Source organism: Oscillospiraceae bacterium (assembly GCA_015068645.1).
Classification (GTDB): domain Bacteria; phylum Bacillota; class Clostridia; order UMGS1840; family UMGS1840; genus SIG452.
Genome location: SVKD01000002.1, coordinates 115,344 through 157,905, shown reverse-complemented (window position 1 = coordinate 157,905; position 42,562 = coordinate 115,344). Strand labels below are relative to the sequence as shown.

Sequence of the window (42,562 nt, the reverse complement as noted above, 5' to 3'; positions counted from 1 at the left end):
AAAACTTCAACCGAAGTCTCCGTTTCGGGTACCCCGTTCGACTTGCATGTGTTAGGCACGCCGCTAGCGTTCATCCTGAGCCAGGATCAAACTCTCTCGTATATTTCCATTAAAAAAATAAACAATTAAAGTTCGCTAGCTTTTCGCTTCGCTTTTCTTTTCCTCGATTTACTTGATTTCGTTCGTAGTTCTCTAAATAAAAACTCTAGAATTTTCAAGGTCCATTATGTTATTCAGTTTTCAAGATTCATTTGCCGTCCGAATCAGACAGCTAGACTAGTATATCACCATTTTCCTAAAATGTCAATAGTTTTTTTCAAATTTTAAAAAAAAATTTTCAAACGATTTAAAACCATTGAAAACAGCGGATTTTGGAGCGTTTTTAGGAGATGATTTTTAGAATTTTTATTTTTCGACGATGAAAACAACCCACACATGGGCGATTCGTGAATCGCTCCTACAGGACAATGTTAATGCTGCACAGCGGGACGATGTCGGCATCGTTCTCCAGAATTTTGATATTCGTATCGTCGTCTGAAACAAAAAACAGGAACCAAATTAGATTCCTGTTTTTTGTAACATGTTATTCACCGTAAAAAGTAATGTTACCCAACCCGGCATAAATATCAGCACGATTTTTTCCGGGATTAAAAGATATTTTTAATTGCGACCCTTTATCTAAATTTACCTCTATCTTCTTTGTAGAAGAATTTTGTGTAACATTAAAAGACTCTACAATTTTGCTGTCTACAATAAATGTTATTGTTGATTCTCCCTCGCTCGTTGATTCCGGAACATATCCTAAATCACAAGTTAAGGTATCATATTTACCATCTAAATTAAATAATGCCGAACCAAAAATCCCCCAAATGGTATCGGTATAATCAGTACCCCCAATTTCTTTAACCGTCCCGTCAGATTCATACAATACATCCATACCACCTATAGGTGCATCAATTTCATAAGGTCTTAAAAAATCTAGCGGAACACCGTTTGGAGATACCTCATCTTTCCAAACATAAACTGATCTTGTTGAACCTTCCCATTCTACATAATATCCAAGTGATTTGGAAACACCTCTTAATGGTACATAAGTTGTTCCGTCTTTAATAAACGGTTTTACCTCGGTTCCGTTTGCATCGTATAGTATCTGCTCCTGATTGTCGACATATAGCTTTACATCATCTGTCTGATTGCGAAATTTCATTCCATCCGGGTCGATTTTCTTATAAATAAGAACATTTCTGTTATCGCCGTCCCATTCCACAATGCAACCAAGTGCCTGCGATACTCCACGAACAGGGATATAAGTTGTACCATTTTGGATAAAAGGACGCACGGTATTGCCATTTACATCCGTTAGGGTTACCAATTTGTTATCAACATAAACACTAATATTATCTGCAGCAGTTGCGGTAACACTAAACAGTGCAGATAATATTAAAACAAAGGCTAAAATAATCGATATACTTCTTTTCACTGGCTTCTTTTCCTCTCTTCTCATTTGATAAAAGTAAAATGGTTCTAACCCGCTATCCCCCTCTCTATTATAATAATAGGAACTATTCTTCCTATTATTATAATAGAGGATTGGTTCCTGTTTGTCAAGAGAAATATGAGGTATAATTCATATTATAAGGAACAAGGAGGAATTATAATGCTTATTTTTGAATTAACCAAAATCGGCAACAGACTCTATACATTCAGAAAAAGATTGGGACTAACCCAAGCAGAGGTTGCGGAAGGTGCAGAGCTTTCCACCAGAACATATGCAGATATTGAACGAGGCAGTGTGAATATGCGCATTGAAACAATTCTAAAAATCTGTCAGGTACTTCATATTACTCCGGATGAAGTATTAACCGCCGATAATTCTTCAGTTTCCGCACAACAAGAAGAATTATGGCAAAGGTTGCATCAATGTACGCCGTTGGAAAAGGAAACCGCGCTAAAACTGTTGGCGGTTTATTTAGATTCGCTAAACAGGTAGAAAGCATAACCAATACGGGAGGGGATGGAACCCCTCCCCTACATTTTTTGATACGTTGCTTATAAAAAATAAACGGGACGGTGTGGGCACCGTCCCCTACATTTTCGATATTTACCACATATTCAAGTCACAAAAACAAAAAGACGGGATTTTAAAAATTCCGTCTTATATATAATATATAATGTAAGGCGATGAGAAAAGGACGCAAAATGGAGAAACCGAACCTGCAGGGGGTGCTTTTCTGCTATGTAAAGTGAAGAAAAAGGGCATAGAATTTGCAAACTGAACCGAAGGGTTACCCGAAGCTGTACATCGGTACAGCGAGCGGTGAAGTTTGCAGATAGCAAAAGGCATTCTAATCAAAATTTGTGCTAACAAATTTTCACCTTATAAAAAAAGACATGGAAATAAATCCATGCCTTTTGCGTTCTATGTTCTTTTTCAAGCCGTAGGAACAGCGCTATACATTTCGACCATGAGATCAGGATAATACGAAAGTTTCGCCTTTCTAAGTCCTTCGATACCCATATCGTCTTCACGGTTGACATAGGCAAGATGACTCCAGGCGTGTTGAACAAACTGCTGGTTTATCATAGGGTAGGCGCCCTGATAGTCGGTGTCCGCCTTTTCAAAATGGATGAGGGCGGTATCCTCATTTAACTGTTCCCCGATGGTGAAAGCAACCACTTTGCCGTCCACCAGAAGAATTCCGCCTTTTAATTCCAATGCTTCAAAGTTTGCCAGTGCATTTTCCAGAGCCGTTTTTTCGGTGAGGACAGAGGAATCGCTTTCGGCTTTCTTCTGATACCAATCCTCAATAAAGGGACGGATTTTTTCCAGATTCTCTGCCGTTAACGGTTCATAAGAATGGTTGGGATATAAATCTTTAAACTTATTGATGTGGTTTCGTTTGCCGTGAAGCTTTTTGCCGGACAAGGAAATCAGTTTTTCAGTGGTATAGACATAGTTATCCATATCCCGTTCCCGATTGATTTGAAAAATGTCGCCGCAATTTTTTTGGACGGATTCCAAATCCTGCTCGGTAATGCCGTAGATATGATAATCTGTTCCGAAATTTTCGTCCAGATACGCTTTTAATTTGGCGCAAAGGCAACCGCCTAGGGGCATCATAAAATACCGTTTTCCGTTATAGATGCTTTTTCCTGTTACCACCAGATGATGGGTATATTCAAAATAGTGAATATCCTCCGCATCTTTCCATAAAAACAGATTGGCAAAGCTTAAATAGGAGCATTTGGCGGGATTTTCGGTATAATACTGATAAAAAAGGGCTCTGTCGTTAATGGTGAGGGGTTTTAGTTGCATACATAACTCCTGATTTCTGTTTGAATTTCCTCGATGGAACGGATTTTGCCCTCTTTGGCACAAGGGATTACCGTCCAGTGATACTTGTCCGCTACGTAACAAGCGTTATCGTAGCAGGCTCTTAAGTAGGTTTCGTCAGATTCGTGAATATCCTTGACAGATTCATTGGTGATTTTGTTGGCACGGTCTTTCATCAATTCCATGGCGTGTTCGGGAGGCATATTCAAGAAAATGATGTGGTCAGGCTGGGGAAGTTTGAAAATGCCGTACTCCAAATCATAAAGCCAGGATAAAAACTCGTCCTTTTCTTTGGGGTCGGTCACTTTTACCGCCTGATGAATCATATTGGAGGTGACATAACGGTCAAAGATAATCACCGCATCAGGGTCGTTGACGGTTGCTTCCCATTTGGTTTTAAAGGAAGCGTAACGGTCTGCCGCATAGAAAATGGAAGCGATTTTGCCGTCCACACTGTCGGCGGTTTTGCCGAAGTCCCCGTTTAGATACATTTTTACCAGAGAAGAGGAGGGACTTTCATAGTCGGGAAAGCAAAGCTTTGTGACTTTAGTATTCTCTTTTTTAAAGTATTCATACAAGAGCTCCGACTGGGTCTGTTTGCCGCTGGCGTCGGTGCCTTCAATTACAATCAACTTTGCCATTTTTTGGTAGACTCCTTTTCTCTTAAAAGTTCATATTATAATATAAGTATATCACAAATGGTGAAAAATAGCAAGAGGCAGACAGGTGGTTTTGCAAAAATATAAAAAAGTTTATGAAAAAATCTTGCATTGAAAAAAAAATCGTGCTAAAATATTTTTTAGTATTGCAAAATAATCCTTTTGGGAGGTATGAATATGAGTAAAATCAAAGTGGGCATTGTGGGACACGGTAACTTAGGCCGTGGCGTGGAAATGGCAATTTCTCACACCAACGATATGGAACTTGCAGCCGTGTTTACCAGAAGAAATCCCAATTCTTTAACACCTTTAACCAAAAACGTTCCCGTGTATTCGGTGAATGATATTTTAAATTACAAAGACGAGCTGGACGTGTTAATCCTTTGCGGCGGTTCTGCAACCGACCTTCCTGTGCAGGGACCTGAACTTTCCAAGTACTTCAACACCGTGGACAGTTTTGACACCCACGCCAAAATCCCCGAATATTTTGATGCGGTGAATGCTTCCTCCAAAGGAGCAGGCAAAGTGGGTATTATCTCCGTGGGTTGGGACCCGGGTCTGTTCTCCATTCAGAGAGCGCTCTTTGGTGCTGTGTTACCCACAGGAAAAGATTACACCTTCTGGGGCAAAGGGGTAAGTCAGGGTCACTCTGACGCTATCCGTCGAATTGAGGGCGTAAAAGATGCGAAGCAGTACACCGTTCCCGTTGCTTCCGCTATTGAAGGGGCAAGAAGCGGTGACAATCCTGAGTTAACCACCAGAGAAAAACATACCAGAGAATGTTATGTGGTGGCAGAAGAGGGAGCAGATCTTTCCCGCATCGAAAACGAAATCAAAACTATGCCCAACTATTTTGCAGATTATGATACCACAGTAAACTTTATCAGTGAAGAAGAGTTAAAGAGAGACCACGCAGGAATCCCCCACGGTGGATTTGTCATCCGTAGCGGAAAATCCGGATTTGACAGCGAGACCAATCACGTGCTGGAATTCTCTTTGAAATTGGAATCCAATCCCGAATTTACCTCCAGCGTTTTAGTGGCGTATGCCAGAGCGGCAGTAAAATTAAATGCCGAAGGGGTATCGGGTGCCAAAACCGTTTTGGATATTCCGTTATCTTACCTTTCTGAAAAAGACGGGGCAACCTTACGGAAAGAATTGGTTTAAGAAAAAAGACTGTTCCCCTAAAAAGGGAAACAGTCTTTTTTAATGAATAACGAATGATGAAAAATGAAGAATTGCGGTGGCACCCTAAGGGTGCATTGTATGGATTTACGAATCATTTTTTATATATTACCGTTTTTTAATTCTTCCTGTAATATTTCTATGATTTCTGATTTTAACACATCATTCTCATTTCGGGGACATTCTACATGAACACATTCGTTACAAGGTTTTTTTCTGAAATGATCGATACAACAACACAGATAGTTACATTCATCGCAACAACATTCGTTTCCGTGTTCACCGTTGCCGGGACAGTCTTTCCCCCCCGTTTCCCGGAATCAGTTCAATTCCCGTAGGTCCGTCAATAATCATTGGTTTTCCTCCTAAATTAAAAAATGCGCAGCCGAAGCTACGCACTAAAAATGTATTACTTCGGTACTATTGCGACATAGCTTCTTCCAAAACAGAAAAATAACCAAAGCATACATTTTTAACAAAAGTATGCTCTGTTTCGGAAGTTATTAAGCTAAGTCGCAAAATTATTGTATCATAAATATTTTAGAATTACAAGTATTTTTTACACAAGAAAAAATAATATTGCACAACAGAAGGAATTTCAATACCAAAATAAGCGGGACGATGTGGGCATCGTCCCCTACAAAATAATTTTTCCAAACCAAACAAAAAGACGAAACTCTTTGTTTTCTTTCACAAAGAATTTCGTCTTTTTTATTACTTGTATAATGTAAGGTGAAGAAAAATTCGGCTAAAATGGAGAAACCGAATCGAAACTTGTTTCGATAGTACCCGAAGGCGTACGTGCTGTACGCCGAGTGGTGAGGTTCATTCATTTGAGCCAATTTTTCAAGCCGCCGCACAATGCAAGCCGTAAATTTATAAATCGCCGGCATGATGAAACCAAGCCGCCGGCTCGGGTCCGCTATTGACAGGCGTTTCTGTCTTAGGCGTTTCCTCAGGTTTTACCTTGGGGGTAGTTTCCCGATGATCTTCCGCACGAGGGAAGGTGCAATGTTTTTCTAAAATTGCAACAATTTTATTGAATGGTTCTAAGGGGGCTCCTTTTGCGGAATAGGTACCCATGGTACCGTCCCGATTACAAACCTGCAACGACTGGTTGAAAGCACCGGAAATAATCAGGCGCCCTGTGGGTTTTGGTGCAGACAGCAGCTGAACAAGTCCTGCTGCCATCACACTTTCCATTAACTCCTGATAAAGCTCGGGCGTCATCGGTGTTTCCTGATGAGCAAAATAGGAATCTGCCAGTCCGCAGTTTTCTTTCCAGGCTGTGGAAGGTGCGGTATTCCACCAACGGATACGTTCCGGTGTCAGGCTGATTGCTCTGCCCTGAGAACCGCCATAGGTAAGCTCCAGTTCACGGACCCAGATTTTGGAGCTTTCCTGCTGCTGGAATCCCATAAAATTATTGATTCTGGTTAACACATCTTCAATGGCAGGACGTTTTTCGGGCTCTGCGATTAACATATCCTGAATCAGGTCGGCAACCATACGGGAACCGCATCCTGTGTCGGGATGAACATAATCCTCTTCCAAAGCCTCTTCAAAGGGATATTCGTAACCCTTTTCGCTATAGGCAGGTAATCTTCCGAAATAATATTCGTGAAATACCAGCCCCAATGCAAACACGTCTGCTTTCTCGTCCGGATGAGAGTCCTCACCAATCATTCCCAAAAAAGTTTCAGGAGCCAGATAGGTTAAGTCACCGCCCAATTCACGGTCCTCCAAGGTTTCTTCCCGGAAAAGACCGGAATCAAAGTCGATCACTCTGGCAACATAATTGCCGTGTCCGGTAATATTGAGCAGAATATTGGCAGGCTTTACATCAAAATGAATAATTCCTACCGAATGTAAATCACAAAAGCTCTGGGCAACTGTTTTCATCAGAAGCAGCTTTTTATTTTCAGGTAGCTGAGAAATCTGTTGCATAGCTGCAGCAGAACCTCTCACCTTTTCCGTTACCACATAATATCGGCTGCCGTGACGGAAAAACTCATGGATTCTGACTAGATTTCCACGGCTTACTTCATTGATACGGGTATAGAATTTTTCAAATCGTTTTTCATACTCCTTGCAATATGTACGACGGCTTTCAAACTGCCCGGGTGTCATTACAGCAGGGTCTACGGGATACACGGGGGTTACCAGCTCTTTAATAAAGTATTCCCGTCCGTTTTTATTTGCAAAGCCCCACTTGGAAAAACCACTGTTGGTGGTGATCCATTCCCCTTGCAAGGTATATCCGTTGATGGTCATAAAAATCTCTCCGCTAATTTGATATTACTAAAATTTCTGATTATAAATCTCCTGCACGTTCCATCAGATCGGAATCGGAAGACGAAACACTTGCAGAACCAGCCGAACGGCTTGTAAATGAGGTGCCGGTAGCGCCTGCTGAAGATTTTACAGAAGAAATAATCTTGGAACCGGAGGCTCCGGTAGTGGTTGATACACCGGTGGAACCAAGTGTTTCAGAGGAGCCGGTAGTGGTTGAGGTGCCGGTGGAACCCAAAGATCCAAAAGAACCAAGAGAACCGGTAGAAGTTCCATGGGTTGATTTTCCCATATTGATCTTCACACCGCCGCCTGCAGCAGTGCCGGTGGTGGTTGATGTGCCTGCAGTGCCCTGCGCACCGCCCATAGAACCGGTAGAACCTGTACTTCCGCCGGGAGTTTTGATCCTTGGCACATCATCAGGATTCAAGGAACCTCCTATATTAAACAATTTAAAGAAAGAACCGCCGATTCCTTTTTCTTTTTTCACAGGCTTTTTCTTCTGTTTGATCAAAAGCACCAAGCCAATCAGACCAAACAGCAAAGAGCCGGCAACAATCCACCAGTAAAAACGGATGGCATCTATTCTGGTAAGGGGATGATCATCATTATCATTTACCACAAGCATACTGTCGCCCATAAACTGAAAATCTTCCACCACGGTGATTTTCGGATTTGCACGGATTATCGTCAAATTATTCCGATTTAATTTATATTTCCCTTTGGTTACGGTACCACTGACGTAATTTCCGTTTTTGGCAGAAGCCTTCACCTCTTCAGTCACATTTCCGAACAGGTCAAAATTGAGCCATACACTAACGGTTTCTTCGGTTTCTGCGTCGGCTTCGGAAATTACACGTTCACATTTCCAGCGTCCGACAATTCGAGCCTGGTCTGTGGTGGAATACCAGATCCCCACTGCGGCAATCATCAAAAGGAGTACTGCAACAATGATTACCCCGGGAGATTTCTTCACAATAACATATTCTTTTTTTGTTTTTTTCGCGGGAACCTTCCCTCTGACGTCTGCACCGCAACGAGTACAGTAGACATCTGTTGTTTTCAGGGGAGTACCGCATCGATTACATACCATATGCTCGCTCGTCCTTTCCAATGGAAATTCTTATTTTAAGTTTGATTGATTTTATCCTTATAAGTCGCCTGCCTGCTGAAAATGCTCATTATCAGCTTTGGCAGGTGGTGGCGGATTCGGCTTTTGGGGAACAACGCCTCTGCCGGGATCCAAAGGATCCACATTGACAAATTGATCACGGGGACCAGCCGGACGACCCATTAAAGGATAATCTTTGGGACGCCGCGGCGGTGGGGGAGGATTCGGCTTTTGGGGAACAACGCCTCTGCCGGGATCCAAAGGATCCACATTGACAAATTGATCACGGGGACCAACCCGATGACCCATTATTAAAGGATAATCTTCGGGACGCCGCCGCGGTGGGGGAGGATTGGGAACTACCGGAACTATTTCCTCTTCGTCCTCTTCATCCTCTTCATACACTTCGTATTCAATTTCGTCCTCGTCTTCGTCGTCTTCCAGTTTTAATTTCGGTCGTTTTAAAAACAGATACACACCTAATCCCACAAGGCCAATGGATATGAGTAAAAGGGTGTGCGAAAGAGATAATCCCACAATGGTGTACGGGTAGGGGATTTCTCCGTTGATGGTCAGTTTTCCAAAAACGGAAACTGAGTAGGGAATGGTTTCGGAAGCATCTGCATTGGTTTGAGTAAACACAAAATAACCGTCTTGCAGTTCATATCTGCCACGTTCCCGCTGATTTCCCAAATCACGGGACATCACTCCCACAGGATTAAAGGAATATTCCTGACGAACCAGAACACCAGCCTGTTCCGTTTGGAAATTACGTTGCCAGGTACCTGTCAGACAGACAGATGGTTTCATAGAAAAAAACACACCAACTGCTGCAACCAAAAACAAAAAGACAGCAACAATTTTTGCAAATATAGATTTTTTGACAGGTTTTGGCGCATTTGCCGGTTTCACAGGCGTATTACACCGATTACAAACGGTAGCCGTGGAAACGAGAATCGAACCGCAGTTTGGACATTGCATCTTGCTGCCCTTCCTTTCTTTGATTTATAAAATGAATGATATTATCTGCCTTCACCGGGGACAACCGGAGTTGCGCCGGGAGCAGGAGCACCTGCCGCGTCGGGAGTGCTCATACGAACTCCGCCTGCAGGAGAACCGGGAACTGCACCGGGATTGGGAGTGCCCATACGAACTCCACCCATAGGAGGAATAGGAGCTGCACCTGCAAAACCGGTAGGATACATCATCGGTGCCGGAGTTTTCGGCTTTCTCATAGAGACCACAATCAGGATAATACCAACAACTGCCAAAAACACAGATACAATCATAATAATCACATAAGTTGCAACGGAATCCATTCTGATAAGCGGATAATCGGAATCGCCATCTGCAATAATGGTATTATGATTTAAAAAAACAATCGGTACAGTCCGAATAGAGGCGTAATCAAAACCTGATTGCAAGGTCAGCATATTTCCGCTCAGATTATAGGAAGTTGGTACATTCGTCGGTATTCCATTTACTGACGTCTGCACTTTTAATTTATTAAACATACCAAATTCAAAGATAACAGCATCCGAATCATAATGATAGTACTGATTATGTTCTCTCCATTTTCCAAGAATTTTCGCATCGGTGGTAAAGGAGAAAATCAGACCGCCCAAGGCAACTACCAATAAGATAATGCCGACCACCATCATCCAGGGAGACCGTTTGGCAGCGGGAGCTACCGCATAAGTTCCTGACGGATAAGCGGGTGCTGCCGGAACAACAGGCGCTCCGCATTTTTTACAAAACTGTTCAGAAGGGTTGGTGGGTGTACCGCAATTTTTACAAAACATCAATCGTCCTTCCTTTCCTTATAATATATTTAGTCTAAATAACGCGAATATTCTTGTTTGTAACGCTCCCAGAGAATCTGAGGGTCACAATCGGGGATCAGATAGTGCTGCTCCAACACCTGACGACGGGCATATAAGCTTTTCTGCATTTCAGAAAAACTGCCGTAACCGATGCCGGCAACGGTGAGGGTATAATCGTCCCCTGCTACCGAACGGATTCGGTCGTTCAATTCTTTTTTCCACCCCTGGATATTCTGTACCGATACCAAAGAATCCACCAGCAAATGCTCAAACTCCATCGGTGACTGCAGATATCCGAAGCAACCGTCAGTTGCAGCAATCAAAAAGCCGGGTTCACTCAGCCGGAACCCTTTCTGATGCAGAGTAAACGGTACGGATGCGTTCACCACATTGGTCATAACACCGTCATTATAAAGATTGCTCATGGCATCTTCTCCGTCCAGGTCGTCCTGAGAGAGCTGATGAAGCCCATTGGCGTTTAACAGGTAACAACGGGAATCCCCTGCCCAGGAGCAAGTAATTTCTGTTGCTCTTCTGCCAATGGTACCGGTGATAATCGCTGCGGTGGTGGGAAAATCTTTCCCCAAAGAACCCAGCATACGTCCGCCCGCATCTCCGTACTGTTTTAACACATTCAAGGATGCCTGCACATAACCTGCCATGGCATCCTCACCTTTTCCGGAGGCAAACCATTCCCAGATACTGCCGCTGACAGCTCTGGAAGCCACATATGCACCGGACTGCTGGGAATAATTCTGATATTTTCTGGCACCGGAACCGCCGCAACCGTCAAAAGCGGCTGCTAAAAAGCGGTCTTTGGTTGCTTTATAGCAATAGCAGTCTTCTCCATGGTCGGAAATCATTTCTTCCGCCACCAGAAACAGACAGCTTAACCCATGTTTCATAGTCAACACCTTACCTAAATCTAATTAAATAGAATTGGAAATCGCATCCAAAATCTGCTGATAGCTCATATAATAGTTTTCTACGCCGGGGAAATGCACCACGTTATCCCAGTTGGAAGAAATCACATTCCAACCGGGAGCGTCGGGAGCAAATAACAGCAAACGTTTTCCGTTTTTAGTCATAAAACCGCCTTCCTGAGGTCCGCCCCACCAGGAAGATAATTCGTCAAAATCCTTTGCCATTCCTTTGGGATAATAAGGGCTACTTGCACCATAACCCAAGGGATGGGTACTTTCATCCGCAAACACCAAAATCACCTGGCGGCTCTTGTCAGAGGAAGTATCCCATTTGGATTTGATGGCATATGCCAAAGCTTCCAAGCCATCATTCGGAGGATCGCCACCGCCTGCTATTATTAAGCTTCTCACACATCGTTCAAAAATTGCCGCATCCTGAGGCAGACGGAAGAAATCGGTTACCATCATTGCCTCATCGCCATCTGCCAGATAATCACGGAACGCAACCACGCGAACACGAAGTTGGGTGATATGTCTGTTTTTGTTTGCCACAACGCTGGTAACGTCATTATAAAAGTTTAATGCATTATTTTTTATAATATCAAGAATATATCCCATATCACCGGTACAGCCAATGCAAAATACCATATCCACGTTATAAGTGAAATTACTACGATTTTTTTTCATTTTCTGTTCCATATGAATCATCAATCCTTTTCCAAACTATGCAAATTGAATTAAATAGAATTGGAAATCGCATCTAAAATCTGCTGATAGCTTACGGTATCCAGACCCTTTCCTGCTTCTGAGGGGAAATGCACCACGTTATCCCAGTTGGAAGAAATCACATTCCAATCGGGAAGATCGGGAGCAAATAACAATAAACGTTTTCCGTTTTTAGTCATAAAACCGCCTTCCTGAGGTCCACCCCACCAAGAAGATAATTCACGGATATCTTTTGCCATTCCTTTGGGATAATAGGGACTGCTTGCACCAAATCCTAAGGGATGAGTGCTGTCGTCAGTCCAAACCACGATAACCTGACGGCTCTTTACGGAAGAGGTATCCCATTTGGATTTGATGGCATATGCCAACGCTTCCAGACCGTCTTCCGGGTCGTCTCCGCCGCCGTCTGCAGTTAAGCTTCTTACGCAGCGTTCAAAAGTTGCTGCATCCTGAGGCAGACGGAAGAAATCGGTTACCATCATTGCCTTATCGCCATCTGCCAGATAATCACGGAATGCAACCACGCGAACGCGCAGCTGAGTGATATGTCTGTTTTTGTTTGCCATAACGCTGGTAACGTCATTATAGAAGTTTAATGCGTTATTTTTTACAATATCAAGGATATGATCCATACTACCGGTGCAGTCGATACAAAACACCATATCCACGTTATAAGTTAAATTACCATAATTGCTTGCCATTTTCTTTTCCTCCTGAAATATTCTTATTTACGTTATTATGTATCCTGTTTTACGTTTCCTTATTACTGTTACTGAGCGGAATCTACAGCTACATCAGTATTGGTCTCAGTTGGTTTCTGCTTATCATTATTTGCAAATTTTTCCTCACTGGTAGCAGAATTTCTTGCGACAGCCGAGTTGGAATTTTCTCCAGAGGCAGGTGTGGGAGTTGCTGTGAGAGACGGTTCGGGATTTACTCCAGGGGTAGGTGTGGGAGTTGCTGCAGATGTAGATGCGGGAGATGCAGCTGCAGGAACCCGATTCATCAATTCACCATTACCGGTGCCTGCACTGTTACCTGTCAAAAGCTCCAGTGCTTTCTTCGCAATTTGTTTACTGTCTTCAACAGCTTTTCTTTTTGCCGTCTCAACATTGGGAGGAATTTGGCCCTCTTTCGCCTGCTGAGCCGGCTGATTCAATTGTTCCTGTAACTGCCTGTTAATTTTCTCCTGAGTGGAAAGTTTTGTTTCGGTATCGGAAAGTTTTTCTTTGGTCTTTCCAAAATTGATTACACAAAAGCATGTAACAACCACCAGTACCAGCGAAATAATCAGCAAAATATTGGAAATTTTCCGCTGTTTCACAAGCTGTCTGCGGAAGGGGTTTTCCCGACCATACTCTGCCCGGTATCCGCTTGCTGAGTAAGTTGCCGCCGGTGCTTGCTGACTGAACTGAGCAGGTTGCTGAGCAGTCTGAGCAGGCTGCTGCCCCTGCGGAGGCTGATAGGTTAAAATATCGGCAAAGCCGCCACAGGCTTCCTGGGCAGGCATAAATGCACCGCAATAGGTACATTCCTTTACGCCGAAGGGATTATTTTTTCCACATTGATTACAAAGCATAATGGTTCCTCCGATTACTTTCGTTCGATTTATAAAAATTACTGGTATAATAAAATGCCCACTGAAACAGCGATAACTGCAATCACGATAAAAATAATTGCCACAATCAGTCCGATGTTACTTCCTGAGCCAGTATCGGTATAGCTGCCATCATAGCTGCCAACAGGTCCACCACTATAGCCGCCACCAGTTCTGCCGCTAAGTCCGCCATCGGTTCTGCCGCCGGTTCCTCCGCTGATTCTGCCGCCACCGGTTCCTCCGCTAATTCTGCCGCCACCAGTACCGCGGTCAACACGATCGGTATTCACGGGCCCTTCTTCTCCTGCGTGAAGCACAAGATCATCACCGGTACGGTTGGCACCACACACAAGGCAGACAGAATCGACGATGGAGTTTTCACAACCGCAATCCTCGCAAAGCCAGCAGTCACAAAGTCTTTGAAATTTTAAAATTACATTGGTTTCCAAGCTATCCATGCAAATATCTCCCGAGTTTTAATAGTTGTCGCGATGTTTTTTGCGAATCATACGATATAAGAAGAATAAGAGCAATGCGCCCACAATCGTGGCACTTGCCAGATAAATCCAGGGTTCCACCGCATTTTCAATCTTTAAGGTTTCCCAAAGACTGTTCTGAAGCTCTAAAGTGGCGGGGGCCAGACTTTCGTAATAAGCAGTTTTTATATCCTGATTGCCGGAAGGATAAAGAATCTCCATTGCATCCTCGTGCCAATCTACCATATATTCCACATACTCTTCGTTTTCCCGCACCAGCTTGTGGGGAGAAGCGTATCCGATATATTCGGCATTGGCAATGGCAACCTCTTCTTCTAACATAAAGTTAATATAAATTTCTGCCAATTCCTGATTTTTGGCACATTTTGGAACACACATAGCATCCACAAACACGTTGGTGCCTTCTTCGGGATAATAAAAGCCTAAGCTGTCATTACCGTCATACATAGTAAGATAGTCCCCTGCATAATAAGGAGCCACAGCAGCGGAGCCGTTTTTCATTTTATTGAAAATTTCATCCATCACATAGCTCTGAACCAAAGGCTTCTGAGCTTTCAGTTTTTCCACTGCAGAATGCCACACCTTGGGGTCGGTGGAGTTTACGTCTTCCCCTGCCCAGTAAATGGCGGTGCCAAAGGCATCACGGGGATTGTTAAACTGGAGAATTTTTCCTTTGTATTTCTCGTTCCAAAGTAAATCCCAGCTACCCAGGTCTTCCTCATTTACCATGGTATCATTGTAAATAATACCAACCATTCCGTAGGTGTAGGGGACGGAATAGAGATTTTCGGGGTCATAAAACAGATTTTTAAATCCGTCATCAATATACTGAAAATTGGGGATATTAGAAAAATCTAAGGGGGAAAGCATATCCTCTGCAATCATTTTTTCAATCATGTATTCAGAGGGAATCACCACATCATAAGTGGTGGAGCCGCTTTTTAACTTGTTATACATATCTTCGTTGCTGGCATAGGTGGTATAGTTGACCTCTACCTCCATTCCCAACTCATCCCGACAGTAAATTTCAAATTCCTTGTTGACATCCAATGTGTCTTCGCTTCCGTCGGAAATGTATTCGCCCCAATTATACACATTTAAGGTGAGTTTTTCGCTTTTGGTTTGGCAACCGGATAAGGGCAACACGGTGACACACAACAGCAAGGCTAAGAAGATGGAAAGAATTTTTCTCATTTGATAGACAACCTTCCTTCCGTGCTTTTTTCCTTGGAAAACAGATTGGACAAAATCAAAAGTGTGGTAACCGCCACAATCATAATGGTGGAAAGAGCGTAAATATCAGGTTTTACTTCTTTTTTGGTCATAGAATAAATCAACAAAGGCAGGGTTTGAAAATCATTCCCCGTGGTAAAATAACTGATTACGAAGTCGTCTAAGGATAAGGTAAATGCTAAAATGAAGCCGGAAATAACACCGGGCATAATGTTGGGCAGTTCCACACGGAAGAAAGACTGCAGGGGTGTGCAACCTAAGTCCTGCGCTGCCTCGGGTAAAGATTTCGGCATAGATAACAGCTTGGGACGAACGGATAAAATCACATAGGGCAAACAGAAGGTAACGTGTGCAATCAGAATGGTAAAAAAGCTGAGCTTTTCGTCGCTGCCCTGCATTGTTCCGATAAATACGAACAAGAGCATCATAGAAATCCCGGTTACAATATCAGGATTCATCATCGGGATATTGGTAATGGAAATCACAGAGTTTTTCCAGTAATTTTTACGAAATTTGGTTAAACCAACTGCCGCAGCCGTACCAATTACGGTAGAAATCACAGCGGCACTTATAGCAAGCACCAATGTGTTTTGCAATGCAGTGAAAGTTTCGGGACTGTTAAAAAGCTCAGAATACCAATAGAAAGAAAACCCTGTCATAGCACCCGTGTTGGATGTGGAGTTAAAGGAAAACATCATCAGCACTAAAATAGGGATATATAAAATTATGAAAATTAAAGCAGTATAGATTTTAGAGAAAATTTTCATATTCTTTGCTCTTTTACCTTTCTATGTATTACCGCGTCTAAAAACAAACATCTTGCACGTTTTTGCTCCCTCGCATACACATAGTATGCGTCGGTCACAAAAGCCGCACAATCTGAATTGTTTTTTTCCGCTAATATCAAGTCATTCCAATGGGGATTATGGAAAACAGATGTATTTTTTGGAATTCTGCAAGTAGGGACAGATGCCTACATCTGCCCGTTGTTTGATACAACACAAAATTTCGTCAGGCTTGCAGTATAGCGGGACAATGTGGGCATCGTCCCCTACTTTCTATGTATTGGAGAATGAAAGAATAAAAATGGTGGTGCCCTTTGGGAACATTATAATGCAGGCTTTGCCTGCCACCGCAATTATTCATTTTTCATTATTCAATATTCATTGATTTTTAGCCCGCCTCCTCCATTCCTATGAGGCTGATGAAAAAATCGAACAGATTTTGTGAATTTTCTGACTGCCGCGTACTTTTGTGTACGCAAAGGAAGAAAAACGAAAAATGTGACGATTTTACGAAGCCTCCTCTTCTGAGAAGCGGTTCATGATGGCTAAAGAGAGCAATACCAGAATCATCATAACCAAAGAAATGGCAGCCCCTACGTTGTAGGTGGAAACATTTTGAAATTGACGTTCAATGGTGTCACCGATGAGTTCAAAGGTGCCGCCGCCCAGCTTCTGGGAAATGTAGAAGGTGGAGATGGAAGGCACAAACACCATAGTGATCCCTGAAATGATTCCGGATTTGGATAAGGGAAGAATCACTTTTTTTACCACCTGCATCTGGCTGCAACCCAAATCACGGGCAGCTTCTGTCAGGCTCACGTCCAATTTGGAGATGATGGTGTAAATGGGAAGCACCATATAGGGCAGAAAATCATACACCATCCCGAAAATCACAGCACCCTTGGTGCCGATTAAATGTACTTTTCCCCAGTTTAATGCACCTAAAATGGTGTTCAAAAAACCGCCGTCATCCATAATTGCCATCATGGAGTAGGTTCTGATTAACAGATTGGTCCACATGGGAAGCATTAAGAGGGTAATCATAATTTTTTGGGATTTTTCCTTATATCCTGCAATAAAATATGCCAAAGGATAGCCGATGATAAAACAGATAAAAGTGGCAATCACCGATAGACTTATCGATAAAAAGAAGGTGTTGGTATGTTCTTCCAGTGCTAAAATATTGCCAAAAGTAAAGGCGCCGTTGGCATCGGTGAAGCTATAATAAATCACAAAAACAAGGGGTGCCAGGATAAACAGGACTGACCACAGAATATGGGGTGCTGCAGTCATCTTCCCCAAAAAACTGCTTTTCGAATTTTGCATCCTAATCACCTACCGTTTCCGTGTTAGACAACTCGTCGATTTCGTCGGAGAAGGTGGAATAGTCACCGTACTGACCGGAGAATTCGGATTTTTTCATAATGTGGATGGCATCCGGGTCAATGGATACGCCGATATTGGCATTCACGTCCACAAAATCGGTGGACTGAATCATCCATTTGAATCCGTCAATATCCACAATGATTTCATAGTGAACACCCTTGAAGGTGACAGAGGTAACCGTACCGGTGAGCATCCCGTCTTTGGGAGCAACCACATCCACATCTTCGGGACGCACCACAACATCAATCTGTTCGCCCGGTGCAAAGCCTTTATCCACGCATTGGAAGGTATGTCCTGAAAAAGTTACCTTGTAATCTTCATTCATCACACCGTCTAAAATGTTACTTTCGCCGATAAAGTCTGCAACGAACGCGTTTACAGGTTCATTGTAAATATCGGTGGGAGAACCGATTTGCTGAATTTTTCCTTCTGCCATAACCACCACCACGTCTGACATGGAGAGCGCTTCCTCCTGGTCGTGAGTAACGTAGATAAAGGTGATGCCGGTCTGCTTCTGGATTTTTTTCAGCTCGTTTTGCATGTCTTTACGAAGTTTTAAGTCTAAAGCACCCAAAGGTTCGTCTAAAAGCAACACTCTGGGATGGCTGATTAACGCTCTTGCAATAGCAACACGCTGCTGCTGCCCGCCGGATAACTTAGTCACGTTCTTTCTTTCAAAGCCTTTTAGAGCAACCAATTCCAGCATTTCTTTCACTCTGCGGATGATTTCCGCATTGGGAATTTTTTTAAGACGCAAGGAAAATGCCACGTTTTCAAACACGTTTAAATGAGGGAATAACGCATATTTCTGAAACACCGTGTTGATATGACGCTTGTGAGCAGGCACATCGTTAATCTGCTTGCCCTCAAAGAGCACTTCCCCTTCATTGGGAACCTCAAAACCGCCTACAATACGAAGAGTGGTGGTTTTTCCGCAACCGGAAGGACCAAGCAGGGTTACAAACTGCTTGTCATAAATATCCAAATTGATGGAGCGTAAGACCTGTTCGCCTTCAAACTCCTTGGAGATATTTTTAAGTTCGATGATTTTCTTCGTCATGTTCGTCTGTTCCATAGAGGTTTCTTCCTTCTCTGTATAAGTTAGAAAAATTGCAAAAATAAGAACCCGACCCGATGACGCAATCAGAGATTGCTGTCGGGTGCCCCGGAACCTTGTTGTATTCACAATAAGAACCCGACCCGATGAAGCAATCAAAGATTGCAGTCGGGTGCCCCGGAGCCTTGTTGTATTCACAATAAAAAAACGGTATGTCTGATTGACACACCGCTTGCAAAGGTTAATCCGAAGACAAAAAGGGTATTTCCCTTTTGCCGGTTTGAAATAGGTTTCAGAGTTTAATCCGCGTACTCTTATTGACCGTTTCACAAGTCGATGTGTGCGCTGTTTTTGGCACATGGTTGTAAAGGAACCAACTTATAAAATTTGAGCTTCTAACTCAATCAATAAGGCAGGTTATCCCTACCAACCGAATTCTGCGTTCAAAATTCGGCGTTTCGGCGTTCGACCCGGCTGTCCGTCTGGCCTTGGCTTGATGGAATTTTCCAAAAAATCAAGCGGTCGTGATTCTCACCCTCAGGAACCTATGTTCCAAAATCCGATGATATTTTCAGTATAGCACAGTTTTTCCCCAATGTCAATAAATTTTTGTTGGTTTTTCCCATATTTTATGGGATTTTTCCCCAAAAAATCAACGTTTTTTCTCCTCTTGTCCCAAAAATTCCCGACGGATTAGTTGACGGGTTTTTTCCTCGTCACAAATCACATAGGAAATTCCGTTTTTTAACTCCTTTAAAACAGGCATCCGGAAAGTGGAAACAGTAATCTCGGAAAAGTTTCCGAAAAATTGCAGGAAAAGGGAGAAATCTGCGACTTTTAAGTTTGTTTCCACATGACTGGAAAGCACCTGCAACAACCGGGGTACTTTCCCAAGATACCGCGGTTTTGCCTTCTGATTAATCAACTCGGTAACAAGCATCTGCCGGGCCTTGATTCGTTCTGACTCCCCATCGCTGTATCCCGCCTGAAAACGGGTAAACTGTTCTGCTTTTTCCCCGTCTAAAAGTTGATATCCGGGAGATAAATCAACGGTAAGATTCCGCTTGGAATCCCGATAATACATCCGCTTCGGCACATCCATCCAGACCCCGCCCAGCTCATCCACAACCGTCCGAAGTGCGTCAGGATGCATCACTGCATAATAATGGACGGGAAGCCCCGTCAGTTCTTTGACGTAACGAACAGGCTCCTCGTAACGTTTGCCTTCTTCTCCCATAGCATACAACGTATGAAACTGATATAAAGTGCCGTCCCGTGGGACACGGATATCTTTGGGAATAAAAAGAATGTTCAGGCGCTCACGGTGGGGGTCAAAAGACAAAAGCGTCACGGTATCGGAAAGAAGTCCCGCATCGTCGGTCGTCAGCAGCAAAGCGTTTACCCGTCCGGCGTCTGCAATATCGGTGACTGTTTCCGGTACCCGCTCTGCAGGCGAAATGTAACGGTAGGAGCACCAAGCACCAAGTCCAACCATTATCGTCGAAAACAAAACAGCTGCCAACACCAAAATCATAACGAAAAATTTATTGTAAGCCATAAAAAATCCTCTCCAAATCAGTATCTTCTTTTAGTTTGCACGAATTTTTCCCCTCTTAAACCCTTGATTTTCCAAGGAAAAATGTCACTTTGAAAAAAAAATAAAAAAAATGCTTGACAAACCGGACCACCTATGTTATAATCGTTAAGGTGAAATTGATGATTGAACTTTTTCCCAGGCCTGTGCTGGTGTAGCTCAATTGGCAGAGCAGCTGATTTGTAATCAGCAGGTTGCGGGTTCGAGTCCCATCACCAGCTCCACTTTTTCAATTGAATATGGAGGGGTTCCCGAGTGGCCAAAGGGGGCAGACTGTAAATCTGTTGCATCTTGCTTCGATGGTTCGAATCCATCTCCCTCCACCAGAAAGCATCGACGTTTGTCGGTGCTTTTCTTTTTATCAAAAGATGGATGAGAACCATCGAATTGGTTCGTCGAAGCAGACAAGTGCCAACGGCAATTGGACTGCGAAGTCTCGAGCAACGAAGATTTTTCGCTCACCGCTAAGAGCGGTCGGAAAATCAAGAGGCGCAGAGTATCCATCTCCCTCCACCAGAAAAAAGGCTATTCTTCGGAATAGTCTTTTTTCATCGATATAAATCTCTTGCGAGATTTTCGATATGTGCTAACGCACTCGATATGCCTGACGGCACGATATGTTGCCTTGCGGCAACGAGATTTATATCATAGCGAGTTTTATCGTGAAACAAAAAACATATCGAATTTGCGAAGCAAATATATCGTACGAGCGTAAGCGAGTATATCGCTAAAATAAGAAACATCGAAATCATTCTGCTCTTGTAAAAGATGGATGAGAACCATCGAATTTATCCCGATTGACAGGAAGCATTTCTTGTGCTATACTATTCTTAAGATACAAAATTTAATGATTCTGAAAGGACCCTTTAGCTATGTGGACTTGTCCCAAATGCCGCACGAACTGCGAAACCCCGTTTTGCCCTATATGTGGATATCAAATGCCTACCCAACATTCCAAGGTGGATTTATTGCAAGAACAACTGAAAAAAGTGATAAAACACCATAAATTTTGGCAGATTTTCGCTTGGATTTCGTTTGGAGCACTTACTTTATTCGCAACCATATGGATTGGTTCACTTGTGATGGATGCATTTCACTACTGGTGGTATAATCCCGAGGATTTTTTCTTAGGAGCTATTGCAGTCTTACTCGGATATGCAGTAATTAGTGTACCTCTCCTGCTTAGCATCTTAATTTCAAAGCATACAATTAAATTATGGCAAAATACCATTGAATTTCTGAAAAACAAACAACAATAACGAAAAAAGCATCGGCAATGCCGATGCTTTTTTATCGTTTCATTACTGAGACTAATTTGTGCCAGTGATTACAACCGCCCGGGGAATTTCATTCCACGCAACAGAATAACCGAAGCTTTCCGCAATAAAACGGGCAGGGAACATGGTTCTGTTATTTTGAATAACAGGTGCCACATCCAACGTCTGAGGAACACCGTTGACATAAGCAGTGGTGCTGTCGATTACCAATTCCAGAGTAATTCCCTTGCCGGAAAGAGTTACCGTCCGGGTTTCTCCATCCCAGGCTACGCTTCCGCCCATTTCTTCCACAACTGCCCGAACGGGAATCATGGTTCTGCCATTTAAAATCATGGGAGCAGTACCGTTTTCTCCGTCAATGGATTTGAAGGTGCCAAAGACATTCATCATAGGATTTCCGATTTGCAAAATTGCATAGTTTTCTGAGTCTGCAGATTTTCTAAAATACCGTTCTTTCTGTATATTCCAGATATCGGTGAGCCCCACCGGCTGCATAATGGAACTCATCCAGCTCCATCTCCACACGCTATACAGAGCCGTTTTCTCATAGTATTCATTATTTTTCTCGCTGAACAGGGAAAAGTCGGTCGGGATTTTAGCAAGGTACGGGTTGGAATCTGCACGGACATCGGTGGTATATTCCTGAACCAAGCCGGAAGAACCCATATATTCAAAATAACCCAAATATTGAGTGGGAGTTAAGCCACTTTCTGACCAACTGTAAATCACGTGCTCTAAAGAATCAGTCTCTCCCATTTCAAAGGCAGGCTTACGATAAAAGAAATAAAAACTTAACGCTCCGGTATCGTCCATCAGAAGCTCAATGTCATTTTCTCCTCTTTCCGGTCTGGTTGTGATTTTATTGGGGAGTTCCACCACCTGATTGTTTTTTACCTGATACACCGTCAGACCGTAATCCGGGATGGACTCGGAAAATAACAATTCCGGAATGCCGTCATAATTAAGGTCTGCCAGAAGTGTTTCTGCATCATGGCTTCCATATTGAGGATCCAAACCATTTTGATTGCAAAAATCAACCAACAATTGCTCTGCAGCTTGTGCGTCTGAGTAGGTGGTAGCCGAAACCAAAGATGCACAAGAGAACATCATCATAAAACAAACAAGTAACGCTAAGATTTTCTTCATTTTTTTCATTCTGTAAAACCTCTTTTCCGTTATAAAATTTGATAGTTTTTCAGTTTAAAAAAAGCCCTTATCGCTAAGGGCTTTTTGATTATAATATTATTCCCACTCGATGGTGCCGGTCGGCTTGGGAGTTAAGTCGAAAAGAACGCGGTTAATACCTTCCACTTCGGAGGTGATACGCGCAGTGATTTTATGAAGCACTTCGTAGGGGATTTCTTCGATGGTGGCTGTCATAGCATCTACGGTGTTTACCGCACGGATGATTGCAGGCCAGCCTTCATAACGCATTTCGTTACGCACGCCAACGCTCTTCATATCGGGCACAGAAATAAAGTACTGCCAAACGGTTTCTGCCAGTCCGCATTTATCGAATTCTTCTCTTAAGATGGCGTCTGCTTCTCTTAATGCGTGCAGTCTGTCACGAGTGATAGCACCTAAGCAACGAACGCCCAGTCCGGGACCCGGGAAGGGCTGACGGTATACCATAGCGTGGGGCAGACCTAACGCTTCCCCAACCACACGAACTTCGTCTTTAAAGAGCAGTTTCACGGGTTCAACCAGTTCCATTGCCATATCGTCGGGTAAGCCCCCAACATTGTGATGGCTTTTTACGGGTTTGCCGCTTTCTGCCGCTTTGATGCTTTCTAAAATATCGGGATAAATGGTACCCTGTGCCAAAAACTCAATACCTTCCAGTTTGGCTGCTTCTTCATCAAACACCTTGATAAATTCGCCACCGATGATTTTACGTTTTTTCTCAGGGTCAGAAACTCCTGCCAGTAAATCTAAGAAACGGTCGGTAGCATCCACATAAATCAAGTTGGCATCCATCTGATTGCGGAACACTTCGATAACATCTTCCGATTCGCCTTTTCTCATCAAACCGTGATTTACGTGCACACAAACTAACTGTTTGCCGATGGCTTTGATTAACAGCGCTGCCACAACAGAACTGTCTACACCGCCGGATAAAGCCAACAGAACCTTTTTATCGCCTACCTGCTGCTGAACAAGGGCAACCTGCTCTGCGATAAATTTGTCTGCCAGTTCTTTTGTGGTGATACGTTCCATGGTATCGGGTCTTTTGTTGGTATCCATAATATCCCTCCTAAAATGTCATTTCAAATAATATGATTCTTAATTGTAACATAGTTTTTTCTGATTTTCAAGTAGTTATTCATAAGTTTTTAGAAAAAAATTTATGAAAAAAGACGGAATTTTCCAATTCCGTCTTTTCAAAAGCAAAACAGATGCATTTGCTCTCTTTCAGAGAACGCCGCGTACCCGAGTGTACGCAAGTGAACGTAAAAGCGGAAAGGTGCTGTTTTATTAGCCCACACCTCCATACAATCGGGTGAAGAAAATCAATCTATAACTCAAAAACCGAGCCCGAAGGGGTCATCCGAAGGCGTACCGAGTGTACGCCGAGCGATGAGGTTTTTGGGTTAGAGGAAGATTTTCAAACCCCCACCTTCATACAATAGGGCGCGAAAAAACAGATGCATTTCCGCTCTTTCAGAGAACGCCGCGTACCGAGTGTACGCAAGTGAACGTAAAGACGGAAAGGCGCGGTTTTTCAAGCCCCTACCTATATAAAAGATAGGTTTTTATTTTTCATTTTGACGTTTAGTACCAGTCCGATGGCAATTAAGTTGGTAACCATGGAGGAGCCGCCGTAGCTTAAGAAGGGCAAGGTAATGCCGGTGACGGGAGTTAAACCGATGGTCATACCGATGTTTTCAAAGGATTGGACTAAGAACATAGTACCAACGCCGATGGAAATGAAAGCACCCAAGTGGTCTTTGGCGTTGTAGCCGATATAGAAACAACGGAACACAATAAAGCAAATCAGTGCCAAAATGATGATTCCGCCCAAAAAACCGAATTCTTCACAGGCAACTGCATAGATAAAGTCGGTGTGTTTGGCAGGAAGGAAGTTATTCTGGGTTAAAATACCTTTGTAAGGACCTTGACCGAAGAGTTGTCCGGCGCCTACGGCAGTTTTGGACTGCATTACCTGATAACCGGACATCTGAGTGTCCAGCTCCGGATTTAAGAAGGTTAAAATACGGTTTTTCTGATAGTCTTTAAAAACAAACAACCATAGCACGGGGATGGTGACAGCAACGGCGCCTGCCAGTCCTACCAGGTATTTCCAGCTGATTTTCGCCACAAAAATCAACGCAAGGAAGATGGCAACAAAGACCATAGTTGTCCCAAAGTCAGGTTGCATCATTACCAATGCTACCAGTACTGCAATATGTGCAAATGCACACAGAACCACTTTGGGGTCATTGATACGTTCTTTATATTTATCAAGCTGGAAGCCGAAGGATAAAATAAAGCCAATTTTTACAATTTCTGCCGGTTGAATCCCAATGGGACCAAAGCGAATCCAGCTGTTTCCGCCCACTTCTTCAGCACCGGTACCGATGAAAAGCACCAGCAACAGCAAGAACACATCAATTCCGATGATATAAAGGTATTTGGAAGCCAAAAATTCATAATCCATAAAGGCTAAAAACAGGCAACAAATCAATCCTACTATGAAGGAGCCTGCCTGAATCATTACCTGCGTGTCACCGCCAACCAGAGATGCGGTGGCAGAAGACACCAAAAAGATACCGATGATACATAAAATACACACGGCACTCAGCAAAGGCATATCCAAACTTTTTAAAATTTGCCGAAATTTTTCCATATAGTTTCCTCATATCTGTGGGGAATTCCCACGAAATTTATCGTTTCCAGGTTTTAGTGGAAAATAACACCAACATCGGGAAAATTTCCAGTCTGCCCGTGAGCATCACCAAGGTGAGCACCAAGGTGGAAAAGGGAGAATAACAGGAGAAGTTGGAAGTAGGTCCAACTCCTGCCAGACCGGGACCGATATTGCTAAACGTTGCTACAACAGCAGTAAAATTGGTGGTAAAATCAAAATTATCCAGACAAATCACAAACAGCGCCAAAGCAAAAATTAAAATGTATGCAATAAAGAACACGGTGATTCCACGAAGGGTTTCATGCTCCAAGGGACGTCCGTTTAATTTCACTTTCGTGGTACATTTGGGATGAGTGAGTACCCTGATTTCTTTTAACACACTTTTAAAGAGCACCAGCACACGAGATACTTTGATACCGCCACCGGTACTGCCTGCACAGGCACCCACAAACATCAGTGCAACTAAAATCATCTGGGATAACTGGGGCCAGAGATTAAAGTCCACAGTAGAATACCCCGTGGTGGTAATGATAGATGCCACCTGAAAGGCACTGTAACGGACGGTATCTGCAGTGTTGCCCACCATGTGGAAAATATTCAGACAAACCAGTGCAATTGCCGCTATCACAATGAATAAGTAAGTGCGTACTTCTTCCATGGAGAATGCCGTTTTATACCGACGCATCAAGATGCAATAATAAAAGGCGAAATCCACCCCGAAAATCAACATAAATGCCGTCAATATCCACTGAATATAGGGGGAATAAGATGCACATCCCGAATTTAAAACGGAAAATCCGCCGGTACCTGCAGTGCCGAAGGTTAGGGTGATGGCAGTAAACCAGTCCATCCCGGGGTCACACATCAGCAAAGCAAACTGTGTCAGGGTGAGTCCTAAGTAGATGCTGTATAGAATTTTGGCGGTATTCTTCACGTGAGGCACTAATTTTCCAACCGAATGTCCGGGGCTTTCCGCACGAAGCAGATGCATGTTGTCTCCGCCGGATAAGGGCAGAAGCGCCACCAAAAATACGATAACCCCCATTCCGCCAATCCAATGGGTGAAGCTACGCCAGAACAACAGGGATTTTGGTAATGCTTCCACATCAGGCAGAATGGATGCACCGGTGGTGGTAAAGCCGGAGGCGGTTTCAAAAAGTGCATCGGTAAACAAGGGGATTTCTCCCGATAAATAAAAGGGGATCGACCCGAAAATACTTAAAAGAATCCAAGACAGTGCCACAGTAACGAAGCCTTCCTTGGCAAACATATTCTTTTCTTTGGAACGAATTAACGTGAGGGGAATCCCAACCAACAGACAAATTCCCATACAAAAGAGAAAGAGGAAGGGATTCTGCTCCCCAAAGCCTAAACTGCAAAGAAAAGGCAGAATCATACAGATTCCTTCAAAGTTGACCACCCAACCCAAGGTGTTCAGAATGATTTTATAATTCATAATAATCCTTCTATCTTAAAATATCGCTGATATCGTTAAAGCCCTTATGAGCGGTTACCACAATCACGGTGTCTCCCGGGAGCAGCATATCTTTTCCGCGGGGAGTGATAATGTTGCCCTGACGGTTGATACAGGCAATTAACACACCGGGTTTGATGGAAAGGGTTTCTAAAGTTTTGTTGGCAATGGGAGCATTTTCTAAGATGTTAAATTCCAATGCTTCTGCTTTGCCATCTAAAATCTCGTGCATGGTTTCAATATTGCTGCCGATGGAGTTGTTTTTCGCACGGACAAATCGTAAAATATATTCCGCCGTAATATCTTTGGGATAAATCACGGTATCAAGACCTAAATTGCTGATAACTTCATCGTAAGCAGTACGGTTGATTTTGGTGATGATTTTACCCTCAGTACGGGTTTTTACATATAAAGACAGCATCACGTTGGCTTCATCCAGATTGGTTAACGCCACAAAGGATTCTGTGGAATCAACCCCTTCTTCCAAAAGCAGACGGTTTTCGGTGCCGTCTCCGTGAATGATGGTTGCTTTTGGCACAATGGTGCATAATTCATCGCAACGTTTAAAATCCTGCTCAAGAATTTTAACGTCTATCCCGGCTTTTATGAGCAGATGGGCAAGATAAACCGCAGTTTCGCCGCCGCCCACAATCATGGTGTTTTTCACTTTACCGGTTTTTAATCCGATTTTTTTGAAAAACTGAGTGGCATCGTGCACAGTGCCAACAATGCTGACATAATCCCCTGCTTTTAACATAAAGTCACCACCGGGAATAAAGGCTTCTTCCCCACGTTCAACGCCGCAAATCAAGATATTGCCGCCCAACTGTCTTTGGGGAATTTCCATCAGTTTTAAATTACAAAGAGGCGATTTTTCAGAAATTTTAAATTTTAAAATTTCCACTCTGCCCTTGGCAAAGGTATCAATCTGCACCGCAGAGGGGAATCGAAGCAATCTTGCCATTTCCCGGGCGGCAATCAGCTCAGGATTGATAATCATAGCAAGGCCCAAATCTTCCTGGAAGAGCTGAATTTCTTCTTTATATTCCGGATTTCTCACTCTGGCAATGGTACTTACGTGACTTAATTTTCTGGCAATAAAGCAGGTTAAAAGATTTAGTTCATCCGAATTGGTTACGGCAATCAAAATATCTGCTTTTTTGATACCTGCTTCCTCTAAAACCTCTATGCTTGCCCCACTTCCCGTAATCCCCATCACATCATAGGAATTTACGGTGTCTGAGAGCACAGACTGTTTTAAATCAACCACCGTGATAGAATGTTCTTTTTCCGAGCTTAAACGTTCTGCCAACTTCTGACCGACTCTTCCTAAGCCCACGATAATAATATTCATAAATTCGCCTCATTTTTATACTGTTGTATTAAGCTACCTCATTATACATTATAACAAATCGATTTTTTAAAGTCAAGAAAATCACAAAAATATCAAAAAAAGCAAAAAACAGCCTTCCAAAAAATGAAAGACTGTCTTCTGCAATAAGGAAAATGAGATTATCCGATACAAAACCTTACAGGTCTTTTTCCATTTCTTCCTGAATTTCGGAGAATGCGGAAAGCATGGGTTTTACATCTTTTCCTTTTAGCTTTCTGTCCACATAGTTTCTGGTGATTTTATAAACCAGACCGGACAGTGCCAATACCCCAATCAAGTTGGGCACCATCATCAAACCGTTGAAGGTGTCGGAAATATCCCAAGCTAAGGAAGAAGTGAGCAGTGCACCTGCAAAAATGGTTGCCAGATGCAGGATTTTATATACCATTTTGGATTTTACGCCGAATAAGTATTCCCACGCTTTGGAGCCGTAGTGATCCCAGCCTAAAACGGTAGTGAATGCAAACAGCAAAATCGCAATGGCGATGAAACGTTCACCCCAGATACCAAAAAGACCGTTGAATGCTTTTGCAACTAAAGTGGCATCGGTGATACCTTCCTGCAAAGCACCGGTGTCTAAGTTAATCATACCGGAGGTTAATACCACCAGAGCGGTCATTGTACAAACAACCATGGTATCTGCAAACACTTCAAAAATACCCCAGAGACCCTGACGTACAGGCTCTTTTACGTTGGAATTACTATGTACCATTACGGAAGAACCAAGACCTGCTTCGTTGGAGAATACCCCACGTTTGCAACCCTGGGTTACAATGTCTTTCACCACAATACCGCTAACACCACCAAGTGCTGCAGGAACACTAAACGCATATTTAAAGATGGCAGAAAATGCTGCGCCAATCAACTGATAGTTTGCAATAATTACAGCAACACTGCCAACCACAAAGAGCACTACCATAAAAGGTACCACTTTTTCTGCAAAAGCGGCAATTCTTTTTAAACCGCCAATAATAATCAAAGCAGCAATTACCAATAACACAATGCCAATTACCAAATGGTAAACAGATACACCTTCATACAGCACGTGAGAAGACAAGGCAGGGATGTCAAACGCGGAGACCATATTCACAACAATTTTGTTAATCTGACCCATTGCGCCGATACCGAAGGATGCTAAAATTGCAAAGATACTGAATAAAATTGCTAAGATTTTACCAAGCCATTTGCAGCCTTTTTTCTTACCCAGGCCATCTTCTAAGAAGTACATTGCACCGCCGGACCATTCGCCGTCTTTGTTTTTTCTGCGGTAGAAAATACCAAGCACGTTTTCGGAGTAGTTGGTCATCATACCGAAGAATGCAGCAATCCACATCCAGAATACCGCACCGGGACCCCCTGCAACAATTGCAGTGGCAACCCCCGCAATATTACCGACACCAATGGTGGCAGCCAACGCGGTACAAAGTGCCTGAAACTGAGAAATGGATTTTCCTTTTACTTTCCCGGAAACGTCTTTGGAAAAGAGTTTTCCCAAGGTTTCGGAGAACCAATGACCAATATGGGTAATCTGAAATACCCCTGTTACTAAGGTCATGACAACACCTGTTAAGAGCAGAAGATACAAACCTTTGCCCCAAACGAAGGAATTGATTTTGCTGTTAAAGTCTGTTAACCAGTTTAAAAATTCCATAATTCTTCCCTTCCTTATATGAAAAAAATTTTATTTTTGAATAAAAAAACGGAGTCCTTATGAAATCATAAAAACTCCGAATATTCCGCATTACACAGAAATAGCCATTTTTCAAAAGAAATGACTGTTTTCTCCGTCCTTTTGCCTGAGAGATTAGCTCTTTTAAGCTTTACACCTTCGGCATCCTTTGTCTTTTCCTCTTTTTGGTTGAGGGAAAAGGGACTTCTCCGGAGCGCTATCCGTCTGCAGTCTTTGCTAAAAGCGCCTGAGAGAGTTACTCCTTCGGCAAGGCATCCGCCTTTCTCCTGCATCCTTCACTTAGCACAATATGAAATTGTCTATGAGGTAGTATAAACCTTTTTTTGTGAAATGTCAACTCTTTTTTTACAACTTTTTTTGAAGATTTTGTCGTAAAATGGTTGTTATTCTTTGGTTAATTCCTTAATTTCTTGAGAGTCGTGGTCATCACGAATCACTGCCTGCTTGATGATTTTTACATCTTTTTTGTGATAAGTGCCCACTGCTTCGGTGTCGGAAGACACGGCACGAATCATGCCGGTAATCACGTTCACGTCAATAACGGTACCTTCGCCGCCACCGGGCAATTTTACAATGGAGCCGTGGCGGGGAGTGTCTTTCCACATATCTTCATAGGAAGCCTGTTCATAATTTAAGCAACACATCAGACGTCCGCAAGCACCGGAAATTTTGGTGGGATTTAAGGATAAGTTCTGGTCCTTTGCCATTTTGATGGAAACAGGTTTAAACTCACACAGGAAGGTGGAGCAACAGCACTGACGTCCGCAGGGCCCGAAGCATTTTAACATTTTTGCTTCATCACGCACACCAATCTGGCGCAATTCAATTCGGGTGCGGAACACTCCTGCTAAATCTTTTACCAGTTCACGGAAGTCCACTCTGCCGTCTGCAGAAAAATAAAACAGCACTTTACTGCGGTCAAAGGTGTATTCCACTTCTAAAAGATTCATTTCCAAGCCGTGTTTTTTGATTTTTTCTTCTGCAATCCCAAAGGCTTTTTTCTCTTTTTCTTTATTTTCTGCCAACTGTTTGGCATCCTCTTCGGTGGCAATACGAATTACGGGTTTTAACGGAGGCACCAAATCCTCTTCGGATACCATGGAATTCCCACGGACAACCTTTCCGTATTCTAAGCCACGGGCAGTTTCCACAATGACCGAGTCCTCTGCCGTTACGGTGAGACCGTTGGGGTCAAAGTAGTACACTTTGCCGAAATCTTTAAATTTGACACTGATTACTTCTATCATTGACTAATAAATCCTTTCTTCACAGAGATGTCCCTTCATACGAAGGAGGGCGCCCAGCACAGAAATGGCATAATTACCGTTGTGCGCCAGGGCTTTTGCCAAAGCTTTCACGTCCTCATATAAGGCAGACGCTTCCGATAAGCTGATATTTGGAATATCGCTCCAATCAGCGTTTTTCCGATGCGTTTTATCCTGCAAAGAAGCATCATAGATGAGAGACAACAAAATGTCTGTCACCCGAGAAACTTCTTTTTCGTAAGTGAGGAAATCTTGGTATAAACGAACCACGTCTTTCGAAGACCTGTTCTTTATCAAAAAACTTGCATCCCGAAGGATTGCCGTTCTCATTTGCTTATAATCTTCCGATTGTGCCAGCGCCAAGGCTTCGGTCACCGACCCTTTGGACAAAGCCAACACCTCATCGGAAGGAATGGGTAAGTTCTGTTTGGTAAAATATTCTTTTAATTCGAGGGGACTAAGCTGGGGACAGCGGATTTGCACCCCTCGGGACAAAATCGTTGGTAAAAGACCTGAAAGGGAATTGGTCACCAACAAAATCATTGCATACCGAGGAGGCTCTTCCAACACCTTAAGCAAGGCATTTTGGGCTCCCACAGTCATTTTTTCGGCATCTTTTATCAGATAGATTTTTTTGGAAAACAAAAAGGGTTGCAAATAAATTTCGGTGGTCAATTCCCGAATCTGATTCACCGAAATGGAGCGATCTCCTTCTAAAATGCGAATATCTTGTGTGGAAAAAAACTGTTTGCAGGCGGCACAAACGCCGCAACCTGTGTGATGTTCACACACGATTGCTTTGGCAAATTCCAGCGCCAGGGTGGTTTTGCCAATCCCATCGGCACCGTGAAAAATATAGGCGTGGCTCAGTTTTCCCGTAGAAAGCGCCGTTTCCAACAGCTTTTTGGGAAGAGCTTGCCCGATAACCGCATCAAACATTTTCTTTTGATCCTCGTCTTTCTTAGGGTAATTGAAATTTCAAATCATACAACTCTCTTAAAACATAGCGCTTGTAAAAAAACTTGCTCCTCAAATTTTAATGAATAGTGAAAAATGAAGAATGAAGAATTATGGTGGCAGGCTTCGCCTGCATCATATCATGCGCCCATAGGGCGCCACCGCAATTATTCATTATTCACTATTCATTCTTCATTATTCTCGATAATATCTCTTTCTCTCTTGCGCGCATTACCACTTTATCTTCATCTACCATATGGTCATAGCCGAACAGATGAAGCAATCCGTGAAGGGTGAGATAACAAAGCTCTCTTTGATAAGTGTGACCGTATTCTTCTGCCTGCTCCGCGATTTTCTCGTGGGAAAGCATCAAATCCCCCAACACGACCAATCCGCTTTCAGGGTCGTAATCATACTCCTGCAAAGGCTCCGAAAGCACTTCGGGTTGGCTGTAAAAGAGCATGGGAAAAGACAGCACATCGGTGGGTTTATCAATGTCTCTTTGCTCACGGTTTACCTGACGGATGGTTTCGTTATCCGTCACAGTGACGGTTAAGAGCACCGAGAAATCGGGGTTTAACACGTCAAGACACTGATTTAAAAAATCGGTCAGTTCCTCCTCTTGGGAGAAAACCTCTTCCACTTCGTTATAAAACTCAATGTTATGCATATTGTTCCTCTTTAATAAAGTACCTGCTGGTCACGTTTTTCGCCCAAAAAGGCAATGCCATGCACCTCAGGACCTGCATTTACCACAATACAAGGACCGATTAAGGCAGCTTCCGCAGGTTTTTCTTTCAGCACATCCTTGGCAAGTTTCGAAAAGTCCTTACCGTCATTTTTTCCGTGTAAAATAATATAGTTTTTGTCGACACCGATGCGTTCTTCCGCAATGTTGCAAAGAACGTCCATTGCTTTATTCAAGCCGCGAACCTTCTGCGCAGTCACAGAATCGCCGCCGGTTAAACACATAATGGGTTTAATCCCCAGAAGTTCCCCTGCAACAGCAGCTGCGCCACCGATTCTGCCTGATTTTTTCGCATATTTCAAATCAAACACGGTGAAATAAAGTTCCAGACGGGAAAACCAGTCTTCCAAATAATTTAAGATGATTTCCGCAGGCTTTCCTTCTTTTGCCATCTTGGCTGCCATGAGTACGGGATGACCGTAACAATAGCTGTAAGTGCCGGAATCCACCACAGTGATGTTCATTTTGCAATCGGGCATATCTGCAAAAAACATTTTCCGCGCCAACTGGGCGGAATTGTTGGTGGAAGAAGCCTTGGCATTGATGGTAACGATGATGAGATCGGTTACATCATCTTTATATGCCGCTTTGATGGCATCCAAAAACTCAAAGGGAGGAATCTGCGCCGTGGTGGGGATTTCGTCCCCTTCGGGCAGAAGGTCATAAAATTCCTCTTTGGTAAAATCATAAGCTTCTTTATATTCTTTTTGATCGATGGTAATGGTCATAGGGAGCAGGTGGATATCATATTTCTGAGCTGTTTTTAAGTCAATATCACTGGCAGTATCCACGCAAATTCTGATTTTTGACACGAATATTCTCTCCTTCTGTGGGCATAGTTCTCTCACTATAATCTATATCATCGTATATTATACAATAGTTTTTGAAAAATAGCAAGATGATTTTGAAAAATTTTTTCAAGAAAATCTTCTAAAAAACGGCAAAAACAGTTGAAATTTTCAAAAATGTGTTGTATAATATATAATTGACCAAGTTCGTGAGAGCAATCTCTGAAAGAATCAGGTCGTCCCTTTTAAAAAAACTAAAATTATAAGAGGTGTTATTCCGCAATGGAAATCAAAATTACCAAAACTCAGAACCCCGCTCAAAAACCCGACCAGTCCAACTTAGGCTTCGGTAAAATTTTTACCGACCATATGTTTGAAATGGAATATACCGAGGGAATCGGTTGGCACGATGCCAAAATCGTTCCCATCCATAACTTGAGCTTACATCCTGCCTGCATGGTATTCCACTACGGTCAGGAAATGTTTGAAGGCTTGAAAGCATACCGCGGAAAAGACGGTAAAGTGCGTCTATTCCGCCCTGATATGAATGCAAAACGTACCAATAATACCAATGACCGTCTCTGCATTCCCCACATTCCCGTGGAAGATTTTGTGGAAGCGGTAAAAGCTGTGGTAAAAGTGGATGAAGACTGGATTCCCACCGCAGACGGTACTTCCTTATATATCCGTCCCTTCATCATTGCAACCGATGAATTTTTGGGCGTTGCACCCTCTAAAACCTACAAATTTATGATTATTCTTTCTCCCTCCGGAGCGTACTATGCAAGCGGTCTGGCTCCTGTTGGCATCTGGATTGAAGACGAGTATGTTCGTGCCGTAAAAGGCGGTATCGGTTTTGCAAAAACCGGCGGTAACTATGCGGCATCTTTAGCAGCTCAGGTGAAAGCACACGATGACGGCTATTCTCAGGTGCTCTGGTTAGACGGTGTGGAAAGAAAATACATTGAAGAAGTGGGCGCTATGAACATTTTCTTCAAAATTGACGGTAAAATTGTTACCCCCGAATTAAACGGTTCCATCTTACCCGGCGTTACCCGTGACAGCGTAATTCAGTTGTGCAAAAAAATGGGTTACACTGTGGAAGAAAGAAAAATCAGCGCCGAAGAGCTGATTGCCGCTCAGAAAGCAGGCAAACTGGAAGAATGTTTCGGTTCCGGTACTGCAGCGGTAATTTCTCCCGTTGGCAAACTGCGTTATAAAGACGATGTAATGCTCATCAATAACAACGAAATCGGTCCTGTATCCCAAAAATTATACGACACCATCACCGGTATCCAGTGGGGTAAAGTGGAAGACGATATGGGTTGGACCGTAGAAGTGAAATAAATTCGGGCGGTTCCCCTAAGATACGGCAAAGCACAGGAAACAAAAAAATCTTGTGTTTCCCGATACCAAAAGAATCAGGAGTGTAGAGATATGCAGGTAAACGGCTTTAAAAAATCCATATTCGGCGGCCTCAAGGAAGAGGAAGTATTAAGCTACTTAGACCAGATGTCCCGTGATGTGGAAACGAAAATCCGCAACAAGGATGACGATATCCGTGAACTGAAAAAGGAGCTTTCCGAAAAGAAAAATACCATTTCGGACTTAGAAAAGAAGCTGAAATCCCAAAAAACTGCACACGAGGAAGAAATTGCCCGTGTGGAAAAGGAATCAGCCGAAAAAATCGAGAGCGCCAAAGAAGAATTCCGCAAAGAAAAAGAAGAGCTTCAGAAACAGTTTCTCGAGCTGAAAGAGCAGTTTACCATGGAACGTGATAAAATCGGACGGGCTTTGCTCACCGCCGAAGGTGCGGCAGACAAAATCGTGGAAGATGCCGTGCGGGAAGCAGACGAAATGATTGCAGATGCCAGACGTAAGGTGGATGCAGAAAAAGAACGTTATAAGCAGTCCAGAGCGGAGTTAACCGATTTTACCCAGAATATCCAGAAGTTGATGGAACGGTTTTCCGAAGACCTCAAAGAACGTTTAGAGTAAAGGCTTGTAAAACCGCGCATAATCCGCTAATCTCACCACTCGGCGTACACTCGGTACGCCTTCGGGCGTTGTCAAGGCGTTGCCTTGATTTAATTTTCGGATTCTGCATCAGTTTTCCTGCACCTCATGAAAATATGGCACTCTTATTACGAATAATCAATAGAAAGGCATGAGTTTTTACTCATGTCTTTTTGTTTTATAAGGTGAAATTGTTTTTCAAACAATTGGATTAAAATGCCTTTTGCTATCAAACAACCTCACCTCTCGGCGTACTGTTATGCTGTACGCAGTACTACGCTTTCGGGTAACCCCTATCGGGTTTGGTTGATTGATTCTGCGTCCTTTTCCTACACCCCTTATAAAAAACACTCGGTACGCCTTCGGGTTCGGTTGAAAGAAGAAATAATAAAAAAGGTGGTGCCCTTTGGGCACATTGTAGGGGACGACGTCCTCGGCGTCCCGCAATTTCAACCAAAAGGTGTGTCCCTTTTGGTTGGTAAAACCGACAACCCACAAAAAAACCTCTCAGTCAGCTTTGCTGACAGCTCTCCTAAAAGGAGAGCCTTTCCTTGGATTGATTTGGTTTTCGGGTTCTCCATCCTATAATGGTTGGCAACGCCAACCCACCGAAATTATTCATTATTCACTCTTCATTCTTCATTTTTTTAAAAAAAGCGGTTGCAAAATTCAATCCGATGTGTTATACTGATACTTGGAAAGGTGTTGATTGTTGTGAGTCGTATCGCAATCCTTGGCTCCGGCAGTTGGGGCTGTGCCCTTGCACATACATTATCCGGGCGTAATGACATTATCATCTGGTCTTATTTTCCTGAAGAAACCGAGGCGTTAACCAGAGACAGAGAAAACAAACAATTTTTGCCCGGCGTGAAGCTGACAGACAATATTTCGTTTACTTCTGATATGAAGGAAGCCGTGAAAAACGCTGACTTTATCGTGTTTGCGGTGCCTTCCTTTGCTATTCGTTCCACGGCAAAAACCGTGGCACCCTTATTTGATACCGAAAAGCAGATTGCAATTTGTGTGGCAAAAGGATTAGAAGAGGAAACTCTCTTTACGTTAACCGAAGTAATCGAAGATGAACTTCCCGAAGGAAGCCACGTTTGTGCCTTATCGGGTCCCACACATGCAGAAGAAGTGGGACGGGATTTACCCACCACCATTGTGGCGGCTTGTCCCAGCGAAGAAGTGTCTTTAGCGGTGCAATATGCCTTTATGAATGAAAATTTTCGTGTCTACACCTCCACCGACAGTAAGGGCGTGGAGCTTGGCGGCACTGTGAAGAATATTATTGCCTTATGTGCCGGAATTTCCGACGGTTGCGGCTACGGAGATAACTCCAAAGCGGCTTTAATGACCCGTGGAATGTACGAAATTGCCAAACTTGGCGTTGCCATGGGCGGAAAATTGGAAACTTTTTACGGCCTCTCCGGTATGGGTGATTTAATTGTAACCTGTACCAGTATGCACTCTCGTAACCGCCGTTGCGGTATGTTAATCGGTGGCGGAATGAAGCCGGAAGATGCCATGAGTGAGGTCAACATGGTGGTAGAGGGCATCAAATGCTTAAAAGCTGTAAAAAGAGCGTCCGAAAAATACAATGTGGATATGCCCATCATCAACGAAGCATATCAGATTATCTATGAAGGCAAAAATCCCAAAGAATCCGCTGTGAATCTGATGATGCGGGATAAAAAATCCGAGCAGTAACAGTGATGGCAAAGTGCAAAAATAGCTGAAAATGCCAAAAATCCAACGAAAGGGACGGTTTTACCGTAACGGGGTGATGCAAAATGTATAGCATTTATAAATCCTTTGACGGAAAAATTCAACAGATTTCAGAAATTGAGAAAGACTGTTGGATCAATTTTGTGGATCCTGACGATAAGGATACCCGTTTCCTGACAGAACAGTTGGGAATTGATAAAGACTTTATCCGTTCCTCCTTGGACGAAGAAGAAATGTCCCGTGTTGAAACCGATGATAACGGCACCACCTTAATCATTGTGGATATTCCCGCTCCCGAAAAAGAAGAGCACGTGGGAAACACCATTTTATTTGAAACCCTGCCCTTATCCATCATCGTCAATAAAGACTATATCATCACCATTTGTAACGACGAAACCGCCATTTTAAAGGCATTTGCAGACGGGGTGGTGAAGCAGGTGCACACCAACTTAAAAACCCGTTTTATCCTGCAAATTTTGTATCGTGTGGCAAGTAAATACCTGTTTTATTTAAAACAGATTGATAAAATTTCAAGTTATGTGGAACGTCAGCTCCACCGCTCTATGAAAAACAAAGAGTTAATTCAGTTACTCGATCTGGAAAAATCTCTGGTGTTCTTCTCCACCTCTTTAAAGGCGAACGAAATCACCATGCAGAAGATTCGTCGCGGAAAATTTATCCGTTTATACGAGGAGGACGAAGACCTGTTGGAAGATGTATTAATCGAAACCAATCAGGCAATCGAAATGTCCAATATCTATTCCAACATTTTGTCGGGTACCATGGACGCTTTTGCTTCGGTTATCTCCAACAACTTAAATATCGTAATGAAGGTGTTGGCGTCCATCACCATCTTAATGGCGATTCCCAACATCGTAACCTCTTTCTACGGAATGAACATTCAGGGAGGAATTCCGCTGGATCAGTTCTGGTGGTTCCCACTGGCAATTTCCGTAGTTGCGATCTGTGTGGCTGCGTGGATTTTAATTAAGAAAGACATGCTCTAGGTCGTGGAAAAAAATTCTATCGGCTCCAGCCGCACGAAAAAACAGCAAAATATACTCCAAAACCCTTGATTTTCAAGGGTTTTTGTATCCTTAGAAAAAACACAAAAAAATGAGGCAAATTTGGTTAAAATGAAAAAAATAAGAACTTTTCGCATCATCACCTTAGGTTGCAAGGTAAATCAATATGAATCAGAAGCGATGGCACAGCAATTTCTTCGGGCAGGGTATCAGACTGCTAAATCGGGAGAAGCTGTGTCTGTTTCGGTGGTGAATACCTGTTCAGTCACCAATATCAGCGATAGAAAATCCCGTAAGCTGATTCGTCAGTGTGTGAAAAACAGTGAGCTGGTTGCTGTGTGCGGATGTTACGCACAAGCAAAACCGGAGGAAGCTTCCCAAATTGAGGGCGTGGATTTAGTGATTGGAAACGGCAACAAACACAAGCTGTTTGCTCTCATTGAGGAGTGTTTGCAGGCAAAGGAAATGGAAAAATCTTCCAAAAACAACAAAACAACCCTTGCCGAACTCACTGCAGAAACCTCATTTGACAGCATCCCCATTACCGAATATCGGGATAAAACCAGAGCCATTTTAAAGATCCAGGATGGCTGTAATTCCTTCTGTTCTTACTGCATTATTCCCTATGTGAGAGGGCGGCTAAGAAGCCGAAATCCCTTGGAAATACTGGAAGAAGCGAGACTTTTAGCCAAAAACGGATACCAGGAAATTGTGCTGGCAGGAATTCATGTTTGTAAATACGGAATTGATTTTCCACCCGATTCTGACATCTGCGATTTAACCGATTTATTGAAAAAATTAGAAAAAATTGATGGAATTTGTCGAATCCGTTTAAGCTCTATCGAACCCTTTGCGTTCCACGAAAAGTTTTTTCACCACTATGCAAAATCTAAAAAACTATGCCCATCTTTCCACATTTCTCTGCAAAGTGGTTCAGACACCGTTCTAAAACGAATGAATCGGCATTATACCGCCCAATATTACTTAAAAACCGTGGAAAAACTCAGAGAAATCAAGCCCGAAACTACCATTACCACTGATGTTATCGTAGGATTTCCGGGAGAAACAGAGGAAGAATTCCAACAAACTCTTGATTTCGTAAAGAAAGTGGGCTTTTTAAAGGTCCACACCTTTCCCTATTCCAGACGTTCGGGAACGGTGGCAGACGGTATGCCTGAGCAGATTCCCCAAACTATCAAAGAAAAGCGCAGTAAAGCGTTATTAGCAATATCCGAAGAGCTGGAACAGAATGTGTTAAATACATTCTTAGGAAAAACACTAAACGTACTGGCAGAAGAAGAAAAAACAGGAAAAAATGGCGAAAAATCAGGGGTTTACGGACTCAGCGAAAATCATTTACCGGTGATTTTAGAAGGGGAGGGGATTTTGGAAAATAAAATCTATCAAGTAATCCCCTACCGCACTGACGGCGTCTTTCTATATGCCAAAGTTTCTGACTAATTATATGAAAAAAGCACGAAATTTCAAGGGATTTCGTGCTTTTTAATTTGGTGGTAAATAATTCTGTTGGAAAAAATGTGACAATTCCTGCTCAAACAACATTCTTATTCCTTTTTCCCCAGTCTGCGGAAGATGCAATCAAACAAAACTGCTCCCCAAACTCCCTGACACACCAGCGTTACTGCCAAAATCAACAAATATCGGGCATCCGATATGTTTTGGTCTGCCTTTGCAATCACAATTCCAACTAATGTGAGAACAATCGCTGCACGAAGAAACCACCCAAGCAGCGAAATACACCGTTTTTCTACGGTTTTTAATCCATCTCTAAGTTTCATGGTAAAAATCCCTCCTGTCTGCTGTTTTAGGCCTTTATGCTAACTTCGGGATATGATAAAACATATCTTTGAATGTTCCACGGGGAACAATTTTCGGTTCAAAAGGCAAAGTACACAAAAAAAATATTTTTTTATGAAAAACTATGGACTTTTTTGCTGTTTTATGGTACAATTATCGGTACCACACCTATTTTTTAGATGGAAAACAACTGCCTTTTGTTCCACGAGGAACAATTTTGGCAGAAATTACATGAACTAATGTAACAAACAGCATGTTCCACGGGGAACATTTCGCATTCACTTTTAAATAGCGTAGCAGAAAGAAAGGTCAAAAAAATGGGAAAAATTATTGCAGTTGCCAACCAGAAAGGCGGCGTGGGAAAAACCACTTCTGCCATCAATATTGCTGCCTGCTTAGGGCATTTCGGCAAAAAGGTTCTGCTCATTGATGCAGACCCTCAGGGAAATGCAACCAGTGGCGTTGGGGTGGACAAAGAGAGCGTTGAAACCTCATTTTATGACGTTCTGATTGGAAATGAACCCATTAAAAACTCAGTAATTGCAACGAATTTTGAGAATTTATGGGTTTGCCCCTGTAACATTGAATTAGCAGGTGCCGAAGTGGAATTAGTCAGCTTCAGCGACCGTGAATTTCAGTTTACCAAGTCTTTGGAACCGGTACGGGATGAATACGATTATGTGATTGTGGATTGTCCACCATCTTTAGGGCTTATCACCATCAACATCTTATCAGGCTCCGATTCCATTGTGATTCCGTTGCAGTGCGAATATTTTGCGCTGGAAGGGCTCAGTCAGCTGATGAATACCTTAAGAAAAATCAAATCCCGTTACAATGAAGATTTAGAAATTGAAGGGGTAGTGCTGACCATGTATGACGGCAGAACCAATTTAACCCTTCAGGTGGCAAGTGAAATTAAAAAATACTTCGGAGACAAGGTGTTTAAATCACCCGTTCCCAGAAGTGTTCGTTTGGGAGAAGCACCCAGCTACGGAGAACCGATTTTATATTATGATAAGCGTTCCCGTTGCACCGAAGCTTACTTACAGATATCGGAGGATATCATCAATCATAATGACTAGAAAACCGTAAAAACCATTGCAAACACTGGGTTTTTCATCCTTTTTCAGAATCCATTTGAAAGAAAAACCACAGCAAAAAGGTAAGAAAAGAGGAACATAGATATGACAAAAAAAGGCGGACTTGGCCGCGGACTTTCTTCACTTTTGGAAGAAAAAATTGATACCGGCTCCGGAAAAGTCCATGAACTTTCCATTATGGATATTGAGCCAAACCCCACTCAGCCGAGAAAAGATTTTTCGGAAGAAGCATTGAGTGCGTTGGCAGATTCCATTGCAGAGGTTGGAGTGTTATCACCCATTCTGGTAAGAAAAAAAGAGAACGGATTATATGAAATCATTGCAGGGGAACGCCGCTGGCGTGCTTCCAAGCTGGCAGGGAAGAAAAAAATTCCCGCCATTGTGAAGGATTATGAAACCCGTGAGGTAATGGAAATTGCCTTAATTGAAAACCTGCAGCGAGAAGACTTAAATCCCTTGGAAGAAGCTATGGGGTATCAGACTTTAAAGGAACAGTTTGGCTTAACTCAGGAAGATATTGCCAAACGAGTATCCAAAAGCCGTTCCACCGTGGCGAATATTTTAAGAATTTTAAATCTGCCTGATTTCGTGTTAAAAGAAATCAAAGCAGGAAAAGTGTCTTTAGGACACGCAAAAGCCCTGTCTTCCTTAGAATCGGACGAAGGGAAGAAACTGCTCCTTTATGAAATTGTGAAAAACGAGATTTCCGTAAGAGATGCAGAAGAATTGGCAAAAAAACTTTCCGAGAAAAAACGTACCAATTTAATCAAAAAAACCTTGAAAAAAGACCCCAATCTGATTGAGGTGGAAACTCAATTAACCCAGAAATTCGGCACCAAAGTGCAGATTAAGAGCGGTAAAATCAAAAGCAAGATTGAAATTGAGTACTACACTCAGGATGATTTAAAACGTATCATCGATTTATTTTAGTATAGCTCTGCGCAACAAAGTTTTAAAAAAACAAAAAAGCTTTTTGATACCTTTTAAAGCAGAATCAAATAAACAAAAGATGCATTTCAAAGCGCTTGATAAAAATTGTACAAATTATCGAGCTTGACGGCTCAAATTCCATTATGTTATAATAGAATGTGTCGCTAATCATCCCCAAACGAGGGCGGACGGAACACCGCCGAAGGCGATACCAAAAAAAGGAGAAATATTATGCTGGACTTAAAACGTATCCGTGATGAAAAAGAAGAAGTAAAACGTCTTT

At 42.8% G+C, this 42,562-nt stretch carries 38 protein-coding genes, 2 tRNA genes, 1 pseudogene, 1 riboswitch and 1 other annotated feature (1 of these 43 running past the window's edge); of the genes and pseudogenes, 14 read left to right on the top strand and 27 right to left on the bottom strand.

All coding sequences use genetic code 11. The annotated features are described in order from the left end of the window. Nucleotide 1 precedes the first annotated feature (1 nt). Nucleotides 2-103, bottom strand: a sequence feature (possible 16S ribosomal RNA but 16S or 23S rRNA prediction is too short). Between the two features lie 480 nt (nt 104-583). Then, on the bottom strand, nt 584-1,504 hold the full coding sequence (locus E7413_01645; protein ID MBE7018573.1) for a copper amine oxidase N-terminal domain-containing protein: 921 nt from the start codon (nt 1,502-1,504) through the stop codon (nt 584-586). A gap of 111 nt (nt 1,505-1,615) precedes the next feature. Here E7413_01645 and E7413_01640 point away from each other — a divergent pair, with 111 nt between their 5' ends. Then, complete coding sequence (locus tag E7413_01640; protein MBE7018572.1) at nt 1,616-1,990, top strand: helix-turn-helix transcriptional regulator; 375 nt, start codon at nt 1,616-1,618, stop codon at nt 1,988-1,990. A gap of 441 nt (nt 1,991-2,431) precedes the next feature. Here the strand turns inward: E7413_01640 and E7413_01635 are convergent, their stop codons facing one another. Both E7413_01635 and E7413_01630 read right to left on the bottom strand, forming a co-directional pair. Further along, on the bottom strand, nt 2,432-3,316 hold the full coding sequence (locus E7413_01635; GenBank protein ID MBE7018571.1) for a DUF2156 domain-containing protein: 885 nt from the start codon (nt 3,314-3,316) through the stop codon (nt 2,432-2,434). After that, nucleotides 3,307-3,975 (bottom strand): thymidylate kinase, encoded by a 669-nt coding sequence (locus tag E7413_01630; GenBank protein ID MBE7018570.1) that lies wholly within the window; start codon nt 3,973-3,975, stop codon nt 3,307-3,309. The genes E7413_01635 and E7413_01630 overlap by 10 nt, the downstream gene beginning before the upstream one ends. Before the next feature lie 195 nt (nt 3,976-4,170). On the opposite strand from E7413_01630, the gene E7413_01625 reads away from it, so the two are divergent. Then, nucleotides 4,171-5,160, top strand: coding sequence for a diaminopimelate dehydrogenase (locus tag E7413_01625; protein ID MBE7018569.1), 990 nt, complete (start codon nt 4,171-4,173; stop codon nt 5,158-5,160). 894 nt (nt 5,161-6,054) lie between these two features. On the opposite strand, the gene E7413_01620 is transcribed toward E7413_01625, so the two are convergent. Continuing rightward, nucleotides 6,055-7,452, bottom strand: coding sequence for a hypothetical protein (locus tag E7413_01620; GenBank protein ID MBE7018568.1), 1,398 nt, complete (start codon nt 7,450-7,452; stop codon nt 6,055-6,057). Between the two features lie 40 nt (nt 7,453-7,492). After that, nucleotides 7,493-8,563, bottom strand: coding sequence for a zinc ribbon domain-containing protein (locus tag E7413_01615; GenBank protein MBE7018567.1), 1,071 nt, complete (start codon nt 8,561-8,563; stop codon nt 7,493-7,495). A 361-nt stretch (nt 8,564-8,924) separates the two neighbouring features. Between E7413_01615 and E7413_01610 the strand changes: the two are divergent. Further along, nucleotides 8,925-9,026, top strand: a pseudogene (locus E7413_01610) (chitin-binding protein). 577 nt (nt 9,027-9,603) lie between these two features. On the opposite strand, the gene E7413_01605 reads toward E7413_01610, so the two are convergent. From E7413_01605 to E7413_01555, 11 genes are all read right to left on the bottom strand, one after another. Beyond that, nucleotides 9,604-10,383: a zinc ribbon domain-containing protein gene (locus E7413_01605; GenBank protein MBE7018566.1), complete on the bottom strand. Its 780-nt coding sequence runs from the start codon at nt 10,381-10,383 to the stop codon at nt 9,604-9,606. Nucleotides 10,384-10,412: 29 nt separating this feature from the next. Then, nucleotides 10,413-11,309 (bottom strand): hypothetical protein, encoded by an 897-nt coding sequence (locus E7413_01600; protein MBE7018565.1) that lies wholly within the window; start codon nt 11,307-11,309, stop codon nt 10,413-10,415. Nucleotides 11,310-11,333: 24 nt separating this feature from the next. Then, the gene (locus E7413_01595) at nt 11,334-12,026 is read right to left on the bottom strand and encodes a VWA domain-containing protein (GenBank protein MBE7018564.1); all 693 of its coding nucleotides are present in this window, start codon (nt 12,024-12,026) and stop codon (nt 11,334-11,336) included. A 38-nt stretch (nt 12,027-12,064) separates the two neighbouring features. Further along, nucleotides 12,065-12,754, bottom strand: a complete 690-nt coding sequence (locus E7413_01590) for a VWA domain-containing protein (protein MBE7018563.1) — start codon at nt 12,752-12,754, stop codon at nt 12,065-12,067. Nucleotides 12,755-12,822: 68 nt separating this feature from the next. Beyond that, entirely contained in the window at nt 12,823-13,632 is an 810-nt protein-coding gene (locus E7413_01585) for a hypothetical protein (protein MBE7018562.1), read from the bottom strand. Between the two features lie 38 nt (nt 13,633-13,670). Next, the gene (locus tag E7413_01580; GenBank protein ID MBE7018561.1) at nt 13,671-14,108 is read right to left on the bottom strand and encodes a hypothetical protein; all 438 of its coding nucleotides are present in this window, start codon (nt 14,106-14,108) and stop codon (nt 13,671-13,673) included. Between the two features lie 18 nt (nt 14,109-14,126). Continuing rightward, nucleotides 14,127-15,341 carry an ABC transporter substrate-binding protein gene (locus E7413_01575; protein ID MBE7018560.1) on the bottom strand — a complete coding sequence of 405 codons (1,215 nt, stop codon included), beginning with the start codon at nt 15,339-15,341 and terminating at the stop codon, nt 14,127-14,129. Next, nucleotides 15,338-16,147 carry an ABC transporter permease gene (locus tag E7413_01570; protein ID MBE7018559.1) on the bottom strand — a complete coding sequence of 270 codons (810 nt, stop codon included), beginning with the start codon at nt 16,145-16,147 and terminating at the stop codon, nt 15,338-15,340. Before E7413_01570 ends, E7413_01575 begins: the two co-directional genes overlap by 4 nt. Before the next feature lie 525 nt (nt 16,148-16,672). Beyond that, nucleotides 16,673-17,491, bottom strand: a complete 819-nt coding sequence (locus E7413_01565; protein ID MBE7018558.1) for an ABC transporter permease — start codon at nt 17,489-17,491, stop codon at nt 16,673-16,675. A 1-nt stretch (nt 17,492) separates the two neighbouring features. Further along, the gene (locus E7413_01560) at nt 17,493-18,611 is read right to left on the bottom strand and encodes an ABC transporter ATP-binding protein (GenBank protein MBE7018557.1); all 1,119 of its coding nucleotides are present in this window, start codon (nt 18,609-18,611) and stop codon (nt 17,493-17,495) included. A 649-nt stretch (nt 18,612-19,260) separates the two neighbouring features. Next, nucleotides 19,261-20,166, bottom strand: coding sequence for a LytR family transcriptional regulator (locus E7413_01555; protein MBE7018556.1), 906 nt, complete (start codon nt 20,164-20,166; stop codon nt 19,261-19,263). A 184-nt stretch (nt 20,167-20,350) separates the two neighbouring features. On the opposite strand from E7413_01555, the gene E7413_01550 reads away from it, so the two are divergent. The 3 genes from E7413_01550 to E7413_01540 all read left to right on the top strand — a co-directional run bounded on the left by E7413_01550 (nt 20,351) and on the right by E7413_01540 (nt 21,461). After that, nucleotides 20,351-20,426 (top strand) — tRNA-Thr (locus E7413_01550). Nucleotides 20,427-20,443: 17 nt separating this feature from the next. Next, nucleotides 20,444-20,528, top strand: a tRNA-Tyr gene (locus tag E7413_01545). 612 nt (nt 20,529-21,140) lie between these two features. Further along, on the top strand, nt 21,141-21,461 hold the full coding sequence (locus E7413_01540) for a hypothetical protein (GenBank protein MBE7018555.1): 321 nt from the start codon (nt 21,141-21,143) through the stop codon (nt 21,459-21,461). Between the two features lie 51 nt (nt 21,462-21,512). Here the strand turns inward: E7413_01540 and E7413_01535 are convergent, their stop codons facing one another. The 10 genes from E7413_01535 to E7413_01490 all read right to left on the bottom strand — a co-directional run bounded on the left by E7413_01535 (nt 21,513) and on the right by E7413_01490 (nt 33,728). Next, the gene (locus tag E7413_01535; GenBank protein MBE7018554.1) at nt 21,513-22,634 is read right to left on the bottom strand and encodes a copper amine oxidase N-terminal domain-containing protein; all 1,122 of its coding nucleotides are present in this window, start codon (nt 22,632-22,634) and stop codon (nt 21,513-21,515) included. A gap of 87 nt (nt 22,635-22,721) precedes the next feature. Then, entirely contained in the window at nt 22,722-23,723 is a 1,002-nt protein-coding gene (guaA, locus tag E7413_01530; GenBank protein MBE7018553.1) for a glutamine-hydrolyzing GMP synthase, read from the bottom strand. 490 nt (nt 23,724-24,213) lie between these two features. Next, nucleotides 24,214-25,326 carry a rod shape-determining protein RodA gene (gene rodA, locus E7413_01525; GenBank protein MBE7018552.1) on the bottom strand — a complete coding sequence of 371 codons (1,113 nt, stop codon included), beginning with the start codon at nt 25,324-25,326 and terminating at the stop codon, nt 24,214-24,216. A gap of 37 nt (nt 25,327-25,363) precedes the next feature. Next, nucleotides 25,364-26,803: a TrkH family potassium uptake protein gene (locus E7413_01520; GenBank protein ID MBE7018551.1), complete on the bottom strand. Its 1,440-nt coding sequence runs from the start codon at nt 26,801-26,803 to the stop codon at nt 25,364-25,366. Between the two features lie 10 nt (nt 26,804-26,813). Continuing rightward, nucleotides 26,814-28,175, bottom strand: coding sequence for a Trk system potassium transporter TrkA (gene trkA / locus E7413_01515; GenBank protein MBE7018550.1), 1,362 nt, complete (start codon nt 28,173-28,175; stop codon nt 26,814-26,816). 175 nt (nt 28,176-28,350) lie between these two features. Next, nucleotides 28,351-29,865: an alanine:cation symporter family protein gene (locus E7413_01510; protein MBE7018549.1), complete on the bottom strand. Its 1,515-nt coding sequence runs from the start codon at nt 29,863-29,865 to the stop codon at nt 28,351-28,353. Nucleotides 29,866-29,988: 123 nt separating this feature from the next. Next, a riboswitch (glycine riboswitch) is annotated at nt 29,989-30,106 on the bottom strand. Nucleotides 30,107-30,287: 181 nt separating this feature from the next. Beyond that, the gene (locus tag E7413_01505) at nt 30,288-31,151 is read right to left on the bottom strand and encodes a stage 0 sporulation protein (protein MBE7018548.1); all 864 of its coding nucleotides are present in this window, start codon (nt 31,149-31,151) and stop codon (nt 30,288-30,290) included. Nucleotides 31,152-31,154: 3 nt separating this feature from the next. Then, the gene (locus E7413_01500; GenBank protein ID MBE7018547.1) at nt 31,155-32,108 is read right to left on the bottom strand and encodes a DNA polymerase III subunit; all 954 of its coding nucleotides are present in this window, start codon (nt 32,106-32,108) and stop codon (nt 31,155-31,157) included. A gap of 199 nt (nt 32,109-32,307) precedes the next feature. Continuing rightward, complete coding sequence (gene ybeY / locus E7413_01495; GenBank protein ID MBE7018546.1) at nt 32,308-32,796, bottom strand: rRNA maturation RNase YbeY; 489 nt, start codon at nt 32,794-32,796, stop codon at nt 32,308-32,310. An 11-nt stretch (nt 32,797-32,807) separates the two neighbouring features. Further along, nucleotides 32,808-33,728 (bottom strand): DegV family protein, encoded by a 921-nt coding sequence (locus tag E7413_01490; protein MBE7018545.1) that lies wholly within the window; start codon nt 33,726-33,728, stop codon nt 32,808-32,810. Nucleotides 33,729-33,944: 216 nt separating this feature from the next. On the opposite strand from E7413_01490, the gene E7413_01485 reads away from it, so the two are divergent. The 5 genes from E7413_01485 (at nt 33,945) to mtaB (ending at nt 39,892) form a co-directional block, all read left to right on the top strand. Next, nucleotides 33,945-35,009 (top strand): branched-chain amino acid aminotransferase, encoded by a 1,065-nt coding sequence (locus E7413_01485; protein ID MBE7018544.1) that lies wholly within the window; start codon nt 33,945-33,947, stop codon nt 35,007-35,009. Between the two features lie 90 nt (nt 35,010-35,099). Beyond that, a complete protein-coding gene (locus E7413_01480) occupies nt 35,100-35,660 on the top strand; it encodes a hypothetical protein (GenBank protein MBE7018543.1) in 561 nt (186 codons plus the stop codon). 732 nt (nt 35,661-36,392) lie between these two features. Then, nucleotides 36,393-37,388 (top strand): NAD(P)-dependent glycerol-3-phosphate dehydrogenase, encoded by a 996-nt coding sequence (locus E7413_01475; protein ID MBE7018542.1) that lies wholly within the window; start codon nt 36,393-36,395, stop codon nt 37,386-37,388. 83 nt (nt 37,389-37,471) lie between these two features. Further along, nucleotides 37,472-38,413, top strand: coding sequence for a magnesium transporter CorA family protein (locus E7413_01470; GenBank protein MBE7018541.1), 942 nt, complete (start codon nt 37,472-37,474; stop codon nt 38,411-38,413). A 129-nt stretch (nt 38,414-38,542) separates the two neighbouring features. Then, a complete protein-coding gene (mtaB, locus tag E7413_01465) occupies nt 38,543-39,892 on the top strand; it encodes a tRNA (N(6)-L-threonylcarbamoyladenosine(37)-C(2))-methylthiotransferase MtaB (GenBank protein MBE7018540.1) in 1,350 nt (449 codons plus the stop codon). A gap of 104 nt (nt 39,893-39,996) precedes the next feature. Here the strand turns inward: mtaB and E7413_01460 are convergent, their stop codons facing one another. Next, on the bottom strand, nt 39,997-40,230 hold the full coding sequence (locus E7413_01460; protein ID MBE7018539.1) for a hypothetical protein: 234 nt from the start codon (nt 40,228-40,230) through the stop codon (nt 39,997-39,999). A 336-nt stretch (nt 40,231-40,566) separates the two neighbouring features. On the opposite strand from E7413_01460, the gene E7413_01455 reads away from it, so the two are divergent. From E7413_01455 to serS, 3 genes are all read left to right on the top strand, one after another. Further along, nucleotides 40,567-41,331, top strand: coding sequence for a ParA family protein (locus E7413_01455; GenBank protein ID MBE7018538.1), 765 nt, complete (start codon nt 40,567-40,569; stop codon nt 41,329-41,331). Nucleotides 41,332-41,433: 102 nt separating this feature from the next. Further along, on the top strand, nt 41,434-42,279 hold the full coding sequence (locus E7413_01450; GenBank protein MBE7018537.1) for a ParB/RepB/Spo0J family partition protein: 846 nt from the start codon (nt 41,434-41,436) through the stop codon (nt 42,277-42,279). Nucleotides 42,280-42,510: 231 nt separating this feature from the next. After that, a protein-coding gene (gene serS, locus E7413_01445; protein ID MBE7018536.1) for a serine--tRNA ligase crosses the window boundary here: on the top strand, nt 42,511-42,562 show its 5' portion. Its footprint extends 1,217 nt past the window's final position; the window shows 52 of its 1,269 coding nt (coding positions 1-52); its start codon is at nt 42,511-42,513; the stop codon falls past the right edge of the window.

Coding starts and splice junctions, on each gene's coding strand:
- rodA (MBE7018552.1), bottom strand. CDS start 25,326: ATGGAAAAATTTCGGCAAATTTTAAAAAGTTTGGATATGCCTTTGCTG.
- E7413_01480 (MBE7018543.1), top strand. CDS start 35,100: ATGCAGGTAAACGGCTTTAAAAAATCCATATTCGGCGGCCTCAAGGAA.
- E7413_01510 (MBE7018549.1), bottom strand. CDS start 29,865: ATGGAATTTTTAAACTGGTTAACAGACTTTAACAGCAAAATCAATTCC.
- guaA (MBE7018553.1), bottom strand. CDS start 23,723: ATGGATACCAACAAAAGACCCGATACCATGGAACGTATCACCACAAAA.
- E7413_01565 (MBE7018558.1), bottom strand. CDS start 17,491: ATGCAAAATTCGAAAAGCAGTTTTTTGGGGAAGATGACTGCAGCACCC.
- E7413_01485 (MBE7018544.1), top strand. CDS start 33,945: ATGGAAATCAAAATTACCAAAACTCAGAACCCCGCTCAAAAACCCGAC.
- E7413_01560 (MBE7018557.1), bottom strand. CDS start 18,611: ATGACGAAGAAAATCATCGAACTTAAAAATATCTCCAAGGAGTTTGAA.
- E7413_01615 (MBE7018567.1), bottom strand. CDS start 8,563: ATGGTATGTAATCGATGCGGTACTCCCCTGAAAACAACAGATGTCTAC.
- E7413_01555 (MBE7018556.1), bottom strand. CDS start 20,166: ATGGCTTACAATAAATTTTTCGTTATGATTTTGGTGTTGGCAGCTGTT.
- E7413_01640 (MBE7018572.1), top strand. CDS start 1,616: ATGAGGTATAATTCATATTATAAGGAACAAGGAGGAATTATAATGCTT.
- E7413_01540 (MBE7018555.1), top strand. CDS start 21,141: ATGCCTACCCAACATTCCAAGGTGGATTTATTGCAAGAACAACTGAAA.
- E7413_01590 (MBE7018563.1), bottom strand. CDS start 12,754: ATGGCAAGCAATTATGGTAATTTAACTTATAACGTGGATATGGTGTTT.
- E7413_01535 (MBE7018554.1), bottom strand. CDS start 22,634: ATGAAAAAAATGAAGAAAATCTTAGCGTTACTTGTTTGTTTTATGATG.
- E7413_01600 (MBE7018565.1), bottom strand. CDS start 11,309: ATGAAACATGGGTTAAGCTGTCTGTTTCTGGTGGCGGAAGAAATGATT.
- E7413_01520 (MBE7018551.1), bottom strand. CDS start 26,803: ATGAATTATAAAATCATTCTGAACACCTTGGGTTGGGTGGTCAACTTT.
- E7413_01470 (MBE7018541.1), top strand. CDS start 37,472: ATGTATAGCATTTATAAATCCTTTGACGGAAAAATTCAACAGATTTCA.
- ybeY (MBE7018546.1), bottom strand. CDS start 32,796: ATGCATAACATTGAGTTTTATAACGAAGTGGAAGAGGTTTTCTCCCAA.
- E7413_01630 (MBE7018570.1), bottom strand. CDS start 3,975: ATGGCAAAGTTGATTGTAATTGAAGGCACCGACGCCAGCGGCAAACAG.
- E7413_01580 (MBE7018561.1), bottom strand. CDS start 14,108: ATGGATAGCTTGGAAACCAATGTAATTTTAAAATTTCAAAGACTTTGT.
- E7413_01455 (MBE7018538.1), top strand. CDS start 40,567: ATGGGAAAAATTATTGCAGTTGCCAACCAGAAAGGCGGCGTGGGAAAA.
- E7413_01575 (MBE7018560.1), bottom strand. CDS start 15,341: ATGAGAAAAATTCTTTCCATCTTCTTAGCCTTGCTGTTGTGTGTCACC.
- E7413_01645 (MBE7018573.1), bottom strand. CDS start 1,504: ATGAGAAGAGAGGAAAAGAAGCCAGTGAAAAGAAGTATATCGATTATT.
- trkA (MBE7018550.1), bottom strand. CDS start 28,175: ATGAATATTATTATCGTGGGCTTAGGAAGAGTCGGTCAGAAGTTGGCA.
- E7413_01585 (MBE7018562.1), bottom strand. CDS start 13,632: ATGCTTTGTAATCAATGTGGAAAAAATAATCCCTTCGGCGTAAAGGAA.
- E7413_01620 (MBE7018568.1), bottom strand. CDS start 7,452: ATGACCATCAACGGATATACCTTGCAAGGGGAATGGATCACCACCAAC.
- E7413_01605 (MBE7018566.1), bottom strand. CDS start 10,383: ATGTTTTGTAAAAATTGCGGTACACCCACCAACCCTTCTGAACAGTTT.
- E7413_01500 (MBE7018547.1), bottom strand. CDS start 32,108: ATGTTTGATGCGGTTATCGGGCAAGCTCTTCCCAAAAAGCTGTTGGAA.
- E7413_01450 (MBE7018537.1), top strand. CDS start 41,434: ATGACAAAAAAAGGCGGACTTGGCCGCGGACTTTCTTCACTTTTGGAA.
- E7413_01505 (MBE7018548.1), bottom strand. CDS start 31,151: ATGATAGAAGTAATCAGTGTCAAATTTAAAGATTTCGGCAAAGTGTAC.
- E7413_01595 (MBE7018564.1), bottom strand. CDS start 12,026: ATGGAACAGAAAATGAAAAAAAATCGTAGTAATTTCACTTATAACGTG.
- E7413_01570 (MBE7018559.1), bottom strand. CDS start 16,147: ATGAAAATTTTCTCTAAAATCTATACTGCTTTAATTTTCATAATTTTA.
- E7413_01460 (MBE7018539.1), bottom strand. CDS start 40,230: ATGAAACTTAGAGATGGATTAAAAACCGTAGAAAAACGGTGTATTTCG.
- E7413_01635 (MBE7018571.1), bottom strand. CDS start 3,316: ATGCAACTAAAACCCCTCACCATTAACGACAGAGCCCTTTTTTATCAG.
- mtaB (MBE7018540.1), top strand. CDS start 38,543: ATGAAAAAAATAAGAACTTTTCGCATCATCACCTTAGGTTGCAAGGTA.
- E7413_01625 (MBE7018569.1), top strand. CDS start 4,171: ATGAGTAAAATCAAAGTGGGCATTGTGGGACACGGTAACTTAGGCCGT.